We start from the raw sequence: 55830 nt of genomic DNA, 5'->3' as shown, positions 1-55830 counted from the left end.
GCTGTCGGCGACCACTGTGGCGTCGGGGTCGAGAAGGTCGATGAGGGCGTCGATGTCCTTGTCCTCCCATGCCTGCTTGAAGTCTCTGATGATGCGGGCCTGCTGGGCGGTGGGGGGCGCGGGAGCGTGCGCGGCGTGGATGCGGCGGCGGGCGGAGGAGGCCAGCTGACGGCAGGCCGCCGGGGTCCGGCCGAGGATGTCGGCGACTTCGGCGAAGGAGTAGCGGAAGACGTCGTGCAGGATGAACGCGACGCGCTCGGCCGGGGTCATCGATTCGAGCACGACCAGGAAGGCCATATTGACCGACTCATCCAGGGTCACCCTGTCGGCCGGGTCGACGGTGATGCCGTCGGAGCGGCCGTTGATCCATTCCGTGGGTTCGGGGAGTGGCTCGGGGATCCATTCGCCTACATAGGTCTCTCGCCGGGCCCGTGCCGAAGAGAGCATGTTGAGGCAGATGCGGCTGGCGACCTTGGTCAGCCAGGCGCCGGGGGATGCGATGGCGTCCTGCTGCTGCCGGGACATGGCGTACCAGCGGATGTAGGTCTCCTGGACGACATCTTCGGCGTCGGCCAGGGAGCCGAGGAGCCGGTAGGCGAGATTGATCAGCTGGCGTCGTTCGTTCATGATCGCGCTCACGCCCGGATCGGGCAGGCCGTCTCCTGGCTCGGATGGGGTGGTCATGGTCTGGCGGCCATCGTGTCACTGACTCCCTCGGTCGGCTCTGCCCTCACCGGTTCGACAAGACAACGTAGTGAACTGTGAGGTCGGCGCGTCGCCTCACATCTCGCCTCACATTCCGGGCGGTTGCGGTGTCGGACCGGTGAGTTGAGATCGAGAAGGGAAGACCCGTCATGATCAGGCCCGAACACGAGCCCCCCTGCAAGGTCGTCGTCATCGGCGGCGGTTACGCCGGAACACTCGCGGCCAACCATCTGCGGATGCGCGCCGACGTCGAGGTCACTTTGGTCAATCCCCGTCCGGAGTTCGTCGATCGCGTCCGGCTGCACCAGTTCGTGGCCGGCACCGGCGAGGCCACGGTGGACTACGGCACGCTGCTGGGTGAGGGGATCCGGCTGGTCCTCGACAGCGCCACGCGCATCGACACCGCCGCCCGCACGGTGCGGCTGGCGTCGGGCCGCGCGCTGGACTACGACTACGTCATCTACGCGGTCGGCAGCACTGGCGCGATTCCGTCGTCGGTGCCCGGCGCGGCCGAATTCGCTGTCTCCGTCGCCGCGTTGGAGTCCGCGCAGCGGCTACGCGCCAAGCTGGAGGAGTTGCCTGCCGATGCTCCGGTCACCGTGGTCGGCGGCGGGCTGACCGGCATCGAAACGGCCGCCGAACTGGCCGAACAGGGACGCGGGGTCACGCTGGTGTGTGGTGGGCTCCTGGCGCCCTCGATGAGCGCGCCGGGTCGCCGATACATCGCCAAGTGGCTGACCCGGCACGGTGTCGCCGTGCTGGAGGCCACGGAGGTGAGCGAGGTGCGGCCGGGCACGGTCGTTGTCACCGGCGGTTCTGCCCAAGGTGCGGTGCGTGCGAGCGCACTGACCATCTGGACGGCCGGTTTCGGTGTGCCGGAGCTGGCGGCCGCGAGCGGGCTGCGCACCGACGAGCTCGGCCGGCTGCTCACCGACGAGACGCTGACCAGCGTCGACGACGAGCGCATCGTCGCGGCCGGAGACGCCGCCGCCCCATCCGGCCGACCGCTGCGGATGAGCTGCCAGGCCGCCGGGCCGCTCGGGGCCCAGGCCGCCGACACGGTGCTGAGCCGTGTCGCGGGAACCGAACCGGCGGTGATCGACCTGGCCCTCACCGGGGCGTGCGTCAGCCTCGGCCGGCGCGCCGCCATGCGGCAGCTCGCCCGCAAAGACGACACCTCGGTGAACGTCTATCTCGGAGGCCGCGTCGGCGCGGCGTACAAGGAGCTGACCTGCAAGCTCGGGGTGTGGAAGATTCGCCGCGAGGCCCGCAGGCCGGGCTCCTTGATCTGGCCCAAGGGAGGCCCGCGTCCAGGGCGGCCGGCCTCCGCCACACAGGTGATCACGTCCCCGTGACCACCAGGAATGGAGGAGCGATGCCCACACGACGCCAGATGGACGAAGCCGAGATCAGGCAGCAGGTCGACAAGATGGTCCAAGGACTCCGAGCCAAGGATCTGGAGGCCCTGAGGCCGCTGTACACGACGGACGTCGTCTCCTTCGACGTCGAGCCCCCGCTGCAGCATGTAGGGATAGCGGCGAAACTGGCGAACTGGACGAAGGTGTTCACGTTCTTCCAGGATCTGACTTATGAGGTTCGCGACCTGACGGTCACCGTGGGCGATGACGTGGCATTCGGGCATGGCTTCGGTCGGCTTGGCGGCACGCTGAAGAACGGGACGGCGACGAGCGGCATGTGGGTCCGGGTCACTTTCTGCTTCCGGAAGCTCGACGGCGACTGGTCGATCGCGCACGACCAGGTTTCCGTGCCGTTCGACGTTTCGAGTGGCGAAGGAGCGACCGGCCTCGAGTCCTGACGAACCGACGGTCACAGGCACAGGATGCGGTGCAGGCGGCGGGCGGCCAGCCACAGGCCGCCGGCGACCATGGCCAGCAGGTAGGCGGCGTGCCCGAGCAGGCCCCAGTGCGGGTCGCCGATGGCAAGGCCCCGTACCAGCTCGACCGCGTGGTACAGCGGGGTGAGCTGGACCAGCACCTGCAGGACCGGCGGGTAGTCGCCGACGGGGGAGAAGGTGCCGGAGAACAGGAACAGGGCGAACTGCCCGGTGGACATCAGGTCGAAATCCTGCCAGCCGCGCATCAGCGTGCTGACCGCCATGCCGACCGCGCCGAACGCCAGCCCGACCAGGATCGTGGCGGGGAAGGCGGCCAGCGCCCACAGCGGCGCGGCCAGCCCGAGCGCCGCCATGATGAGCACGAACACCCCGGTGTACAGCGAGCCGCGGAGCATGGCCCAGCCGAGCTCGCCGAGGGCGAGCTCGAACGGCCGCACCGGCGTGGCCAGGATGGCGTCGAAGGTCTTCTGGTACTTCATCTTGTGGAAGAAGTTGAACGTGGTCTCGGCCAGCGCGCCCGACATCGCCGCCACCGCCAGCATGGCAGGGGCGACGTAGGCGGCGTAGGGCAGCGACCGCCCGCCCACCGGCAGGTCGCCGACCAGCGCTCCCACGCCGACGCCGATGGACAGCAGGTACAGCAGCGGCTCGAAGAACCCCGACAGCAGCACCAGCCAGTAGGACGGGCCCGAGCGCAGCGCCCCGAGGTTGCGGCCGATCACCGCGCCGACCCGGCCGGGGGCGACCCGGGCGGCGATCATCGTGGTCACCATGTGTCAGTCCTGAAGTCGCTTGCGGAAGGCGTGGAAGGCCCACAGCGTGCCCGCCGCGGTGAACACCAGCAGGTAGGCCAGGTGCGCCGCGACCGGCCAGGGCGGGGCCGTGCCCAGGGTGGCCGCGCGGCTGAGCTCGACGCCGTGCCACAACGGGGACAGGTAGGCCACCGGCCGGGCGAGGGCGGGCAACTGCTCGACGGGGAAGAAGACGCCGCTGAACAGCGCGGCGGGGATCATCACGAAGCGGAACAGCAGCGCGAAGTAGCTGTCGTGGTCGATGGTGGCGGCGAAGGCCATCGTGGGCGCGGCCGAGGCCAGGGCGACCAGCCCGCACACCAGCGGCGCGGCCAGCGCCCACGGCGAGCGCAGCGCGCCGAACAACGAGGTGACGCCGAGGAACACCACCACCGCGATCTCGGCCCTGAGCAGGATGTACAGCAGCCACCCGCACACCATGTCGCCGACCTGGACCGGCGTGGCCCGCATGGCGTGATAGGCGCGGCTCCACTTGAAGTCGCCGAGGACGGGGTAGGTGGACTCGCCGACCGACATCTGGAAGGCGGTGGAGGCGAGTACTCCCGGGACGATCCACGACAGGTAGTCCACGCCGCCGATGCCGCCGATGTATCCCCCGACGCCCAGGCCGATGCTGAGCAGGAACAGCACCGGCAACCCGAAGGAGGAGAACGCCGAGGCGGTCCACACCCGGCGGTAGAGGGTCAGGGCGCGCTCCAGGACCGCGAGGGTCGAGCGGGCCGAGACCTGGTCGGCGAACGGGATCATCAGTCGACCAGCGTCCGGCCGGTGAGGTGCAGGAAGACGTCCTCCAGGGTGGAGCGGCGCGCCAGCACGCTGGAGGGATTCAGCCCGCGCCGGTGCACCTCGGCGACGGCGGCGTCGCCGTCCTCGGCGTACACCAGCAGGCGGTCGGGCAGCGGGTCGACCCGCCGGCCGATGCCGGCCAGCTTGGCGGCCAGGTCGGCGGGCCGCTCGTCGCCGAAGCGCAGCTCGACCACCTCGGGGGTGGAGTAGGTCTGGATCAGGGAGCGGGGTGAACCCTCGGCGACGATGCGGCCGCCGTCCATGACGACCAGCCGGTCGCACAGCTGCTCGGCCTCGTCCATGTAGTGGGTGGTGAGCACCAGGGTGGTGCCGCGCCGCTTGAGCTGGAACAGCCGCTCCCACAGCAGGTGGCGGGCCTGGGGGTCAAGGCCGGTGGTGGGCTCGTCGAGCAGGATGATGTCAGGTTCGTTGACCATGGCGCGGGCGATGGTCAGGCGCCGCTTCATGCCGCCCGACAGCGGTTCGACCTTGCTGCCGGCGCGGTCGGACAGCTGGACGAACTCCAGCAGCGCGTCGGCCCGGCGGCGGGCCTCCTGCCGGCCGAGGCCGAAGTAGCGGGCGTAGACGGTGAGGTTCTCGCGCACGCTCAGGTCGAAGTCGAGGTTGTCCAGCTGGGGGCAGACGCCGAGCCGGGCGCGGATGCGGGTGCCGTCGCGGACCGGATCCATGCCGAGGATGCTCAGCTCGCCGCCGGTGGGCATCGACACGCAGCCGATCATGCGCATCGTGGAGGACTTGCCCGCGCCGTTGGGGCCGAGGAACCCGAACGCCTCGCCGGGGGCCACAGACAGGTCGATGCCGTCCACCGCGGTGAAGGCGCCGAAGCGTTTCACCAGGCCACGCGCGTAGATCAGAGGTTGTTCCGACACGAGCAAGAACCCTAGCCAAGCGCCCCGACATTCCCGCAACACCTTTTTCGGGCGGCGCGCCACCGGACAGGCGCCCGTGGTGCCGGCGGCGGTTCCGCGTGCCACGGCCGGGCGGCCCCCGGGAAAGGGACCAAGGTCTCTGGAATAGCCCGCCCGCAGCGGGAACGCTCGTATCCATGAACGAGCTTGAGCGAGTCGATGCTTTCTGGCGTGCCGCCAACTACCTGTCGGTCGGGCAGATCTATCTGCTGGACAACCCGTTGCTCGGCGAGCCGCTGCTGCCCGAGCACGTCAAACCCCGCCTGCTCGGCCACTGGGGCACCACCCCTGGACTGAACTTCGTCTTCGCCCACCTGAACCGGGTGATCACAGGGCGTGACCAGGACATGATCTACATCGCCGGTCCCGGGCACGGCGGCCCGGCCGCGGTCGCGCACGCCTGGCTGGAGGGCAGCTACTCGCAGGTCTACCCCGAGGTCTCCCAGGACCGGGACGGGATGCGCCGGCTGTTCCGCCAGTTCTCCTTCCCCGGCGGCATCCCGAGCCATGTGGCGCCCGAGACGCCCGGCTCCATCCACGAGGGTGGCGAGCTCGGCTACTCTCTGGCCCACGCTTACGGCGCCGCCTTCGACAATCCCGGCCTGGTGGTGGCGTGCGTCGTCGGCGACGGCGAGGCCGAGACGGGCCCGCTGGCCGCCAGCTGGCACTCCAACAAGTTCGTCAACCCGGCGCGGGACGGGGCGGTCCTGCCGATCCTGCACCTCAACGGCTACAAGATCGCCAATCCGACGGTGCTGTCGCGCATCCCCGAGCCGGAGCTGGTCAAGCTCATGGAGGGGTACGGCTACCGCCCGCACATCGTGGCCGGTGACGACCCGGCGGTCATGCACCGGCTCATGGCCGAGACGCTGGACACGGTGTTCGACCAGATCGCCGAGGTCAAGGCCGGCGGCGGCGGCCGCTGGCCCATGATCATCCTGCGCACGCCCAAAGGCTGGACCGGCCCCAAGCAGGTCGACGGGCTGCCGGTGGAGGGCACCTGGCGCGCCCACCAGGTGCCGCTGTCGGCGGTCCGCGACGACCCCGGCAAGCTGGCCGCGCTGGAGGAGTGGATGCGCTCCTACCACCCCGAGGAGCTGTTCGACGAGCGCGGCCGCCCGGTGGCCGAGGTGCTCGCCACGGTGCCCGAGGGGCCGCGCCGCATGAGCGCCAACCCCCACGCCAACGGCGGCGAGCTGCTCCAGCCGCTCAGACTGCCCGACTTCCGCGACTACGCCGTCGAGGTCAAGGCGCCGGCCACCGCGGCCAGCGAGCCGACGCGGGTGCTGGGCGCGCTGGTGCGCGACATCATCGCCGCCAACCCCGCCAACTTCCGCCTGCTCGGCCCCGACGAGGTGGCCTCCAACCGGCTGGGCGCGGCGTTCGAGGTGACCGGCCGGGTGTGGGAGGCCGAGCGGCTGCCCACCGACGAGCACCTGTCTCCCGAGGGCCGGGTGATGGAGGTGCTGAGCGAGCACCTGTGCCAGGGCTGGCTGGAGGGTTACCTGCTCACCGGCCGCCACGGGCTGTTCACCTCCTACGAGGCGTTCATCCACATCATCGACGCCATGTTCAACCAGCACGCCAAGTGGCTGGAGGCCTGCCGCAAGATCCCCTGGCGCAGGCCGGTCGCCTCGCTGAACTACCTGCTCAGCTCGCACGTCTGGCGCCAGGACCACAACGGCTTCAGCCACCAGGACCCCGGCTTCCTGGACGTGGTGGTCAACAAGAAGGCCACGGTGGTGCGCGTCTACCTGCCGCCGGACGCCAACACGCTGCTGTCGGTCGCCGACCACTGCCTGCGCTCACGCGACTACGTCAACGTCGTGGTCGCCGGCAAGCAGCCGGTGCTGGACCTGATGCCGATGGAGGAGGCGATCCTGCACTGCACCCGCGGCCTCGGCATCCTGCCGTGGGCCTCCACCGACCAGGGCGCCGAACCGGACGTGGTGCTGGCCTGCGCCGGGGACGTGCCGACCCTGGAGACGCTGGCCGCCGCCGACCTGCTGCGCCGCCACCTGCCCGACCTGAGGGTGCGGGTGGTGAACGTGGTGGACCTGATGCGGCTGCAGCCGGACACCGAGCACCCCCACGGCCTGACCGACACCGCCTACGACGCGCTGTTCACCGCCGACAAGCCGGTCATCTTCAACTTCCACGGCTACCCGTGGCTGATCCACCGGCTGACCTACCGGCGCCACGGGCACCCCCACCTGCACGTGCGCGGCTACAAGGAGGAGGGCACCACCACCACGCCCTTCGACATGGCGATGATGAACGACATCGACCGCTACCACCTGGTGATGGACGTCATCGACCGCGTCCCGGGCCTGTCGGAGCGCTGCGGCCACCTGCGGCAGGAGATGGCCGACGCCCGGACGCGGGCCCGCGCGCACACCCGCGAGTACGGCGAGGACCTGCCCGAGGTCCGCGACTGGAGCTGGCAGCACTGACCCCCGCAGGCCGCGCACGCCGCGCCCGTGCTCTTCCGCAGCACGGGCGCCGGGACGCTGGGGCGTGCGGCGCTGCGGCGCTGCGGGGCGTACGGGGCGTACGGGGCGTACGGGGCGTACGGGGCGTACGGGGCGTACGGGGCGTACGGGGCGCCGTTCAGCGGGGCGGTGCGGCGGCGGGCAGACGCAGGACCAGGCGGGCGCCGCGCGGGCTGTCCTCGATGGTCAGGGTGCCGCCGCTCATCTCGGCGATCTGCCGGGCGATGGGCAGGCCCAGGCCCGTGCCGCCCGGATCCCTGCGGCGGCCCTCGCTCAGGCGTACGAACCGCTGGAAGACGCTCTCGCGGCTGCCGGCCGGGATTCCCGCGCCGTCGTCCACCACCGAAAGCGTCGCCTCGCCGCCCTGCGAGCCCGGTCCGCCGCCACTTCGCGCCACCGTGACGGTGATCGTGGACTCGGCGTGCCGTTCGGCGTTGGTCAGCAGGTTGGACAGCAACCTGGTGAGCCGCAGCCGATCGCCCAGCACCACCACGCCGGGCCGAAGGTCGCAGTCGATCCGGATGGCCGAGGGGTGGCGGGCGCGCACCTCGCCGAGGACCAGTTCGGCCAGGTCGACCAGGTCGCGGGCGCCCTGCGTCGCGGCGTCCAGGCGGGCCAGAACCAGCAGGTCGGCGATGATGGCCTGCAGGCGGTCCAGGTTGCCCAGCAGGTTCTTGCCGGTGACCTCGTCGATGCCCTCTTCGGGCCCCATCATGGCCTCCTCCACCTGCACGCGCATGGCGGTGACGGGGCTGCGCAGGTCGTGGGAGACGTCGGAGGCGAACCGGCGCTGCCGCTCCAGCGCCTCCTGCAGCCGCTCCAGGGTGTGGTTGACGCTGTCGGCCAGGTCGCGGATCTGGTCGCGCTGCGGGGGCGAGGGCACCCTGCGGTCCAGGGACATGGCGTTGATCTCGTCGAGTTCGGCGCGGATGGCGTCCACCGGCTGCAGCGAGCCGCGGACGGTCCGGTAGGTGCCGTAGGTGATGAGCGTGGTGAAGACGACCACGCCGCCGGCCATGGTCATGGCCAGCTCGGAGTGGACCAAGGGCGGGACGGCGGGCGCGGCACTGTAGACGATCATGTCCTTGCCGTCGCGGTAGGCCTCCTGCGCGACCACGATGTCACACCCGTCGCGGGCGAGGCCGCGGTCGCAGATGATCTGCGTGGCCATGTTCCTGGCCCCTTCGGGGACGAAGGTCGCGATGCGCGGCGCGCCCTGCAGTTCCCGGCTCGCGGCGGCGATCCTGCCCTGTGGGTCCACGACCTGGATGTCGCGGATCTGGCTGTGGGCGATTGGGTTGTGCAGCTCGTGCCGTTCGACCTGGTAGACCACGCGCTCGGTCGCCGCGGCGACCTCCTCGGTGAGGTACTGGGTGGCCAGGCGGTGGATCGCGACCATCAGCACCGTGGCGCTCAGCACGCACAGCACCGCCGCCGCGACGCCGGCGAGAAGCGTCAGGCGCGTGGTGATCGGCCATTGGTGCAGCGGACGCATGGACGGCCCCGATGGACGCATGGACAGCCCTGATACCAGTCCAGCACATCGGCCGGGCGGCGCGGTCCGCCGGGTCGGCCCTACCGGGCGGCCCGCCGCGGGCTCAGGCCAGTCCGGCGTCGTGGGCGAGCAGCGCGATCTGGGTGCGGTTGTCCAGGCCGAGCTTGGCAAGGACGCTGGAGACGTGCGCCTTGACCGTGGCCACGCTCATCAGCAGCTCGGCGGCGATCTCGGCGTTGGCGCTTCCGCGCGCGACGGCCAGGACCACGTCCTGCTCACGGGGGCTCAGGGCGGCCAGCGCGGTACGGGCCCGCTGGTAGGCCCCGGCCTGGGTGGCCACTCGGTCCATGAGCCGCCGGGTGACGCGCGGCGACAGGATGGGCTCCCCGGCGGCGACCTGGAGCACGGCCTGGACGATCTGCGCGGGCGGGGTGTCCTTGAGCAGGAAGCCGCCGGCCCCGGCGCGCAGCGCGTGCAGGATGTTCTCGTCGGTGTCGAAGGTGGTCAGCACGATGACCTCCGGCGGGCGCGGGCGGCGGCGCAGCGCGCGGGTGGCGGCGATGCCGTCCACGTTCGGCATGCGCAGGTCCATCAGCACCACGTCGGGGGCGTGCGCGTCGGCGGCGGCCGGCACCTGCGCGCCGTCCGCGGCCTCGCCGACCACGGTGATGCCGTGGATGCCGTCGAGCATCATCGACAGCCCGGCGCGCACCAGCGCGTCGTCGTCGACGATCAGGACGCGCAGCGGGCGGGTCACGCCGGCCACGGCAGCCACGCGTGCAGCCGGAACTCCCCGCCGGCGGTGACCTGGTGGTCCAGCCGGCCGCCCGCCAGGTGCACCCGCTCGGTCAGCCCGACCAGCCCGGTGCCGGTGCCCGGCGTCAGCGGCGGTCCGGCCGCCCCGCGCGGCAGCGGGTTGCTGATGTCGATGACCAGCCGCTCGCCGGGCCGGCCCTCCAGGACCACCTGGACGGGGCGCCCGGTGGCGTGCTTGCGGGCGTTGGTCAGCCCTTCCTGGACGACCCGGTAGGCGGTGCGCGCGGTGGCGGCGGGCAGGGCGCCCGGCTCCTGCACCCCGTCGCGCACGCGCACCAGCTCGCCGGCGTCGCGGGACTCCTCCACCAGGCGGGGCACGTCGCCCAGCGCGGGCTGTGGTCGCCCGCCGGCGCCCTCCTGGCCGCCGTCGTCGTCCTCGCGCAGCAGGCCGATCACCTGGCGCAGCTCCTCCAGCGCCTGGTGGACCCCGGCGCGGACCACGCCGGCGGCGTGGGCGAGCCGCTCGGGTGGGGAGTCGGGCCGGTACTCGAGCGCCCCGGCGTAGGTGGCCAGCAGCGACAGCCGGTGGGCGAGCACGTCGTGCATCTCGCGGGCCACGCGGGTGCGCTCGAGCATGCGGGCTTCGGCCACCCGGCGGCCCTGCTCGGCCTCGGCGCGCGCCGCCCGCTCGCGCAGCGAGGCCACCAGCAGGGCACGCGCCCGGGCCGTGGCGCCCCAGCCGGTGAGGGCGCCGTAGGCGGCGGCGACCAGCACCAGCCACCACAGGTAGGAGATGCCGCCGCTCGGGCGCCACAGCCCTTGGACGGCGTGCGCGGCGATGCCGGCGGCGGCGACGGCGGCGGCCAGGGGGAACGGGCGCCGCCTGGCCACCTGCAGGGCGCTCAGCGTGGCCGGCGGGGTGGCCGCCGGTGACAGCGCCGCCAGCGCGGTGAGCACCGCCGCGCCGGCCACCGGCCGCCACAGCAGGACCGGCGACAGCGCCCAGCCGATCACCCCGGCGGTGAGGTCCAGCGCGGGCACCAGCGCCGCCGTGCCGGCGCGGGCCCAGATCGTCAGCGCCACCAGCGCGCCCATGGCCGCGAGCACCCCGGCCACCGCGGCGACCGCGGAGCGGCCGGAGAGGGCCTGCGGCCGGCAGTCGAACTCGTGCTGTTCCACCCGGCCAGGCTAACCGCGCCCACCCCGGCGGCGGCACCTACCAAAGTCGTAGCCGCCCCCCTGCCGCGGTGGTGGTCGCCGTGGCCGGGCGGCCGAGGCGGGAACAGGGCGCGGGCGGCCAGGCTGGCGTTCAGAACAACAGGCGGGCCGGCCGCGGCGCCCACCATCCGGTGGCGCGCGGGACGGCGGTCCGCCCGCCCGAGAGGGGACGCACGTGTCCACTCAGACCACCCCCGCCCGCGCCGGGTCCACGCGCGAAGGCCGTACGAGCGCCCGCCGGGCCCTGCTCAGCGTCGCCGGCGCCACCCTCACGGCCGTGGCGGCGTGGGCGCTGGCCGGCCCGGCGTCCGGCGTGGACCTCACCGTCCGCGCCGGGGACGCCGTCCAGCGGGTCGGGCCGGGCGCGGCGGCGGCGGCGGGCCTGGCGGCCGGGCTGGCCGCCTGGGCGCTGCTGGCGGTGCTGGAACGGTTCACCGCGCGGCCGCGCCTGGTCTTCACCGTCGTCGCGGTGGCCGTGCTGCTGCTGTCGCTGGCCGGGCCGCTCGGCCAGGCCGTCGGCGTGGCGAGCACGCTGCGGCTGATCGGCGTGCACCTGGCCGTCGGCGCCGCCGTGATCTGCGGCCTGGCCTGGCGGCGGCGCGGACGGGCCTGAGCCCGCCCCGGCCGCGGGGGCCGCGGCGCGGCGCCCCTGGGTCAAAGGAGGGTGAGGATGCGCGGGCCCTGGTCGGTGACGGCGACGGTGTGCTCGATGTGCGCCGCGCGGCTGCCGTCCAGGGTGCGCAGGGTCCACCCGTCGGAGGCGGTGCGGTAGGCGTCGCGCCCGCCGGCCATGAGCATGGGCTCGATGGCCAGGGCCAGCCCGTGGCGCAGGGGATAGCCGCGGCCGGGACGCCCCCGGTTGGGCACGTGGGGGTCCTCGTGCATGCGCCGGCCGATGCCGTGTCCGCCGAAGTCGGCGGGCATGCCGCAGCCGGCCGCGCCGGCGACGGCGCCGATGGCGTGGGAGATGTCGCCGACGCGGTTGCCCGGGACGGCCGCGGCGATGCCGGCCGCCAGGGCCCGCCCGGTGGCCTCGATCAGCCGCAGGTCGGCCGGGCGCGGGGTGCCGACGGTGAAGCTGATCGCGGCGTCGCCGGTCCAGCCGTCCAGTTCGGCGCCGCAGTCGATGCTGACCAGGTCGCCGTCGCGCAGACGGTAACCGGTGGGGATGCCGTGCACGAGCGCGTCGTTGACCGAGGTGCAGATGACGGCGGGGAACGGCGTGGGCGCGAAGGAGGGACGGTATCCGAGGAACGGCGAGCGGGCCCCGGCCTCCTCCAGCACCGCGCGCGCCGCCTGGTCCAGCTCCCGCAGGGACACCCCGACGGCCGCCGCCTCGCGGACGGCGGCCAGCGCGCGGGCCACCACGCGCCCGGCCTCCCGCATCCCGTCCAGGTCCTTGTCGCTTTTGATCTCGACCATCCCTACCGCTCCCGTGTCGCGGGCGCCCCGATGCGCGCCAATACTTATACCGGTATTAGTATCACGGTCATGGTGAGGACTCCTTTGGCCCCCTGGGAACGGCGGCGCGGAGAGCGGTTCGGCGCTCTGCTGCGCCGGGCCCGCGGCGAGCGCAGCATGGTCGAGGTCGCCGCGGCGGCCGGGGTGTCGGCCGAGACGCTCCGCAAGATCGAGACCGGCCGGGCGCCGACCCCGGCGTTCTTCACCGTGGTCGCCCTGGCCACCGCCCTTGGGGTGTCGCTGGACGAGCTGGCCGCCGCCTGCGCCGAGCAGGAGGCCGCCGGCGACGGCCGCGCCCTGTCGGCCTGACCCTGTCGCCTTGGGCGACCGGCGTCCGGCGTCCGGCGTCCGGCGTCCGGGAAGTTGCTCGAAGAAAGTCCGGGAGGCGGTGTCGGATCGGGGCGGTGGTGTTCGTGGCACAGGTGAGGCCACCCGCAAGGGGCGGCGCCAAGGCGAAGGAACCGCGACCATGAAGCTGACGACCGTGACCCAGATCACCATCGATGGAGTGACGCAGGGAAACGGCGGCGCGTCGGATGAGGATCGCAGGAACGGATTCGAGCTCGGCGGATGGGCCCGGGGGGCGGGTGACGACGACACCAGGACGTTCATCACGCAGACCTACCAGCGCGCCGAGGCGTTCCTGTTCGGCCGGCGCACCTACGAGTTGTTCACCTCCTGGGAATCGATCGGCCGGACGCGCGCACATCCCATCGGCGTGGCCTTGAACCAGGCCCCCAAGTACGTCGCCTCGACCACGCTCACCGCGCCGCGTTGGGCCAACACGACCGTTCTACGCGGTGACCTCGCGGCGGCCATCGGTGAGCTGAAGGCCAAGCCCGGGGGCGAGCTGCAGGTGCACGGCAGTGGCATCCTGACCCGGTGGTTGCTGGAGAACGACCTGGTCGACGAGATGATCTTGATCGTGGTCCCCGTGATCCTCGGCCAGGGCGCGAGACTGTTCCCGATGACCGGTCCGGATCTCGCGCTCGACCTCCTGGAGTCGCGGGTCGACTCGGGGGGCGTGACCATTCAGATCTACCGGCCGGCCGGGCGCCCGCGGTATGCGACGACCTGAAGTCCCTGACCGCCGGACCACGCCGTCTTGACACCACAGGAGATGATCTGCAGATGCGATACCTGGTTTCCGTGATCGACGACAAGAGCGATCCCGGCAGCACCGACAGGCAGCCCGCCATCAGCGCGTTCAACGAGCGACTGATCGCCGAGGGCTACTGGGTCTTCTCGGGCGGACTCGCGGACCCGGGCGCGGCCACGGTCGTCGACAACCGCGACGAGCAGGCGGTGTTCAGCGACGGGCCTTTCCTGGAGTCCAAGGAGTACCTCGCCGGCGTGTGGGTGTGGGAGGCCCCCGATCTGGATGTGGCACTCAAGCTCGCCGCCGAAGCCTCGAAGGTCTGCGATCGCAAACTCGAGGTGCGACCGTTCCAGTGAGCGACGTGGAGAAGGCGATCACCCGGGCCCACCACGACGAATGGGCGCGGGTGGTGGCCTCCCTGACCAGGCGCTTCGGTGACCTCGACATCGCCGAGGAGGCGGCGGCCGAGGCGTTCACGACCGCCGTCGAGCGGTGGCGGGCCGACGGGCCTCCCCCCAACCCGGGCGCGTGGCTGACCACCACCGCCAACCGCAAGGCCATCGACCGGATCCGGCGGGAGAGCAAACGCGACGACAAGCACAAGGAGGCTCAGATGCTGCACGACGACATCCCAGCCGAGCCGCTTGGCGCCATCGACGACGACCGGCTCCGGCTGATCTTCATCTGCTGTCATCCGGCGCTGGCGGTGGAAGCGCGCGTGGCGTTGACGCTGCGCATGGTCGGCGGTCTGACCGTGCCCGAGATCGCCCGTGCCTTCCTGGTGCGGCCGGCCACCATGGAACAGCGCATCACCCGCGCCAAGGCCAAGATCAAGGCGGCCGGCATCCCCTACCGGATGCCGGCCGCCGACGATCTGCCGGCGCGTGTCTCCGGCGTCCTGGCCGTGCTGTTCCTGGTGTTCAACGAGGGCTACCTGGCCAGCGGCCCTGACACCGATCCGGTACGACACGATTTGACCTGCGAGGCGATCCGGCTCACCCGCCTGATCCGCGCGCTGCTGCCGCAGGACGGAGAAGTGGCCGGGCTGCTGGCGCTGATGCTGCTCACCGAGGCGCGCCGCCCCGCCCGGATCTCGGCCGGCGGCGAACTGGTCGCCCTCCACGAGCAGGACCGCGGGGCCTGGGACGCGGCGCTGATCGCCGAGGGTCACCGGCTGGTGCGTGAGCGCCTCCTCGCCGCCGCCGCGGGGGCGGCTCCGGGTCGCTACCAGATCCTCGCGGCGATCAACGCCGTGCACACCTCCGCCCGTGACATCCGCGACACCGACTGGTCGCAGGTCCTGGCCCTCTACGATCAGCTCGTCCGCCTCGACCCCTCGCCGATCATCGCACTCAACCGGGCCATCGCCGTGGCCGAGCTCGACGGGCCGGAGGTGGCGCTGGCCATCGTCGACCGCCTCGCCGAGGCGCTGGCCGGCTATCACGCCTACCACGCCACCCGCGCCGACCTGCTGCGCCGGCTGGGCCGAAGTCGGCACTCACGCGCGGCCTACGACCGGGCCATCGAGCTGGCCGGCAACACCGGCGAGATCGCCTACCTCACCCGCCGCCGCGCCCAACTTCGGTAGCCCCGCGCAGGAGAACCCGCGCGCGGCGGCAGGTGTTCAGGCGGCGCGGCGGGCGATGGCGCTGATGAGGGGCTGCAGCAGGCGCGCGGCCAGCGGGCCGAAGGCCGCCAGGATGAGCACGTACCCGGCCGCCAGCGGCCCGAGGTCGCGGTGGGCGCCGGCCGCCACCGCAAGGCCGGCGATGACGATGTTGAACTCCCCGCGCGGGATCAGCGCGATCCCGGCCCGGGCCTGCCCGGCCCTGGCGACGCCGGCCCGCCGGGCGGCGTAGGCGCCGGTGGCCAGCTTGGTGGCCATGCTGACCACGGCCAGCAGGGCCGCCAGCCCGGCCATCGGCCAGATCGCCGCCGGGTTGGTCTGCAGCCCGAAGAACACGAAGAACACCGCGGCGAACAGGTCGCGCAGCGGGATCAGCAGCGCCCGGGCCTCGTGGGCCAGCTCGCCCGACAGCGCGATGCCGACCAGGAACGCCCCGACCGCCGCCGACACCTGGAGCTGCTGGGCGACGCCGGCGACCAGCAGCGCCAGGCCCATCACCTTCAGCAGCAGCACCTCGGAGTTGGGGCTGGCGACGAAGGTCTCGATGAGACGGCCGAAGCGCAGGGCCACCAGCAGCACCACCCCGGCCGTGCCCAGGGCGATCGCCACGGTGACCGCGCCGGCGGCCAGGCTCACCCCGGCCAGGATGGCGGTCAGCACCGGCAGGTACAACGCCATCGTCAGATCCTCGAACACCAGCAGCGACAGCACCACGGGGGTCTCCCGGTTGCCGATCCAGCCGAGGTCGGACAGCACTTTGGCGGTGATGCCCGAGGAGGTGGCGTAGGTGACCCCGGCCATCGCCACGGCCGCCACCGGGCCCCAGCCCAGCAGCAGCGCGACCACCGCGCCCGGCGCGGCGTTGAGCACCAGGTCGAACAGCCCGCCGCGGGCGTTGCCGCGCAGGCTGGCCATCAGCTCGTCGGCGTTGTACTCAAGGCCGAGGGTGAGCAGCAGCAGGACCACGCCGATCTCGGCGCCGACGGCGATGAAGTCCTCGCTGGTGGCCAGGGGCAGGATGCCGCCCTGGCCGAACGCCAGCCCGGCCAGCAGGTACAGCGGAATGGGGGAGATGCCGGCGCGCAGCGCCAGGGCGCCGAGCACGCCGAGGACAAGTACGGTGCCGCCGAGTTCGATGAAAAGGCTCGCGGTGTGCACGCCGGCCTATCCGCCGGCGAGGATGTCGGCGACGGCGGCGGTGCTCTCCAGGTCTCCGACGACGACCACCACGTCGCCGCCGGCGAGCGGGAAGTCGGGGGTGGGACTGGTGTGCACCTGCCCGCCCCGCACGACCGCCACGATGGAGGCGCCGGTGCGGGAGCGCACGCGCGCCTGTCCCATCGGCCGTCCCGCGTAGGGGGAGTCCTCGGCCAGGGGAAGCTGGACGCTGACCAGCCCTTCGACCTCGCGGTGCAGGGCGTTGAGCCGCTGGACGATGCGCGGGGCGCCGAGCAGCTCGACCAGGGCGTCGGCCTCCTCGTCGTTGAGCTGGATGGCCTCACACGCCCGGTCGGGGTCGTGCCGGTCGTAGATGACCAGATCCCGGCGGCCGCTGCGGTGGGACACCACCGCGATCCTGCGGCCGTGCTGGGTGGTGAACTCGTGTTTGAGCCCTATCCCCGGGAGTGCGGTCTGCTCGATCTCCACCGGCTCCTCGCCCCTATCAGCCGTCCGTCACCTGACTACGCTTCGCCCCTCTACGAACAGGACGAATGTTCATAAAAGGAGGCGAACGCCTGTGAGGCTAGCAGGTGCCGGGCCCACCCGAGCGGCGCTCGCCGCACCCGCGGCGCCCGGGCACCACGGCCACCGGCCCCCTCGCCGCGGACGCGGGGGTCGGCGGCGCCGCGGTCACACGACCAGGTCCAGGGCCAGCACCAGCAGCAGGCCGACCACCGAGATCACCGTCTCCATCGCCGACCAGGTCTTGAGGTTCTGGCCGACGCTCAGCCCGAAGTACTCCTTCACCAGCCAGAATCCGGCGTCGTTGACGTGGGAGAAGAACAGCGACCCCGCGCCGATCGCCAGCACCAGCAGCGAGGTCTGCCCGGGACCCAGCGTGGTGACCAGCGGGGCCAGGATGCCCGAGGCGGTGACGGTCGCCACCGTCGCCGACCCGGTGGCAAGGCGGATCAGCACCGCGACCAGCCAGGCCAGCAGCAGCACCGAAAGGCCGCTGTGCTGCACCCAGTCGGCCACCAGTTTGCCGATGCCGGTGTCGACCAGCGTCTGCTTGAACCCGCCGCCGGCCGCGACGATGAGCAGGATGCCGGCGATCGGCGGCAGCGAGGCCTCCAGCGACGCGGTGATCGCCTTGCGGTCCATCGCGCCGCCGCGTCCCAGCGTGAAGATCGCCACGATGACCGCGATGAGCAGCGCGACCAGCGGCGTGCCCAGGAAGTCCAGCGCGGTGCGCACCGCGGTGCCCTTGGCGGCCAGCAGGTCGGCGACGGCCTTGCCCATCATCAGCACCACCGGCAGCAGCACGGTGGCCACGGTCACCCCGAACGAGGGCCGCCGCGCGGACGGCTCCTGCTCGCGCGCGTCGTACAGCTCAGGCGCCGGCACCTGCACCCAGCGGGAGGCGTAGCGAGCGAACAGCGGGCCGGCGATGGCCACGGTGGGCAGCGCGACCAGCACGCCGAGGCCCAGGGTCAGGCCGAGGTCGGCTTTGAGCGCGTCGATGGCGACCAGCGGCCCCGGGTGCGGCGGCACCAGGCCGTGCATGACCGACAGTCCGGCAAGGGCCGGGATGCCGACCCTGATCAGCGGCAGGCCCGAGCGGCGCGACACCAGAAAGATCACCGGCATCAGCAGCACGAGCCCGATCTCGAAGAACATCGGCAGGCCGATGATGGCGCCCACCGCCGCCATCGCCCAGGGCAGGGTGCGGGGGCTGGAGCGGCCGACGATGGTGTCGACGATCTCGTCGGCGCCGCCGGAGTCGGCCAGCAGCCGGCCGAACATCGCCCCCAGCGCGATCAGCGTGCCGACGCCGGCCGCCGTGCTGCCGAAGCCGTCGGTGAAGCTGGTGATCACATCCGACATGGCGAGGCCGGCGACGGCGCCGACGACCAGGGAGCCGATGGTCAGGCTGAGGAACGGGTGCAGCTTGAAGCGCGTGATCAGCAGCACGATCACGGCGATGCCGATCAGCGCGGCCGGCAGCAGGCGTCCGGCCGGCACCGCGGCGCCGCCGGCGGGGGCCAGCGCGAGCAGTGTGGCGTTCATGACCGTTCTCCGCGGCCCGCGGCACCACCGGGGTCGGCGGGCGGTGGCGCGCCGCCGGGGGAGGCGGCGGCGAGGTAGTCCTCCACGAGCCGGTCGACGTCGTGGGTCAGGTCGAGCACGACACCGTGCTCGTCGGGCCGCAGCGGCTCCAGGGTCGCGAACTGGGAGGCGACCAGGGAGGCGGGCATGAAGTGCCCGGGCCGCCCGGCCACCCGCCGGCTCACGACCTGCTGGTCTCCGGCCAGGTGGACGAAGCAGACCTGCGGCGCCGATTCGCGAAGCACGTCACGGTAGGAGCGCTTGAGCGCCGAGCAGCTCACCACGCCGCCGCCGGCGGCGTGCGCGGCCAGCCAGGCGCCGATCGCGCGCAGCCATGGCAGCCGGTCGTCGTCGTCCAACGGGATGCCCGCCGACATCTTGGCGATGCTGGCGGGGCTGTGGAAGTCGTCGGCGTCGGCGAACGGCACCCGCAGGCGCTGGGCCAGCGCGGCGCCGACGGTCGTCTTACCCGAGCCGGTGACCCCCATGACGACCAGCAGCGGCGGGGTTTGCGCCGCGGGGCCGGGGGAAGTCGGGGGCGGAGGATCTGTGGGGTTCATGACGGGCCTCTCGAACGGGCTGTCGCACAGCCTGTCACGAATAATCATCCTTAATCAAGAGTCAGGTGCTAATTAGTCATACTTTACTGGCGGTGGTGCGGCCCGGAGGCCTTCCCGTGGGAGGATTGGCGGCCGTGGGAGCCAAAGACCAGACCAATAGCGGTCTGCACGGCAGCGTCCTGGACGGCCTCGGCGTCCAGATCACCTCCGGCGCGCTCCCCGCCGGCCACGTGCTGCGCATCGAGCAGCTCGAACACCGCTTCGGGGTCTCCCGATCGGTGGTCCGCGAGGCCATCCGGGTGCTGGAGTCGATGGGCCTTGTGTCCAGCCGGCGCCGCGTCGGGGTCACCGTCGCCCCGCGCGCCCGCTGGAACCTGTTCGACCCGCGCATCATCCGCTGGCGGCTGTCCGGCGGCGACCGCGACGGGCAGTTGCGCTCCCTGGGCGAGCTGCGCCGCGGCGTCGAACCGGTGGCCGCCGCGCTGGCCGCCCGCAACGCCACCCCCGAGCAGTGCGGGCTGCTCACCGGCGCGGTCATGAGCATGGCCGTGCACGGCAGGTCCGGCGACCTGGAGTCCTACCTGCGGGCCGACATCCTGTTCCACCGCACCCTGCTGGAGGCCTGCGGCAACGAGATGCTCGCGGCCCTGGCCGACGTGGTCGCCGAGGTGCTCGCCGGCCGCACCCACCACCACCTGATGCCCGCCCACCCCGAGCCGGCGGCGATCCGCTGGCACGCCGAGGTCGCCCAGGCGGTGCAGGCGGGCGACGCCGCCACCGCCGAGCGGTTCATGCGCCAGATCGTCGAAGAGGCCACCCACGCCATGCTCGCCGCCCCACCCGCCTGAGGGGAGTCACACCCGCCGCGTCGCGCTTGGATCTTCGACCGGCCCCTGACTTCAGCCGGTGGGACGACCGGATCCACCGGTTCGCCGGTTACCGGCATGCCGATGTCCGGTGGTGGGCCCGGGGCGGGGCGGCCGAGAGATGGTCAGGCGGATGAACAGGGGCGCGAGCAGGACCATGGCGAACAGCCGCAGGCTCTGCACGCTCGAGATCAGGGAGACGTCGGCGTGGGTGGCGGCGGCGGTGGTGAGGACGGCGTTGACGCCGCCGGGGGTGGTGGCGAGGTAGGCGTCGGTGAAGGGGATGTGTGCCATCACCGAGAGCAGCCAGGCCAGAACGGCGCAGACCGCCATGATCGACATGGTGCAGGCCAAGGCCAGCGGCAGCAGGCGCCGCATGTGTGCCAGGGTGGGGCGGGTGAAGCGCAGGCCGATGTCCAGGCCGACGATGGTGAACACAGCGGTTCGCAGAGGGCCGGTCGGGGTGAAACCGCTGAGGGCGCCGCTGGCGGTGATGGCGGCGGTCAAAAGCATCGGGCCGAGCAGGGCGGGGCTCGGCAGGCGAAGACCGCGGCCGGTCAGGGTGCCGGTGAGTGCGACGGCGGCCAGCAGAACCAGCCCGATGCCTTGATCACCGCCGGTGACCAGGCTCCAGGCCGACGGATGGGCCACTGCGGCGGTGCCTGCCGCCGGGTGGGGGGCGAGCAACCAGTGCACCAGGACAGGGGCGGTGGTGGCGACCAGAGCGACGCGCAGATACTGCAGGAATGCGACGATCCGCGGATCGGCGTCGAAGTCGGCCGCGCTGGAGATCACTGCGGCCGAGCCGCCGGCGACCATGCCGAGAGTCGCGCTCGCGCGGTCGATGCGGCCCGTACGCGCCATGATCGCGGCGGCGGCCAGGCTGAGCCCGATGGTGACCGTGGTGACAGCGGCCAGCGGAAGGACCTCGGCCGCGGCCTGATGTGCGGTGTGGGGGTCGAGATAGCCACCCATCAGTACCCCGAGGACGGCTTGGCAGCCGCGGTTGAGACGGCCGGGAACCTGGTCGGCGGTGAGCCCGCTGACGGCCAGAGCCAGCCCGGCCAGCAGCGGGACCAGCAGATGAGGCGCGGGCAGTATCGGCTCGGCCACCTCCCCGGCGGCGCACGCGCCGAGAATGAGCCCCAGCCAGCCGACCCAGCGCCACTGAAGACGAGCGCCGGATCGGCGGCTCAGAAAGCCGAGAACCGTTCCCATGGCAGCGATACTACTTACGGTAGTCAATCCATCGCGCCACGCGATCGTCGCGGAGCCGGCTCTCCGGCCGTCCATCGTGTCCGGTCGCCGTCAGGATCGTCGTGCGCTTCGGCGGTCGATGCGCGCCGCGAACCAGGTGGCCGTCGCCGCACGGATCCGCAAGGGGGACGCGTACAGACGGTCAGGCGGCGGGGAGGCGCAGTTCGACCAGGCCACCGTCGCGCCGTCAGAGTCAGCAGCGCCACGGCGAGGGTGACGGTCGCCGCGGCGACCGGTTTGCGGCGGATCACGTGGCCGTGTAGCCCACGCCGCGGACCGTGACGATCGCCGACGGGTGTCCGATTTCGGCGAGTTTTCGGCGGATGCGCATCAGGTAGGAGTCGAGGGTGTTGGCGAGGACGCGAGAGGCGGGTGGCTCACGTAAAGCACCCACGCGCGACCATCTCGGTCGTCACCAGGATCGCCACCGCCTCGGCGGCCAGCAGAGCCACCAGGACAACGAGTTGCACGACTCCGGCCTCGACCGGGCTCGCCCCACCGAGCAGCACCCCCACGAAGGCGCCAGGAAGAGTGACCAGCCCCACGGTCCGGGTCTGATCCAGCGCGGGTAGCAGCGCCTGGGCCGCCGCCGGGCGGCAGATCTCCACCGCCGCCTCCCTGGGGAGGAAGCCCAGCGCCAGCGCCGCCTCCACTTCTCCTCTTCGCTGGACCAGCTCCTCCACGGCTCGGCGTCCGGCGAGGGAGGTAGCGGTCAGACAGCCACCCAGTACGATCCCCGCGATCGGGATCACCACGATGCCGTCCATGGAGATCGTCCCGCTCGCGGCGAGCATCGACAGCACCGGCGCGGCGCCCGCCGCGATCGGCACCGCCGCCCACCATGCCTTCCGGCCGCGAGTGATGCGCCGGCCCGCGGTGAATGCGGCCACGCCGTACATGAGCACGACGAACCCCGCCGCGGCCGTGAAGGAGGCGACCACCCAGGCGATCAGCACCGATACCGCGCCGAGTTGGGCGGCCGCCCGCAGGCAGGCGGTGAGGACCGCTCGTCCATGTCCGAGCCGGCCGAGCCAGGCCGCCAGGGCGCCCGTCACGACCAGGGCGATGAGGACCACCGGCAGGAGAGGGGTCACAGAGATCAACGCAGAGGAACGCACAGCAGGTAGTGTGCCGTGGTCCACCATCTCGGCGACCGCCGCGGCGGTTCCCACAGCACCTTGACCCAGAGAGCACCTCCCGCATGCACAGGCGGCCGCCGGGCCGGCCCCGGGTGGCCAGGGGCGGGGGCGTGGTAGGTTCTGCCGCGTAAGGTGCGGCGCCCGTTCGCGGGCGTGTCGGGACATCCGGCCGGCACGGCGGCTCCCTTTGACGGGCCGTCTGATCTCTCACGAGAGAGCGTGCTTCGTCATGTCCGAGAACACCTCCACGATCCTTCTCACCGGCGGCCGCGGCGCGGTCGCCACCCACCTGCTGGCCCTGCTGCACGCCGGCGGGCACCCCGTGCGCGTCGCCTCCCGCGCCCCCGAACGGCTGCGGGTCCCCGCCGGAGTCCCGGCCATCGCCTGCGACCTGCGGGATCCGGCCACCTTCCCCGCCGCACTGTCCGGCGTCGGCGCGGTCTTCCTGTACGCCGAGGCCGCCCGCATCGGCGAGTTCGTCGACGCCGCCGTCACCGCCGGCGTCCAGCACATCGTCCTGCTGTCCTCCGCCTCGGTCCTCGGACCGGGCGCCGCCGGCGACCCGCTGGCGAGGGCGCACCTTGACGTGGAGACCGCCCTGCTGGCCGCGCCGATCGCCACCACGCTCCTGCGCCCGGGCTCGTTCGCCTCCAACGCCGCCGCGTGGTCCTGGCCCATCAGGGCCGGCCGCCCGGTCAGCCTGCCCTACCCCGACGCCCACACCGACCCTCTGCACGAACGCGACCTGGCCGAGGCCGCCCGCACGGTGCTCACCGACCCGCGCCACCGGGGCGGGCACTTCCACCTGACCGGCCCGCAGTCGCTCACCTTCCGCCGGCAACTCGACATGATCGGCGCGATCACCGGCCGGTCCGCCACGATCGCGCACGTCAGTCCCCAAGAGTGGAAGCGTGAGATGTCCGAGCACATCCCCGGCCCCTACGCCGACGCCCTGGTCGACTTCTGGCGCTCCTACGACGGCCGTCCCGTCCCCCTCACCGACGCCGTCGAACGGCTCACCGGCCACACCCCTCGCACCTTCGCCACCTGGGTGGGCGACCACGTGGCCGACTTCACCGGCTGACCGGCCGGGCACCGCCGTCCCGCCCCCGTCCTCGCCGCCGCGCGCGCGAACCGGTCCCGCCGGTCAGCGCAACAGCAGATCGCGCAGCGCCCCGGCGACGCCGGCGGGGGCCTCCTCGGCCATGAAGTGGCCCCAGCCGACCGTGCTGTGCCGCAGGTCGGCGGCCCAGGCGCCCCACAGGGCCGCCGCGTCGAATCCCAGCGCGGCCCCCCAGTCCTGCTGAAGCACGGCGACCGGCATCCCCAGCCGGTGACCGGCGTCCCGATCGGCCTGGTCGTGGGCGACATCGATGCCGGCGGAGGCGCGGTAGTCGGCCACGATCGAGTCGACGGCGCCCCGGGACGCCTCCAGGTAGGCCGCGCGGACCTCGGCCGGGATCGCCCCCGGGTCGCCGGCCCAGATGTCGAGGAAGTGGCCGAAGAACGCGTCCGCGGCACCGGCGATCATCCGCTCCGGCAGGCCGGGCGGCTGGGACATCAGGTAGAGGTGGAAGCCGACGGCGGCGCCGACGCCGTGCATCGCCTCCCACATGTCCAAGGTCGGCAGCACGTCCAGGCAGGCCAGGTGGGTGATCGCCTGAGGGTGGTCGAGCCCGGCGCGGAAGGCGACCAACGCCCCGCGGTCGTGCCCGGCCAGCGCGAAACGCTCGTGACCGAGCGCGCGGGCCAGGGCGACGATGTCGGCGGCCATGGTGCGCTTGGCGTAGACGGCCGGGCCGGTCTCGGCGGGCTTGTCGCTGGCGCCGTAACCTCGCAGGTCGGGACAGATCACGGTGTGGCCGGCCGCCAGGTCGGCGGCGACGTGCCGCCACATCAGATGGGTCTGCGGGAAGCCGTGCAGCAGCACGACGGGACTGCCCGAGCCGCCGACGGCGACGTTGAGATGGACGCCGTCGGCGACGGGGACGCGCTGGTAGTCGAAACCGGAGATGACAGGGACCATGATCGAGCCCTTTTCTGTTGACGACCGGTGCCGGTCGGGGTGAACGGTGGACGCCGTGTCCACGCGGCGGCCGCCGATCGGCCCGCTGCCGATCGGTCCGCGAGGGCGATGGCCGCCGCCGGGTGGAACGGGTGCCGGTCGATCCGCGGAGGGATGGACCCCGTTCGGCTGATCGCACCCCGGGGGACCGGCACTGACCAGCGTGCCGGGCCCGGATGAGCATCCGGTCAGCGCGCTACCGTGGCCAGGGGCGACACCCCCGGAGGGGGCCGGACGCCTGGAAGGACGGGAGATTCCAGGCCAGGTGGATGTCCAAGGAAGGACGGTCGGAAGGTGCGGGTCGTGTTCGGGGTGCTCGGGCCGGTGACGGCCTGGGACGGCGCTGGGTCCGCGATCGCCCTGAAGGGTCCCCGGCACCGCGCGGTGCTGGCCCGGCTGGTCGTCGCCCGCCGCCGCGTCGTCCCGGTCACCCATCTGGTCGACGACCTGTGGGAGGACCCGCCCGCGGGCGCGGTCGGCGCCGTGCGCACGTTCGTCGCCGCGTTGCGCCGCGCCCTTGAGCCCGAACGCCCGCCCCGCGCGCCCTCCCGGCTGCTGGTCACCGAGGGCCCGGGGTACGCGCTGCGCGCCGATCCCGGTTCGGTGGACGCCTGGCGCTTCGAACAGGCGGTGGCCGCCGCCGCCACGCTGCCCCCCACGCAGGCTCTCGTCCGGCTGGAGGAGGCGCTCGGCTGGTGGCGTGGCCCCGCCTACGCCGACTTCACCGCCGAGCACTGGGCCCGCGCCGAGCGTGCCCGCCTGGCCGAGCTGCGGCTGCACGCCGTGGAACGCCAGGCCGAGACCCGCCTGGCGCTGGGGCCGGCCGCCGAGGCGGTGCCCGATCTGGACGCCCACGTGACCGAGCACCCCTGGCGCGAGGACGCCTGGCGGCTGCTGGCCCTGGCGCTGTACCGCGCCGGCCGGCAAGGCGACGCCCTGGCCGTCCTGCGGCGGGCACGCACACTGCTGATCGAGCAACTCGGCGTGGACCCGGGCCCCGCGCTCCGCCGGCTCGAAGCCGACATCCTCCACCAGGCCGACCACCTCACTCCCGCACCACCTGCCCTGGACGTGGCGGCGCCTCCAGCGCCCGGTTCGCCGCAAGAGCCGCCCTCGGCCCCGGACGAGCCCTTCGACGCGGTCCCCTGCGCGGCGCCTGCGGCGATCACCGATCCGGTCTTCGATGCGGCACCTGACGCGGTGTCCGATGCGGCGTCCGATGCGATCGCGATGACCGATGCGATGACCGGCGGGGCGGCCGTTGGCGCCGCCGGGGCGGCCGAGCCGCCCGATCACCCGGGAGTGTCCGGCTCGGCGGCGGAGGTGTGGGCGCGGACGGCCGCGGTGTACGACCGCGCCGTGCCCTCCGGCGCCCGGGCCCGCCTGGAGTCGACGGTGGGCCTGCTGCGCAGCCTCGCGGTCACCGGAGGCGGCGGCCTCCAGGCCGCCCGCAGGCACCGGGTGGCCGCCGTGACGGCGGCGGAGGAACTGGGCGACCCCGAGCTGACCGCCCGGGTCATAGGCGCCTATGACGTCCCGGCCATCTGGACCCGTCTGGACGACCCGCCGCAGGCGGCGCGGGTCGTGGCGGCGGCCGAGCGCACGCTGGCCGCCCTGCCGCCGGGAGCGCACGAGGCGGCCCGGGCCCGTCTGCTGGCCACGATCGCGCTGGAGTCACGCGGCACCCGCGCGGCGCGGGGCCCCGAGGCCGCGCGCCAGGCCGAGCGGATCGCCCGCCGTCTGGACGATCCCGCCCTGCTGGCCTTCGCGCTCAACGGCGCGTTCATGCAGAGTTTCACGCGTGCGGGGCTGGCGCCGCGCCGCGACGAGATCGGCGCCGAACTGGTCACCCTGGCGGCCCGGCACGGCCTGGTCACCTACGAGGTGCTCGGGCACCTCATCCGCCTGCAGGCCCGGTGCGCGCTCGCCGACTTCGCGGCGGCCGACGCCCACGCTCGCGCCGCGGACCGCCTGGCCGAACGCCACGAACTGCCGCTGCTGGGGGTGTTCACCGAGTGGTACCGGGCGCTGCGGCTGGATGTGACCGGGCAGGCGCCGGTGGCCGAGGTGGAGGCGGCCTACCTGCGGGCCGCCACCCGGCTGGAGGGCGCGGGGATGCCGGGGCTGGAGCGGGGACTGCTGCCGTTGGCGCTTCTGTGCCTGCGCGTGCGGCATGGGTTGCCGCCTGTGGCCGTCGGCGAACGCGCCGGCTGGGGCCCGTACGCTCCCTGGGCCCGTCCGGTGGTCCTGGTGGCCGAGGGCCGGTGCCAGGAGGCCGCCGCGGCGTTGCGCGAGATGCCCGACCCGCCCCGCGACCTGCTGTTCGAGGCCCTGTGGTGCCTGGCCGCACGCGCGGCCGCCGCCGTGGGTGATCGGCCGTTGATGCGCCGCGCCATCGCCGAGCTCACCCCGGCGGCGGCCGAGTCGGCCGGCGCGGGCAGCGGGCTGCTCACCCTGGGCCCGGTCTCCCGGCACCTCGCCGACCTGACCACCGCCCTGGCGCACGATGCCCCCCACCCCGGGGAGCAGACCAAGTACGGGAGAAAGGGATAGTGGAGCGTTGAGGCGCTGCTCAGAGGGCTCGTTCGTCCGATGATGTGACCCTCCGCCTGGGGTTGGTCGCGGTTTGGTGAACACGCCATCCGGTGGGGGTTGAGCGTCGCTACGGTTCCGGCGTCTTGGATGCCGGGATCGAGGCGAGGGAGGGCCCTGGGATGACGTGGATCGAGCGGACCGCCTATCCGCAGTTCAAGCGGCTGACGTCGGCGCGGGTGCTGCACGTGTTCTTCACGCCCTCGCCGGAAGAGTTGGCCTGGGCCGAAAAGCGCACTGGCAGCCCCGAATCGTGCTTTGCGCTGGTGCTGGCGTTGAAGTGTTCTCAGAAGATGGCGCGCTTCCGGTCCCCGGACGAGATCCCCGAGGTGGTGGTCGACCACGTCCGGCGTTGCCTGGAGTCGGCCGAGGACGTCTGGCCGGACCATGGCTCTTCCGGCAGCGCGAAGGCGCATCGCAAGCTGGTGCGCCAGCGTCAGGCTTCGCCACGATCCTGCGGCGGATGGGCGAGGCCGGCCAGGCCCGGATGGAAGGTCTGCCCGTTGTTGGGCCGGACGGCGAGTCGACGTTCAACCGGCTGAAGAAGCCCGCCCGGCGGGCCACCTGGTCGCGCTTCCTTGAGCAGCTGAGATGGCTGGATCAGGTGGACGCGCTCGGCGACACCGACGCAGCTATCTGGCCGACCCGGCGCTGCGGGCCCACATCTGTCCGTTCCGGCGCCCGTCAAGCCCGGACGCGACGACGCCCGTCAGCCCTGGACGCCGACGACCTCCAGTAGCCGCAGCCGCTCGGCGGTCTGGCTACCCTCCGCCACGGTGAAGGCCATGATCCGCAGATCGGTGCCGAGCGCCGCGAGGATGTCGCAGTCGAGGGTGAGTTCTCCGACACTCGCGTGCCGGACCGTCTTGGTCAGGGGCGCGTGCACACCTACCACCCCGGAGTCCCACAGCGCCGCGAAGTCACCGCTCCGGGCAAGGAGCTCATCGATCAGTGCGGCCAGTCCGGCATCCTTCGGATAGCGAGCCGACGCCGCTCGCAGGTCGGACATGAAGGCGGCGCGGTGACCCGTCTCCCTGCTCACCGCCTGGGGGTATCCGGCGGGAGGTTCCACGAAGGACCACCACTCGGTCGTGGGGCGTGCGGGCCGGCCCGCGCGCGTCTGCTATATCGGTCATGTTTGTGATGTCCGGTCAAGTGAGGAGCGGGAGCGCCGTGCCCGAGGTACACGCGACGATCCGGGCGGCGACGCCCGGCGACCTTCCGGCCGTCGCGGCCATCTACACCCACTACGTCCTGGGCGGCGTCGCCACCTTCGAGGAGACGCCGCCGGGTCTTGAGGACTGGCGGCGGCGCCTGGACGACCTGGCCGGGCGCGCGCTGCCGTTCCTGGTGGCCGAACTGGACGGGACGGTGGCCGGGTACGCCTACGCCGGGCCGTTCCGGCCCAAGCCCGCCTACCGGCACACCGTCGAGGACAGCATCTACCTGGCCCCCGGCCACACCGGGCGAGGGCTCGGCCGGGCGCTGATGGGCCCGCTGCTGTCCGGGTGCGCCCGGGCGGGCGCCCGCCAGATGGTGGCCGTCATCGCCGACACCGGCGACCCCGGCTCGATCGCGCTGCACGAGGCGTTCGGGTTCACCCGGGCGGGGCTGCTGAAGGAGGTCGGCCACAAGCACGGCCGCTGGATCGACACCGTGCTGATGCAGCGCGCCCTGACCCCTACCGGCGACTGACCGGCGACCGACCTGTCCTGCCGGACGCCGGCACCCGCCTGGCAGGCCCAACGCCGGCACCCCGCCTGACAGGCCCACCCACCCGTTCGCAGGGCCGGCCGCCGGGTCCCCTCACCTCCGGTCGAACCCTGCCCACACGGGGGACCGGGACGCCGGCGCGCACGACCACCCGGCCCCGTCAGGTCGCACGCGAGGCCACCGGCTCTGTCAGCGACGCTCGGCGCCGGCCCCCGCCGCAGGCGGCCGGGCAGCCGCCCCGGACTGACCGGCCGCCGTCGCGCCGGCCCCCGCCCGCGAGAGCGGCACGACGGCGGCGCGGACCTGGCGGGCGGCCTCGACCATGGCGGCCAGCGCGGACTCCACCTGCCGGTAGGTGCGGGTCTTCAGCCCGCAGTCGGGATTGACCCACACCTGGGCGGCCGGCAGCGCGCGCAGCGCCGCCTCGATCCCACCGGCCACCTCCGCGGCGTCCGGCACCCGCGGAGAGTGGATGTCGTACACCCCCGGCCCCAGGCCGCGGGCGAAGGCGGCCACGGCCGGTTCGGCGAGCAGCCGCCCGTGGGAGCGGGCCGACTCCACGGTGGTGACGTCGGCGTCCAGCGCGTCGATCGCCTGCAGGATCTGCCCGGCGTCGGAGTAGCACAGGTGGGTGTGGATCTGGGTGCGGTCACCGGCGCCGCCGGTCGCCCGCCGGTAGGCGCCGACGGCCCACGCGAGGTAGGCGGCCTGCCCGGCGGCGCGCAGCGGCATCAGCTCGCGCAGGGCGGGCTCGTCGACCTGGATGACGGCGGTGCCGGCGGCCTCCAGGTCGGCCACCTCCTGGCGGACGGCGTCGGCGATCTGGGCGACCACCCGGGCCAGCGGCAGGTCCTCGCGGACGAACGACCAGGCGGCGATGGTGACCGGGCCGGTGAGCATGCCCTTGACCGGCCGGGTGGTCAGCGACTGGGCGTAGCGGGTCCAGCGCACGGTGATCGGCTCGGGACGGCGCACGTCGCCGTGCAAGATCGGCGGGCGCGTGCAGCGCGAGCCGTAGGACTGGACCCAGCCGTGCCGGGTGACGGCGAACCCCTCCAGGTGCTCGGCGAAGTACTGCACCATGTCGTTGCGTTCGGGCTCCCCGTGCACCAGCACGTCCAGGCCGAGCCGCTCCTGCAGCCCGATCACCTGGCGGATCTCCCGCCGCACCCGCTCCTCGTAGTCCTCTACGCTCAGGCGCCCGGCGGCCAGCGCGGCGCGGGCCGCGCGCAGCTCACCGGTCTGGGGGAAGGAGCCGATGGTCGTGGTCGCCAGCGGCGGCAGCCCGAGATGGGCCTGCTGGGCCGCCGCGCGCACCGGGTAGGGGCTGCGGGCGGGCGCCGCAGGGACGGGGGAGGGGTCGGCCGCGGCCTGCCGGGACGCGGGGTCGTGCCGGTCGGGAGCGGGGGCGCCGGCGGGGGTACGGGCCAGGCGCCCGGCGAGTTCGACCACCTCGGCGACCTTCTGCTCGGCGAAGGCCAGGCGGGCGCGCAGCCGGGGGTCCAGCCCGTCTTCCCGTTCGACGTCGTAGGGCAGGTGCAGCAGCGAGCAGGACGTGGAGACCACGACTTGGGCGGCGGCGGGGCGCAGGGCCAGCAGGGTGGCAAGGGCCCGCCGCTGGTCGGTGCGCCACACCTCACGCCCGCCGACCACTCCGGCCACCACGGTCTTGGCGGCCAGTCCGGGCGTCCGCAGCGCGGCGTCCAGGCCGGCGGCTCCGCGCACCAGGTCCAGGCCGATCGCCTCGACCGGGGTGCCGGCCAGGACGGGCAGCGCCGCGCCGAGCTCTCCGTAGGCGGAGGCGACCAGCAGCGCGGGACGGTCGGTGAGGGCGCCGAGCCTCCGGTAGGCCTCCCCGGTGGCGGTCAGCTCGGCGGGGGTGCGGTCGGCCACCAGCGCCGGTTCGTCCAGCTGCACCCATGGGACGCCTTCGGCCGCCAGCGCCGACAGCACCCGCTCGTAGACCTCCAGCAGGTCCCGCAGGCGCTCCAGCGGGCGGAACCCGGCCGGGGCGCCGGGCCCGGGCTGCGACAGCAGCAGGAAGGTGACCGGGCCGAGCAGGACGGGCCGGGTGGTGAGACCCAGAGCGCGGGCCTGGCGGACCTCGGCCACCGGCTTGTCGCACACGGCGCGAAAGACGGTGTCCGGGCCGATCTCCGGGACGATGTAGTGGTAGTTGGTGTCGAACCACTTGGTCATGCGCAGCGGGGTGGCGTGCTCGTCGCCGCGCGCCATGGCGAAGGCGGTGTCCTCGGCCTGCGGGCGGCGATGACGGCCGGGCACCGCGTCGACCATGATCGCGGTGTCCAGGACGTGGTCGTAGAAGGAGAAGGTGTTGGAGGGCAGGGCGGCCAGGCCGAGCTCGGCCAGGCGCAGCCAGGTCCGCTCGCGCAGGCCCGCGCCCGTGGCGCGCAGCTCCCGCAGGCCGATGTCCTGCCGCCAGTACGCCTCCAGGGCGCGTTTGAGCTCCCGGTCCGGGCCGATGCGGGGATACCCGAGCACGGTGGAGGCGGGGAAGGGGGCTGTCATTGGTGGCTCCTGGTTCACGAGTCCGGCACGACCTCCGGCATCCTGCCCATCTCACTCCTGGCGCAGCCAGATCAATCGACAACACTTATAGATCATGTGAACGCGTAGGCCGCCGGCCCGGATGGTGGGGGAGGGCCGGCACGCCCGCGCCGCCTGGGCGATTCGCCCGGTGAAAACCCGAAGCACTCCGAAGGACCCTATTCATAGTCCTTATCGATCTGACCGCGGACCGCCTCGGCTACTGGTCACGTATCCCGGAGTTCCGGCGTGATCGAGGTCATGGCCCAGCCGGGTCGCCCGGCTCGCCGGCCGGTACCACCGACTCCGCCCACCCCGACTGCGCGTCCCCTCCCACCCCGGCGGCGCCGATCCCGCCGCCACGACGGACGGAACCCCGGACCGAGCCCGCGGCGTGGCAGGCACCTCACATTCTCGGGGGTTGTGTCGTCGGGCCATTGAGACACTCTTGCGCGCGCCGATCGCCGCCGTCTCACCCGTCCGCAGCCGTCAAGGAGCCACCCATGTTCGTGCGTGTCGCGATCACCCTGCAAACGCTTGTCCTGTTCGTCCAGACGATCACCGCCGGGCTGTTGCTGTCCTTGCCCGGCGGGCACACCTTCCACAGCGCCGGGGCGTACACCATGTTCACCGTGGCGGTCATCAACGTGGCCGGCACGATTTTGGCCTGGCGGCCCGGCGGCGGCTCACCCCGGCCCATCCTGCAGACGGCCGGGTTCCTCGGCCTCACGCTGGCGCAGGTGGCGCTCGGCATCGCGCACATGAAAACCCTGCACGTCCCGCTCGGCGCGCTGATGTTCGGGATCAGCCTCGTCCAGCTCAGCCAGGCCTGGTCCGGCCACCGCACCCGCGCGACCAGCGCGACCTGACCGCGCCTCTGCCGTCCGCGTCGCCGGAGTCGCAACTTCGATCGCCGGCGGTGACACCGCCGAGGAGATCGCCGAACTCAAGGCCGAGCCCGGCAAGGACCTCGTCGCCGCCGGCGGCACCGAGTTCATGCACTCCCTGATCAAGCTCGGCGTGGTCGACGAGTACCGGCTGTGGGTGCTGCCCGCCGTCACCGGCAAGGGCGCGCCGCTGTTCCCCGAGCTGGATCAGGCCGTGAACCTGCGCTTGGTGAAGAGCACGGCCTTCCCGTCCGGAATCCTCGAGCTGGTGTACACCCCGGCCTGACCGTCGGGCGTAATCGCTTCCGGGCGTGATCCGGCCGCCCAAAGACGGCCACACCCGCCCCGGAAAGCGAGATCAGCCGGCCCGGTCCAGAGAAGCGGCGTCATGGGACTCGCGCGCCTCCAGCAGCTCATCCCAGTGATCCTCGGCCCACGCGCACGCCGCCGCCATCGGCGCCAGCATGCTGCGGCCCAGCGGCGTCAGCTCGTACTCCACACGCGACCCCGCCCCGGCGACAACGGTGCGCCGGACCAGGCCACCCCGCTCCAACGACCGCAGCGACCGCGTCAAACCCTTGGCGGTGACCCGGCCGAGCGGCACGCGCAGCTCAGAGAACCGGCGCGGCCCGTCCTGCAGACAGCGGATCACCAGCGCCGCCCACTTGTCGCCGAACCCGAACCGGATCGGATTCAGCGACGACGGGCACAGCTCGTCGAACATGTCGGCGGGCAGGGGTTGCCTCATGGCCCCACGATAACCGGTATCCCCGAGGAAACCGGGCCCCCCGATAGCGTCCACGAAACCGGCCGGGCACAACCGCCCGGCCCTGGTGAAAGGGCGCATCCCATGAACATCGTGATCTTCGGAGCGGGCGGCCGGGCCGGACGGCGGGCCGTCGCCGAGGCCACCCGCCGCGGCCACCACGTCACCGCCGCCGTACGCGACCCGCACGGCCACCCCGACCTGCACAGTCACCCCGACCTGCGCCAGGCACACCTGGTGGCGGGCGACGTCACCGACCAGGCGAGCGTCGAACGCGCCGCCGCCGGGCACGACGCCGCCATCAGTGCCGCGGTGGACCTGTCGGCCCCCGCCCACGACTTCTTCACCACCGCCACCCGCGCCCTGACCACGGCGGCCGCGCGCACCGGCGTGCGCCGCCTGGTGGTCGTCGGCCTGGCCTCCATCCTGCCCGGAGCCTTCGGCGCCCCCCTCATGGACCAACCCGGCTACCCCAACGAGTACCGCTCCTTCTACCTCGGCCACGCCGCCGGCCTCCACGAACTGCGAAACAGCGACCTCGACTGGGCCTACGTCGCCCCGACCGGCGACTTCGACCACCACGGCACCCCCACCGGCCACTACCGGATCACCGAGCACGCCGACCCCGCCGGCCGGATCACCTACGCCGACTTCGCCATCGCGCTGCTCGACGAGATCGACACACCCCGCTGCCACCGCGCCGCCATCACCGTCCAGCAGCCCTGAACGACGGTTCCCCCGCCCTGACCACCCCACGCGCGCGCGGCGGCCATACTGGGGCGGTGGAACCGGCACCGACGCTGCGCGAGATCGGCTGCTTCGCCCGCGTGGCCCAGACCCTCAGCTTCTCCCGTGCCGCCACCGACCTCGGACTGTCCCAACCGGCGATCAGCCAGGCCATCGGCAGGGCCGAACGGGCGCTCGGCGTGCGACTGTTCGAACGCACCAGCCGCGACGTGCGCCTGTCACCGGCCGGCACGGCCCTGCTGCCCTACGCCGAAGCGCTGCTGGAGACCGCCTCCGCCCTGCGCGCCGAGGCGGCCCGCCAGGCCACGCCACCCCGGACGCTCATCACCCTGGCCTACGCACCCCCGGCCGGCGCCCTGGTCGCCCAAGCCGCCCGGCGACTGGCCCGCCGCCGCCCCGCCGTACAACTCCAACTGCGCCCCGCCGGCCGCCGCGCCGCCATGGCGGCCCTGGCCGCGGGCGAGGCGGCGGCCGCCGTGGTCGGCGCGCCGTTCCCCACCGGCTACACCACCGGCGCCCGCTTCAGCGTCGCCGTCGCCCACCTGGCCGTACCGGCCGGCGACCCCCTGGCCGCGGCCCCCGCCGTCCGCCCCGCCCAACTCGCCTCCCACAAGATCCTCATGCCCGCCCACCGGCCGCGCGGCGGCATGTGGGCACAACTGGCCGCCGCCCTGCACGGCCCCCACCAGCACCACATCGTGGGGGAGGAGATCGACGACTTCGCCGCCCTGCTCGACCAGGTGGCCGCCGGCGCCGGCCTGCTGCCGGTACCCCACCTGGTGGCCTCCTCCATCCGGCGGCCCGACATCGGCTTCGTCCCCCTGGCCGCCGGACGGCTGCGCCTGACCTACGGCCTGACCTGGCCGCCCGACCGCGCCACCCCCGAGCTGATGACCGTGGTCCACGCCGTCCAGGAGTCCCTGTGGACCCGATGACCTCCCCGCACGCGACAACGCCGCGGCCGAGCGCGCGGCCTCGACGGTCACGATCCCCCCGCCGCCCGGCGGTGCTCACGCACGGGCCGGCCGCCTCGCCGATACGCCCACCACACCACGTCACAATGGCCCGATGAACAGGACCACCCCCGCCACCGGCAACCGGTCCACAACCCCGCCCTCCGGCGACCCGTCACCCCACCGGCCACCCCACCAGCCCCTGCCGCAGGACCCGCAGGACCCGCAGGACCTGCACGACCTGCACGACCTGCACGACCTGCACGGCTCGGACTTCCTGCAACTCACCATCACCGACGCACCCCCACGCGGCCGCTCCGAATGGCTCGCCACCCAACTACGGCACGCCATCTCCGACGGCCGCCTGCCCATCGGCACCCGCCTGCCCGCCACCCGCGTCCTGGCCACCGAACTGCGCGTCTCCCGCGGCCTGATCACCGCCGCCTACCAGCGCCTCATCGACGACGGCCACATCGCCGGCCGAGGACGAGCCGGAACCATCGTCGTCGCCGCCCCCATCACCGCGCCCCGCCCATCCACCCCATCCACCCCACCCACCGGCCCCCGCCACCACGGCCACCCCACCGGCCTGTTCGACACCACACCCGGCCAGACCGTCTTCGACGCCCTGCGCGCCGCCCCCGCCCGCATCGACCTGTCACCCGGCGTCCCCGACCTCGCCGCCTTCCCCCGCACCGCCTGGCTCCGCGCCGAACGCACCATCCTGGCCGGCCTGTCGGCCACCCAACTCGGCTACGGAGACCCCCGCGGCACCTCCGCCCTACGCCTGGCCGTCGCCAACTGGCTCGCCCGCAACCGCGGCATCAGAACCGACCCCGCCCACGTCCTCATCGTCGCCGGCGTCGCCCAAGCCCTCGCCCTCATCGCCCAGACCCTCCGCGACCGCGGCATCGACCAGATCGCCGTCGAAGACCCCGGATCCCTCGGCGCCGCCCAGCAACTACGCAACTGGGGCCTCACCACCCCACCCATCCCCGTCGACGCCGACGGCCTGCGCGTCACCGACCTCACCGCCACCACCGCACCCGCCGTCCTGCTCACCCCCGCCCACCAGTTCCCGACCGGCGTCGTCCTGTCCGGCCACCGGCGCCGCGACCTCATGCGCTGGGCCGCCGACGGCGGCCTGATCATCGAAGACGACTACGACGCCGAACACCGCTACGACCGCCCGCCCGTCCCCGCCCTGCGATCGATGCTCGGCGACCACGTCTTCTACGCCGGCAGCGTCTCCAAGCTCCTCGCCCCCGCCCTGCGCGTCGGATGGCTGCTCGCCCCGCCCGAGCACCGCGACGCCCTCATCACCGCCAAACGCAACGCCGACCTCGGCAACGCCGTCCTCACCCAGCTCGTCCTGGCCCACGTCATGGCCTCGGGGGAGATGGAACGCCAACTCCGCTACATCCGCAGACGACACCGCCGCCGCCGCGACGCCATGATCGACGCCATCACCGCCCACCTGCCGCAGGCCACCGTGCACGGCGCCGCCGCCGGCCTGCACCTCATGATCACCTTCCCCGAGGACGTCAGCGACACCGCCCTCGCCGCGGCCTGCCTGGAACGCGGAGTCAAGGTCCAGCCCCTGTCATGGCACCGCCACCGCCCCGGACCCCCGGGCCTGGTCCTCGGATACGCCGCCACCGCCCCCGGCGACATCACCGAAGGCATCAGCGTGATCGCTGGTCAGCTGCCTCACCCGTCCTGAACACCGCACCCAAGACCGAGACACCGCCACGCGGCGAACAACCCCCACCACAGATGACCGGCCCCTGGGGCGGCCCCCGCGGACAGGCACGGCCGCCGTCCACGCGGGCCGCCGCCGGGGGAATCAGCCCGCGGACCCGCCCTCGCCGGCCATGTCCAGCACAAGCCCGGCGGCCACCTCAGCCCCGTCCACGCGAACCGTCTCGGCCACAACGGCCGCACGGGCAACGGTCTCAGCGGCAAGGGCCACCTTCAGCGCGGCCGACAGGGACCCGGCCCCCGGCGTCGGACCCTCGTGCCCCGTCCCGATGCCCAGCTCGGTCACCCGCCCCGCCCAGTACGGCTGGTCGGCCACCTGCGGCACGATCACCTGCGGCGCCCCGGCACGGGCCGCCGTCACCGTGGTACCCGCACCGCCATGGTGCACGACCGCCGCCACCCGGCCGAACAACTCCTGCTGGTTCACCTCACCCACCACGAAACAGTCGTCCCGCTCATCGACCAACGCCAGATCGGCCCAGCCGCTCCCCAGCACCACGCGACGGCCCTGCGACCGCACCGCGTCGATGACGGCCCGCGAGACCTCCCGCGCGCTCGCCCCCCGCACGAGCATGCTCCCGAAACCCACGTACACCGGCTCCGCACCGGCCGCGAGAAACGCCTCCAGATCGGCGGGGAGCGGGCGCCCGTCCGGCCGGATCCACGCACCGGTCTGCGCCACGTCCAGCTCCGAGGTCTCCTGCCATGGACCAAGGACCGGGTCGGCCGCCAGGAACGGGCGGCGAGTGAAGACATGATCACGGACGCCGTCGACCGGCGCCAGCCCGACCGAGGCCCGGTGAGCGTTGATCGTCTCACCGAACATCGCGTCCATGTGCGCGGCGTTGAGATCCCACAGCGCCCGGTTGCCGGTCACCTCCGCCGGTACCACCTGACCCGGCCAGGGACGAGGCGCATGGTGCGGCGACGGCAGGTAACTAGGGGAGAAGGAGGCGAACGCGTAGGGCACGCCCAGCTTCTCGGCCGCCGCCCGCGCACCGGCCACCGCCGGGAACGACCCGGTGGCCACCACCGCGGCGCACCCCTCCGCCACCCCCGCGACCGCCTCATAGGCCATGGCGGTCAGCTCGGCGGCGATGTCGGACAGACGCGGCTGCGCCATCCCGGGGACCGCCCCGGTCGCCAGCGCGCGGATCGGCCAGCCGAGCGGGGTCAGCGGCACGTCGATGCCGTCCAGCAGTTCCGCGAAGTCCGGCGGCGCGCACACCCGCACCTCGGCACCGTGAGCCTTCAGCCGTAGCGCCAGCGCCGTCATCGGCTCGACGTCCCCGCGTGACCCGTAGGTCTCCAATACGACCCGCATTTTCACGACCCCCCGTTTCGGTGTGTTCCGGCGTCGAGGGGTGATTGTGCGGCACGACCGGGGCCTTGTGGCAAGGCCCCCCATGCGCTATAGCTTGGAAATGCAAGGAGTGGGCATTCCTCCTTGTCCTTTTCGCTGCTCCGCCGCTCAGCAGGCGGCCCCCTTCATCGCGCCGGGGGACGGGCGCGCGTCCGGCACCGCTCGGCGACCGCCGTCGTGTCCGCGCACCCCGGCGAGCCCTCGCAGGGCGTCCTCGATGATCACCACAGCACATGCGCGGCCGGGGGAGGAGCGCCCACTGAGACGATCTCCAAGGCGTCCCGGACTCCATTCGCAGAACGCCGACCACGGCTCGTCCGCACGTGAAGCTCGATCGAACGGCGACGGCTCGGCGCGATATCTCGAAGGGACGGTTATGGGCACTTCTAAGCCCTATGTCTCATACCAGACAGAATTGAGCTTCTGTCTGGTATAAGACATCTTTGGGTAGAAGGGCGGGTGGAGGGCTGGGTGGTGCCGGCCGCCGCTGGACCGCCGTCCGGATCGTCCGCGTACCGAAACCGCGTGCCCGAACGGCGTGCCGCGCGTCGCGTGCGCGCCGGTGCGGGACATGCCGCGGCGGGCGGCCTCGAGGCCCGCCACCCCTCAAGATCGTTTCACGGATGATCGTCCCGCAGGTGCGCCCGATCGTCACGTCGCGCGAACACCCGCCATGCGCGGCGATGCGCCGGCGCCGCCGGGCGGGCACCTGCGGCACGCGGCACATACGCCAAGCCGCGGCGTGATCATGCGCGAGCCCTGGCCGGCGGCGCGATGCGGCGGCCGTCACGGAACGCCGTCACGGGAACACCGCGAACACGCCCGCCCGGAAACCCTCTCGGCGGCGCCCTCATCGCTATTTGATGCATAATCGCACTTATGCATCACTTGGCGGGAACGCCTCTTCCGCGCTCTCCCGCCGCGGCCCCTGACGTCGGCGATCCCCGGCGTCACCTCGACGCGCGTGACGACGTCGCAGGTCACCGGCCCCTCACGCGCCGGTGGACGCTCGCCGGTCCGGCGGGCGCCGGGTCCCAGCGGCCCGTCCGGCGTGTCGGCGGGCCACTTGTGCGGGTTTGATGCATAATCGCAGCCACGTGTGCCGCGTCCGAGGAGGTCGCCGCTTTCCGGAGGGTGAAAGCCGTGGATGACCGCGATCCGCTGGTGCTGATGCGCCTGCCCGAAGCCGCGGCGGAGTTCGTCTCCTCGCTGCGCACCAAGAAGCTCTCCCCGCACACGATCGCCGGGTACGAGCGCGACCTGCGGTCGGTGGCCGCCGCGGCGGCGGAGCTGGCCGGTGTGCCGGCGGCCGATCTGGAGGTGCGCCGCCTGAGCGGCCGCCTGGTGCGGGGCGCGTTCGCCGAGTTCGCCGGTCCGCGTTCGGCGGCGAGCGTCAACCGCGCGTGGAGCGCGTGGAACCAGTTCCTGACGTTCTGCGTCGCCGAGGGGATGCTGGAGGGCAATCCGATGGCGGCGGTCCCCCGTCCCAAGCAGCCGGCCAAGGCGCCCAAGCCGTTGCTGGGCGATGGGACGGCGTCGCAGACGCTGCTGGAGCAGGTGGCGGCCGGGGCGCGCAAGGCCCGCGATCCGTGGGTGGAGCGCGACCTGGTGGTGCTGGCGCTGGCCCTGGTGACCGGGATGCGTTCGGCGGAGCTGCTGGGGCTGACGCTGGGGTCGGTGGGCGGGTCCGCCGGTGACCGCCGGATCCAGGTGGTGGGCAAGGGCGGCAAGACCCGGTCGCTGCCGATCGAGCCGCCGATCGAGCGGTTGATCGAGGAGTATCTGGCGAGCCGGTCGCGGCGGTTCGGGCCGGCGGCACTCCCCCGGTCGGCGGCGTTGCTGGTCGACACCGGAAACGAGCCGCTGCGGCGCGGTGGCCTGCAGTATCTGGTGCGTCAGTGTTACCGGTACGCCGGTGTTCATGATCGGGTGCAGCGGGGGACGCTGGTGCACGCGCTGCGGCACGAGTTCGCGACCCGGCTGGCCGAGCGGGGTGCTTCGGCGCACGAGTTGATGGAGTTGCTGGGCCATTCGTCGATCGTGACCGGGCAGGCGTATGTGGCATCGACGGCGCGGGAGGTGCGGGCGGCGGCGCGGGGCAATCCGGCGTACGGGGTGCTGGACCGGCTGCGGCCGGATCCGGGGCCGTAGGACGACGCCGGCCGGCGGCCGGGCGGGGTTAGACGGGGTGCGGTCGCGGGGTGGTGGCGAAGTGGTCGGCGGCGATGTCGGCGAACTCCTGCACCAGAGGTGATCGGCGGGTGCGGCTCCAGGCCAGGCACACCTGGTTGGGCGGGATGTCGTCGACGGGCACGTGGGTGACGTCGGGGCGGGTGTAGTAGGCGGCGACCGACAGCGGCAGCACGATGACGCCGTGGCAGGCGGCGACGTGTTCGAGTTTCTCCTCCACGCTGTGGAACACCGGCCGTGGGGTCGCGGGGTGGCCGGTGAGGCGGCCGGGCAGGTCGCGCCATTCGGGGACGGCGTCGGGGGCTTGGAGCATGGGTTCGCCGGCGAGGTCGGCCACCTTGATCGTGGTCTTGCCCGCCAGGCGGTGTTCGGTGGAGACGACGGCGACGCGTGGCTCGGTGTAGAGGGGCAGCAGGCGCAGGCCGTGTTGTTCGACGGGCATGCGCACGAGGCCGGCGTCGGCTCGGCCGTCGTGGAGGACGTCGGTCTGGTCGTCCCAGGTGGTGCGCATCAGGTTGACGGTCAGGCCGGGGTGGCGGGCGGTGAGGGCGCGCACGGCGGCGGTCACGGTGGTGCCGGGCATGAAGGCGATGGTGAAGGCGGGGGCGCCGTGGGCGGCGCGGGTGAGGCGGCGGGTCAGCGCGGTGGCCGAGGCCAGCAGGGGGCGGGCTTCTTCAAGGAGCACCTGGCCGGTGGGGGTGAGTTCGGTGGATCGCCGGTTCCTGGCGAACAGGGTGGTGCCGAGGTCTTGCTCGAGGGCGCGGATCTGCCGGGACAGGACGGGCTGGGTGATGTAGAGGCGTTCGGCGGCGCGTCCGAAGTGCAGTTCTTCGGCCACGGCGACGAAGTAGCGCAGTTTGCGCAGGTCGATGTCCATCGCACCCTCCTGGCCGGGGGCCGGCGTGGTCTGCCGGCGGTGTCGCGGGAGTGTCTTCGGGGTGTCCTCAGCGTAGGCCGGGCCGGGTGGTGCGGGCTGCGCGCGGTCCTGCCTGTCCCCCGGTCCCCCTCTCTGGCCCTGCCTGTCCTCTGGTCCTCTTCTCCCCTGGTCCGCGACTTGGGCGGTGTGGGCGGGTGACCGTGGTGGGGTGATGCCCGGTGGGCATCACCGGTGCTGGAGAAGGTGTTGGACGCCCGATCGGTCCCCGGGTGATGGTGGATCGCGGCGGGGGTTCCCGCCGCGATTGGAAGGGATCTGGGAACGATGAAGGTGTTCATCACCGGCGGGTCGGGATACATCGGCCGGGTCACGATCGCGGCGCTGCGGCGGCGTGGCGTGCGGGTGGCGGCGCTGGCGCGCGGCGAGCGTTCGGCGTCGGTCGTCGCGGAGCTCGGGGCGCGGCCGGTGCGGGGCGCTCTGGGCGACCTTGAGGTGCTGCGCGAGGCGGCGGCCGAGGCGGACGGGGTGATCCATCTGGGGGCGGACTACACCGGGGACACCGCGCGGGTGGACCTGGCGGCGGCCGAGGCGCTGCTGGACGGCGCCGGGGGGCGGCCGTATGTGCACACCGGCGGGGTGTGGGTGTACGGGGACACCGATGGGGTGGTCGGTGAGGAGGCGCCGCTGCGTCCGCCGGCGATCACGGCGTGGCGGCTGGAGAACGAGAGGCGGGTGCTGGCCAGGGCGCGGTGCGGGGGGCGTCCGGTGGTGGTGATGCCGGGTCTGGTGTACGGCCGGGGTGGCGGGCTGACGCGGGGGTTCTTCGTGGAGCCGGGGCTCGCGGCGGGTGCGGTGCCGTGCATCGGGGACGGGGCCAATCATTGGGCGCTGGTGCATGTGGACGACATCGCCGAGCTGTACGTGCTGGCGCTCGGTGCGCCGCCGGGTGCGGTGTACGCGGGGGTGAGCGGTCAGAACGTGCCGTTGGCGGAGGTCACGCGGGCGTTGAGCCGCGGGGCGGGGCTCGGGGGGCGGACGGAGTCGATCGGTTTGGCGCGAGCGGTGGAGCGGATGGGGCCGATCGCCGAGGCGTTCGCGCTGGACCAGCGGATGACCGGGGCCAGGGCGCGGCGGGAGCTGGGGTGGCGGCCCACGCGGGTCGACGCGCTGGCCGAGCTGTCCGGGCCCCGCGATCCGGTGGCGCGGTGACAGGGCGTTCCCGGGGGCCGGGTGGCCGCCGTCCCCGATGACGGCGGCGGGCGGGTCGGCGCGTGAGCGGCGGGGCCGGTCAGGGGATGACGGCGGTGGCGGTGATCTCGACGAGCTGGCCGGTGTAGCCGAGGAAGGAGACGCCGAGCAGTGTGGAGGTGTGCGGGCCGTCGGACAGTTCGCTGGCGCGCACGACCTCCCACACCTCCGGCAGGTCCTGGTGGCGGGTGGTGGCGACGTAGACGGTGCTGGCGATGACGTGCCGCAGGCCGGTGCCGACGTCGTGCAGGGCGGTGGCGAGGTTGGCCAGGACCTGGCGGGTCTGGGCGGCGGGATCGCCCTCGCCGACCAGGGCGCCGGTGGCGTCCAGGGGGACGGCTCCGGCCATGAAGGCGAGCCTCTCCCCCGCTTCGACGACGGCGGCGTGGGCGTATCCGGGCGGCGGGAGCAGGCCGGTGGTGATGGTGCGGCGTGCCATGGCGGGGCTCCTTGCCTCGGGTGGATGTGGTGATCGCGGTCATCATGGCGGGGGTGCCGGCCGGCTGTCATGTGGTTTTGCGGCCGCCGGCCGGCCGGCGGGGCGTGCGGCGCGGCGCGGTGCGCTGCGGGCGGTGCCGTGTCAGGTGCGTGGTGTCAGCGGATGGGCGGCACGGGTGCGTCCGCACTATCGCGCGGCGCTCGCTGTGTGCCGTCGGGCGCCGGCAAGGGGGGCGTGGACGTCGTCGACGGCCGGCTCTGGTTCGTCCCTGGCGGCGAAGTGCCCGCGTAGGTGGAAGATCGGACCGGTGGGCGATCGTGTGATCGCGTTCGGGGAGAGCGGGCGAGCGCAATTGTCGGTGGGGGCCGGTACGGTGCCCGTGGTTGCCCTCCGGAAGGACTGATCGATGCGGCCTGTGAAGCTCAAGCGCCTCACCGTGGAGGAGTGCGTCGACCGCTATGTGGAGCTGGTGCGCGCCAAGACGGTTACCGGGGCGCTGTCCCCGGCGACGGCCGAGGTGTACGGCCGTGACGTGGCCACCTTCGCCGAGCTGGCGGGGGCCGGGCGCGTGCTGGACGATCTGACCGGTGAGGACGTCGACGCGGTGCTGCTGGCGTTCGCGCGCAAGCCCGACGGGCGGCGCTCCTCCCCCGCCGGCGCGGCGCAGAGTCCCTCTTCGCAGTCGCGGTTCCGCCGGTCGGTGTCGGCGTTCTTCAAGCACGCGACCCTGTCGGGCTGGGTGCAGGTCAATCCGATGACCACGGCCACCGTCACGGCCAAGGAACGCGGCGGGCTGCGCGCCGAGCGCCGGGCGCTGACCCGTGAGCAGGCGCAGGGGCTGGTGGGCGCGGCGCGTGAGCAGGCGGTGGCCGAGCCGCGGGGCGGGCGGCGTGACCAGCGCACCGAGGTGCGTGACGCGTTGATCGTGCTGCTGCTGTCGACGCTGGGCCCGCGGGTGTCTGAGCTGGTGCGTGCCAATGTCGAGGATTTCTACACCAATGACGGGGTGCGTTACTGGCGCATCTTCGGCAAGGGCGGCAAGACGCGTGATGTGCCGTTGCCGGGCGATGTCGCCGAGGTGCTGGAGGTCTATCTGGCGGCCGCCCGGCCGGCCACGGCCGAGAAGGCGTTGCTGCTGTCGTGGCGGGGGCGGCGGCTGGCGCGGGGTGATGTGCAGGCGGTGATCGACCGGGTGCAGCGGCGGGTCGATCCGGCGCAGCGGCGTTCGGTGACCCCGCACGGGCTGCGGCACACGACCGCGACGCATCTGCTGGCCGACGCGGTCGACATGGACGCGGTGCGCCGGGTGCTGGGGCACAGCGACCTGGCGACGCTGGGCCGCTACCGTGACGAGCTGCCCGGGGAGCTGGAGGTGGCGATGCGGGCGCATCCGCTGCTGCGGGGGCGCGCGGCGGGCGGCTGACCGCGTTGGTCCCCCGCCGTCCTCGGGGGCGGGTGCGGGCCCGTACGATCGGGCTGTGCAAAAGCGTGAGTTGGGAAGAACGGGCAGGCAGGTCGGGGTCGTCGGCCTGGGGGCGTGGCAGCTGGGCGCCGACTGGGGTGAGGTGGGCGAGGACGACGCGCTGGCGACGCTGCACGCCGCCGTCGAGGCGGGGGTGACGTTCATCGACACGGCCGACGTGTACGGTGACGGGCGCAGCGAGCAGATCGTCGGCCGGTTGCTCAAGGAGCGGCCGGGGCTGACGGTGGCCACCAAGATGGGCCGCCGGGTGGCGCAGGTGCCGTCGGCGTACACGCTGGACAATTTCCGGGCCTGGAACGACCGGTCGCGGCAGAACCTCGGCGTCGACACCATCGACCTGGTGCAGCTGCACTGCCCGCCGACCCCGGTCTTCAGCGATCAGGCGGTGTACGACGCGCTGGACACCCTGGTGCAGGAGGGCAGGATCGCCGCCTATGGGGTGAGCGTGGAGACCTGCCAGGAGGCGCTGACCGCGATCGCGCGGCCGGGTGTGGCCAGTGTGCAGATCATCTTCAACGCCTTCCGGCTCAAGCCGCTGGAGCAGGTGCTTCCTGCGGCGGCCGAGGCCGGGGTGGGCATCATCGCGCGGGTGCCGCTGGCCAGCGGCCTGCTGTCGGGCCGTTACGACGAGCACACCAGTTTCGGCCCTGACGACCACCGGGCCTTCAACCGGCACGGGGAGTCCTTCGACGTCGGGGAGACCTTCTCGGGCGTGGACTACGCCACGGGTCTGGCGGCGGTGGAGCGGCTCAAGCCGCTGGTCCCCGAGGGGATGACGACGGCCCAGTTCGCGCTGCGCTGGATCATCGACCACCCGGCGGTCAGCGTGGTGATCCCCGGCGCCCGCAATGAGCGGCAGGCCGCGGCCAACGCCGCCGCCGCGCGGCTGGCGCCGCTGTCGGAGCCGACGCATGCCGCCGTGGCGTCGGTGTACGACGAGCTGATCCGCCCGCTGGTCCACCACCGCTGGTGATCCCCCAAGGGTCCGGCCCGTCGGGGTCGGACCCGGTCACGTCCATATGCTGATGTGCTTGAGCACGGGCTGCGGATCCGTCGCGGCGATCAGTGACCTTGTTCCGGGCCGAGGAAGCACGTCAGGAGTCGCCTGAAGTCGTGCGGGTGCTCCAGCGCCGGCACGTGGCCGCATCGGCCGAGCACGTGCAGACGGACATCGGGCAGGTGTTCGAGCAGGGGCAGGGCTGCGGTGCTGAGCGGGGTGACTCGGTCCTCGGCGCCGTGGACGAGCAGCACGGGCGCGCGGATCCCTGCAAGGGTTCGCGCCGGGAGGGTGAGCTCGTCGGCCCAGCGTGCCCTGGGTGGAGGGAACAACGACGCGAACGCGGCCGCCCCTGCTCGCATCGCGTCCGCACGGGCGGCGACGGCCGATTCGGTGACGAGCGTTTGGTCCAGGACGAGGCGACTCAACATGTCTCGTGCCCCGTGCGGGCCGGCGGGGGCGGCCCAGATCGCGTCGAGCTCGGCGGACAGCGGCGCCCCGGGGGCGCCCATCGTCGAGACCGCCACGACACGGGTGACCTGCTGTGGACGCGCGGCCGCCAATGCCAGCGCCACGGCACCGCCCATGGAGTGGCCCACCACGGCGTAGTGCTCGGCGCCGAGAGCGTCCATCAGGCCCGCGGCCTGCTCCGTCCACAGCCGCAGCCCGCCCCTGGCGTGCGCAGGGATCGGTGTACGGCCGAATCCCGCCTGGTCGGGAGCCACCAGGTGCCAGGACGTGCCGAGCGCCTGTGCCGTCGCCGCCCAGGCGCCGGATCCGGTCGTACCGGGTCCGGAGCCGTGCAGCATCAGCACCGCGGGCCCGGTGCCGCTCTGAAGGACGTGGACGGGGGAGCCGTCGACGGTGACGGTCCGAAGTGCCGTCACCGAGACGGCTCCGGTGTGCTCATGCCGATGCGGAGTTGATGGACTTCGAGAAGACCTCCATCATCGCCCTGCCGAACTGCGGCATGTCGGGCCACCCCCGGCAGGAGACGAGGTTGCCGTCCACGACGTCGGGAGCGTCGATGACCGTCGCGCCCGCGTTCTCCATGTCACCGGTGATGGGCGGGAAGCACGCCGTCTTTCGACCCTTCAGCAGCCCGTACACGGCCGGCACCTGCGCGCCGTGGCACACCAGCGCGATGGGGAGGTTGCGCGCGAAGAAGTGCTCGGTGATGCGCCTGACGTCGGCGTCGACGCGGATCCACTCGGGGGCGCGTCCTCCGGGGATGATGAGGGCGTCGTAGCGCTCGACGTCGACCTCGGCCCAGGGCACGTCGACCGGCAGCTTGCGGCCGTTCTTCTCCACGTAGGCGTCGGAGTTGGGGTCGAACTCGTGGATGACCAGCTGCACGTCACGCATCGTCCGTGACGAGACGTCAACGTCCCAGCCGCCCTCCTGCACGCGATAGTAGGGATACATGGTGTCGAGCTCCTCGGCGGCGTCGCCGGTCAGGAGCAGTGCTCTGGGCACCTGCTTCTCCTCACATCTGGGGGCGGGTGAGGTGGATCCAATCCGATCCAATCCGATCCGATTTGGTTAGCATTCCTCGGCCCAGGCCGCCCGTCAAGCCTCTACCGCCATTCCGTCCGCGTCCTTGGCCTCGTCGAACAATCGCCGGAACCGCTCGCCGGACAGCAGGATGTGCCGGCGCATGGCGTAGGCGGCGGCGTCGGGGTCACGCGCGGCGATCGCGGCCAGGACCTCTTCGTGCTCGGCCATGGCCAGGTGAGTGACCTGGGTGTCGTGGAGAAGCCGGAACAGGTGCACGTGGGTGTGCAGGCGTGCGAGCGCTTCGCGGATGACCTGGTTCTCCGCGCTCAGGGCGACGAGGTCGTGGAAAGCGGCGTCGCGCAGCCCGAAGGCGCCATAGGCCATGGCCCCGTCGCCCCCCTCCAGCTCCGCCATCTCCTCCAGCATTCGCCGCAGACCGGCCACCTGCCCCGAGGACGCGCGTTCGGCGGATCTGCGCGCCGCCGCCGGCTCCAGGAGCAGGCGGACCTCGAGCATGTCCTCGAATCGGTGACGAGTGATCTGAGGGGGAATGCGATAGCCGGCATGAGGCACACGCACGACCAGGCCCTCGGCCTCCATACGGTTCAGAGCGTCTCGGATCGGCGTCTGCGAGACCCCCAGCTCTCGCGCCAGGACGTCGATCGTGACGCGGGAGCCGGGCTCGATCCGTAGCGACATCAGCTGTCCGAGCAGCGTGTCGTACACCTCGTCGGCGAGCCGGCCGCGAGATCTTCCCGGCGGCTTTGCGCCCGTCATGGCCCCACGGCGCCGCGCGATCATCGCTTCGTCGTCCATCGTGACGTGAGGTCCTTTCCTGCGTCTTCGGGGGACCTGTTGACATCGGTCGCAACGCTGCGGGATGCTGCCCCCACTCGGATCGTATAGGAAACGTGACGGATGCCGGCCATCCTTCACCCATCGGGGAACCGCCCGCCATCGCTCCGCTTCGATCGGTTGGAGCTCCCATGAGCATGCTCGACGTCCTACTCGGTTCGCCACCGGGCCGCAGGAGGACCGAAGGACCTCTCGACCGCTTGAAGCCCCATCACGTCGCGGCGTACTCGTGACGCCGGTCCGCGGGTCGGCCCGCGACAACCGGCGACACGCCTGAACAACCCGGCAACCGCTCGGCGAAGCACGCAGCAAGGCCCCAGACACCCCCCCAGAAAGCAGGCAAGAAGGTGCGGTATCCCCAGCGAATAGGACGACTGTCCATTCCCGGTCGAAAGGTGCAGCTGGCGACGGCGGCCATGTTGATGGTCACGACCGTGGCGGCTTGCGGCGGCGGCTCGGACGACGGCGCGAAGGCGAGCGCCCCCAAGGCGCCGGCGACCATCCCCGAGCTCACCAAGGACCCGCTGACCCTCAGCTTCATCTGGTTCGACTGGCCGCCCGCCCACGCGCTGGAAGCCTTCGCGAACGCCGAGTACAAAAAGGATCGGCCGAATGTGACCGTCAAGGTCAACACCGTGCCGAACGCGAACTGGCACGACGCGATGTTCACCCAGTTCGCGGCGCACAAGACCGACTTCGACATCCCGATCCTGGACTCGCAGCACATCGGCGAGGCCGTGACGAACGGCAACATCCTCGACATCACCGACTTCGTCAAGAAGAACATCGACGTCAACGCCTACAACCCGTACCTGCTGGCGGCCTACGGCCAGTTCCCCCAGGCGGAGACCGGCAAGCGCGACGAGAACGCCAGCATGTACGGACTGCCGCTGCTCGGCGACACCTGGACGATGATCTACCGCAAGGACCTGATCGGCGACAAGCCGCCGCAGACCTGGGACGAGATGATCTCAGCCGCCCAGAAGTGCCAGACGGAGAACCCCGGCATCAGCGGGCTGGCCTTCCACCAGGCCAACGGCTCCGACGCCGCGGCCGTGACCTACAACACGGTCAACGGCGTCTACGGCGGCAACCTCTGGGACCCCAAGACGCGCAAGATCGACGGCGTCCTCAACGACCCTGCGGGCCAGGAGGCGATGGACGTCCTGGTCAACAAGATGAAGCCGCTGACCGCCAAGGGCTCCGGCAACTGGTTCATCGACGAGGTGAACGCGGCGGTCGCCCAAGGCAAGGCGTGCATCGCGTTCAACTGGATCGCCGCGAGCGGCGGCCTGCTCGACCCCAAGCAGTCGACGCTCGGCACCACGCGGGAGCAGATCCTCGACAAGCTGGGTTTCGCCACCCTGCCGACCCAGAAGACGAACCTGGTGCCTCTCGGCGGCATGGGGATGCACGTGTCGGCCTACTCCCCCGAGGCAAACCAGGCCGAGGCCCTGAACTTCATGAAGTGGTTCGAGCAGGCCGACATCCAGAAGAAGTGGGCCGCGGCCGGTGGCGTGCCGTCGCGTACCGACGCCCTGGCCTCGCCCGAGTTCCTCAACGCCGGGCCGTTCAACAAGGTGTACGCCGACTCGGTGCCGCGGATGCGGGACATGTGGAATGTCCCCGAGTACGCGCGCCTGGTCGACATTGAGAACACCAACGTGAACGCGGCTCTCAACGGCGCGAAGAAGCCGAAGGACGCGCTCGACGACATCGCCAAGGGGCAGCAGGGCGTGCTCGACTCCGGCAAGGGCAAGGGCGGCGGCGGACTGTGAGTGACCCCGCCCCTCTGACGACCGACCGCCCCGGGCAGGTGGCGTCCGCGACGCCGCCTGCACCGGGCCGGTCCCGCCGGTTGAGCGACCGCGGGCTCGCCGTGGCCTTCATCTCCCCCGCGCTGCTGCTGTTGCTGGCGATGTCGGTGTTCCCGTTGCTGTGGGCGTTGTACCTGTCGTTCACCGACTACTCGGCCACCCGCGGGGGGCCGGCCCATTTCATCTGGTTCGAGAACTACACCGCCGTCCTGGCTTCGGCACAGGTCCACCTGAGGGCCCTGACGACGTTGATCTACGTGGTCGGCGCGGTCGCCCTGCAGACGGTGCTCGGTTTCACCATCGCCTACCTGATCTCACGGCGCACGCACGGGCGAGGAGTGCTGACCACTCTGTTCCTGGTTCCGATGATGCTGTCGCCCGTCGTGGTCGGGCTGTTCTGGCGGTTCATGCTCGACGCGCAGTTCGGCGTGATCAACAGCATGCTCGGCTCGCTCGGCCTGGGGCAGGTGGAGTGGCTCACCCGGCAGCGGACGGCACTGATCTCCCTGATCGTGGTCGACACCTGGCAATGGACGCCGTTCATCATGCTCATCGCACTCGCCGGCCTCACCGCGGTTCCCAAGTACCTGTACGAGGCCGCCTCGATCGACCGGGCGTCGGAGTGGTTCCGGTTCCGCACCATCACTCTTCCGCTGGTGTGGCCGCTGCTCCTCATCGCCGTGTTGTTCAGGGCCATCGAGGCCTTCCGGCTGTTCGACCTCGTCTACATCCTCACCAGCGGAGGCCCGGGGGTCTCCACCGAGACGTTGTCGTTCCACGTCTACAAGGTCGCGTTCCTGGGCTTCAACACCGGAACCGCCTCGGCGTACGGGATCCTCATGGTCCTCGTCGTGATCGTCCTCACGCAGCTCTACCTGCGCTACTTGAACAAGCTCAAGGAGGACTGATGGCCGTCTCCGTCGACGAGGCCGTGTCCACAGGTCCTGCCCGGGATCACACGCCCCCCGCGCGCCGCTTCGGCGGCCGGGGCCGCGCCGTGCTGGAGGTCGCGCTGCTGGCCGTGCTGGCCGTCGTGATGCTCTTCCCGGTGCTGTGGATGATCGAGACCTCCATCAAGGAGAACCGGGACGTCTACGCCATCCCGGCCAAGTTCTTCGACTTCAAGGTCACTGCGGACCATTTCAAGGACGTGTTCGTCGCCTCCGGCGGCGGTCGTTCGCCCTTGTCGGTCTCCTTCCTCAACTCCGTCGTGGTCGCCGGGGTCTCCACGGCGCTGGCCACCGTGCTGGGGGTCCCGGCGGCCTGGGCCTACTCACGCTTCGCCGTGAAGGCCAAGAAGGACCAGCTGTTCTTCATCCTGTCCACCCGCTTCATGCCGCCCGTGGTGGTCGTGATCCCGATCTTCCTCATGTACCGCCAAGCCGGGCTCATCAACACCCAGCTCGGTCTGATCCTCATCTACGCCGCGTTCAACGTCCCCTTCACGATCTGGATGATGAAGGGGTTCGTCGACGAGGTGCCCGCGGAGTACGAGGACGCCGCCATGCTCGACGGCTACACCCGCCTGCAGGCGTTCCGGCGATTCACCCTTCCCCTGCTCCTGCCCGGCATCGCCGCGACGGCGGTGTTCGCCCTCATCTTCTCGTGGAACGAGTTCGTGTTCGCCATCTTCCTCACCTCCAGCGACAACGTGCGCACGGCCCCACCCGCCATCGCCGGCCTCATCGGTGGCACCACCGTGGACTGGGGTCTGGTGGCCGCCGCCTCCGTGGTGTTCGCCCTGCCGGTGCTCGTCTTCGCCTACCTGGTGCGCAAGCACCTGGTCGCCGGTGTGACGCTCGGGGCGGTGCGACGCTGATGGCGGGCATCGAGGTGACCGCCCTGCACAAGCGCTACCCGGACGGGACGGTCGCGGTCGAGCACGTGGACCTGTCCATCGGCGACGGCGAGCTGTTCGTGATGCTCGGCCCTTCGGGGTGCGGCAAGACGACCACGCTGCGAGCCATAGCCGGCCTGGAGAGGCAGACGACGGGCGACATCCGCATCGGCGACACGCTGGTCAACGACCTGCCGCCCGCCGAGCGCGACATCGCCATGGTGTTCCAGTTCTACGCTCTCTACCCCCATCTGCGAACCCGCGACAACCTGGCGTTCCCCCTGCGGGCCGAGGGACTGCCCAAGGCGGAGGTGCGCGAACGGGTCGAGGAGGCCGCCCGGCTGATGCGGCTCGGTCCGCTCCTGGACCGGCGGCCGCGCCGGCTGTCCGGCGGGGAGCAGCAGCGCGTCGCGCTCGCCCGCGCCCTGGTGCGACGACCGCGCGCATTCCTCATGGACGAACCTCTCACCAATCTGGACGCGGAGCTGAGGGCGGACATGCGCACGGAGATCAAGCACCTGCAGGGGGAACTGGGGACGACGATGGTCTACGTCACCCACGACCAGGTCGAGGCGATGTCGCTCGGTCACAGAATCGCCATCCTCAACAAGGGCCGCGTCGAGCAGATCGGCACGCCGCTGGAGGTCTACGACCGCCCGGCGAGTCTGTTCTGCGCCGCGTTCATCGGCTCCCCGCCGATGAACCTGATCGAGGTGGAGATGGCCGACGGGAAGCTGCGCGCCAAGGGCGGACTGGATCTCACGCCACCGCCAGGCCTGCCGCGCGACCGTAGCCTGGTCGCGGGTGTCCGGCCGGAGGCGCTGGAAGTCACAGAACCAGGGGCGGAACGTTCGGTCCCGGCCCGCGTGGTCTCGGCGGAGTGGCTGGGCGACGAGATCATCTACGTGGTCGACCACGGCGGCCAGCGCGACGTACGGGTTCGGATGCCACCGACCGTCCGTTTCGCCGCTGACCAACCGGTCGGGCTGCGGCACACCGGCGCGACCCCGGCGGTCTACGACGTGAGCACGGAAGAGCTGGTGGCCTGATGGGAACCGTGGCGGTGCACGGGCTGAGCAAGTCCTTCGGTAAGGTCCAGGCCCTGGACGGGGTGACGCTGGACGTGCCGGACGGCTCGTTCTTCGTCGTGCTCGGCCCCTCCGGGGCGGGCAAGACGACGACCCTGCGAGCGATCGCCGGCCTTGAGAAGCTCGACGCCGGGTCGGTGCATCTGGACGGCAAGGACGCCACCGGCGACTCCCCGGCCGCACGCGACCTGGCCATGGTCTTCCAGAACTACGCCCTCTACCCGCGACACACGGCGTACGAGAACATCGCTTCGCCGCTGCGGGCACGCCGCTGTTCTCCGAGCGAGATCGCCGCCGCCGTCGAGCGGATGTCGAGCCTGCTGCACATCGAACGCCTGCTGCAGCGTCGTCCCGCGCAGTTGTCGGGCGGTGAGATGCAGCGTGTCGCCCTGGCCCGGGCGCTGGTCCGTAGCCCGCGCGCGTTTCTCATGGACGAGCCGCTGACCAACCTCGACCTCAAGCTCCGCGTCGAGATGCGCACCGAGCTCACCCGCATCCACCGCAGCCTCGGAGCGACCTTCGTCTACGTGACCAACGACCAGGTCGAGGCCCTGTCCATGGCCGACCAGGTCGCGGTCCTGAAGGAGGGGAAGGTGCAACAGGTCGGAACGCCGACCGAGGTGTACGAGCGGCCGGCCAACCAGTGGGTCGCGGGCTTCGTCGGCAGCCCGCAGATCAGCCTGCTCGCCTGCCACGCCGAGGGAGATCGTCTGGTCGGGGCGGAAGGCTGGACGCTGCCGCGGCCCCGCTGGACCACCGCCGAGGACGGTCGTCCGCTGCTGCTGGGCCTGCGCGCAGAGGACCTGTCGGTCGAGCAGCGCGGGAACGCGTCGTTGCCGGGTGAGCTCTACGGCCTTGAGCCGCTCGGTGACCGAACGGTGGTCGACGTCCGAGTGGGGACACAGATCCTCAAGGTCAAGGCACGACCCACCCTCACCGGCACGCCGGGCGAGCGGCTGCATGTCACGGTCGACCTGGACCGTGCGCACCTGTTCGACGCGGGCACCGGGCTGGCGCTGTCGCAGGCCGGGAGGTAACCGCGCGGGGCGGCGACGTCACCATGCGCCCGCACGCGGCGATCGAGCCTTCGCGGACCGTCACCGGTGAGCACGGCCTGACGACGCCGAAGCGGCGATGGCCCGAGAAGGCGATCGGTGCCGCGGGGCGTCGCCCCGCGGCCGGGGCCACGTTAGCCGGGGCCACGTCCGACCCGCTCGGCGAACTCGACCCCGACGAGGTCGTGTGACCCGTTCGTCACCGCGCGTGGCGCGATCGCCGAGGTCACGCTGGACATCACCGAGAACATCACAGGAGGCGACGCGATGAGTGACCCGATGAACGTCCTGGCCCCCGAGCACCGGCGGCTGCGGATCGGCGACGCCTGGCGCGACGCCGCCGGCGGCGCCACCTTCGCCGTCGAGGACCCGGCCACCGGCAAGACCATCGCCGAGGTGGCGGACGCCGACGCAGCTGACGGGCTCGCCGCTCTGGACGCGGCGAGCAAGGCGATGGCGCAGTGGGCGGCGACCCCGCCGCGGAAACGGTCAGAGCTGTTGACCGCCACGTACCGGGCACTGACCGAACGATCCGAGCAGGTCGCCCGGCTGATAACGCTCGAGATGGGCAAGCCGCTCGCCGAGGCTCGGGCAGAGGTGGCCTACGGCGCCGAGTTCTTCCGCTGGTTCGCCGAGGAGGCGGTGCGCGTCGAGGGACGCTACAACACCGCTCCCGCAGGTGGGTATCGCATCCTGACCGTGCCGAAGCCGGTCGGACCGTGCGTCTTTGTGACGCCCTGGAACTTTCCGTTGGCCATGGGTGCCCGCAAGATCGCTCCCGCGCTGGCGGCGGGCTGCACGACGATCACCAAGCCGGCATCCCAGACGCCACTCACCATGCTGCTCCTGGCCCGCATCATGGAGGAGGTCGGCGTTCCCCCGGGCGTCGTCAACGTCGTGACGACCGAACGTGCCGGCGAGGTGGTCTCAGCACTGCTGGCCGACCGCCGGACCCGCAAGCTTTCCTTCACCGGGTCCACCGAGGTCGGGCGCGTGCTGCTACGACAGGCGGCGGACAACGTGCTGCGCACCTCCATGGAACTGGGCGGCAACGCGGCCTTGATCGTGTGTGCCGACGCGGACCTGGACGTCGCGCTCGACGGTGCCATGGTGGCCAAGATGCGCAACATCGGGGAGTCCTGCATCGCGGCCAACCGAATCTACGTCGAGGAGCCGGTGCGCGAGGAGTTCACGGCGCGCTTCGCCGAGCGGATGGGCGCGCTCTCGGTGGGCCACGGCCTCGACGACGGCGTGGACGTCGGGGCGCTGATCGACGAGGCCTCGGTCACCAAGATCGACGAGCTCGTCGCCGACGCGGTCGATCGCGGCGCCCGTGTCCTGGTGGGCGGCGAGCGTCCGGAGGGGCCGGGCCACTTCTACCCGCCCACGGTCCTCGTCGACGTGCCCGAAGACGCGCGGATGCTGCAGGCGGAGATCTTCGGCCCGGTGGCGCCGATCATCTCGTTCACCTCCGACGAGGAGGTGATGGCGAAGGCCAACGACACCGAGCACGGCCTGGTCGCATACGTCTTCACCCGTGACCTCCAGCGGGCGCTGCGGTTCACCGAGGGGCTGGAGACGGGGATGCTCGGCATCAACCGTGGCCTGATCTCCGACCCGTCGGCTCCGTTCGGAGGCGTGAAGCAGTCCGGGATCGGCAAGGAGGGGTCGCACGAGGGCATCCTTGAGTACCTCGACGTCACCTACGCGGCGATCGACCTACCGTGACCGGCCTGCGCCGTCCCGGTCTCGCAGGCGACCTCGACGTCCGCCCGGCAACTCACCGCCAACGTTCCAGAGAGGCACTGACATGCTTGAGACCGTCCGCGGACCACGCCAGCTGATAGTGGGAGAAGGGGTCGCGCAGAACATCCCTCGAGTGGTGGCCGAGTGTGGCTCGCGCGTCCTCATCGTGACCGACCGGGTTCTTCTGGGGCAGCCGGGCGTGGCCGAGATCGTGGCCGCCGTGCGGGAGAAGGCCGACGTCGTCGGGGTGTTCGCCGACGCGACTCCGGACGTGCCACTCACCGATGTCGCCCTGGCCGTCTCGGTCGCCGCAGAGGTGAACGCCGACGTGATCCTCGCCATCGGGGGTGGCACGGTGATCGACCTGGCCAAAATCGTCGGCGTCATCCGGCGCCACGGTGGGACGCCGCGCGACTTCTACGGCGAGTCGAAGGTGCCGGGGCCGACGATCCCTCTCGTCGCGGTCCCGACGACGTCAGGCACCGGCTCCGAGCTCACGCCCGTCTCGGTGTTGACCGACCCGGACCGCGAGCTGAAGGTGGGGGTCTCCAGCGTCCACATCGTGCCCGACTTCGCCATCGTCGACCCCGAGCTCACCTACACCTGCCCTGCGACCGTCACCGCCCACTCCGGCATCGACGCGTTCTGCCACGCGGTGGAGAGCTACACCGCGCGACCCCGGGCCCACGGACCGCGCGACCCGGTGGAGCAGGTCTTCCTCGGCCGCAACCCGATCACCGATCACTACGCGCTCCTGGCCGCGGAGCGGATCGCCCGCAGCTTGCCCCAGGTCGTCAGGGACGGAGGCGACAAGGACGCGCGCGCGGACATGTCCTACGGGTCCATGCTGGCCGGACTCGCGTTCTCCCACGCGGGCAACGGGGCTCCGCACGCCCTCCAGTACCCCATCGGCGCGGCCACCCACACACCGCACGGCCTGGGCGTCGGACTTCTGCTGCCCTACGCGCTGGACGCGGCCA

53 protein-coding genes and 1 pseudogene (2 of these 54 running past the window's edge) are annotated in these 55830 nt (G+C 72.4%); 29 read left to right on the top strand and 25 right to left on the bottom strand.

Translation table 11 applies throughout. From position 1 onward, the window contains the following. Window positions 1-684, bottom strand: partial view of an RNA polymerase sigma factor SigJ gene (gene sigJ / locus ABZT47_RS30250; RefSeq protein WP_354849482.1) — the 5' portion only. 297 nt of this gene lie to the left of the window's left edge; 684 of the gene's 981 nt are visible here — the first part of the coding sequence; the start codon lies at window positions 682-684; its stop codon lies off the left edge, out of view. 170 nt (window positions 685-854) lie between these two features. On the opposite strand from sigJ, the gene ABZT47_RS30245 reads away from it, so the two are divergent. Next, complete coding sequence (locus ABZT47_RS30245) at window positions 855-2060, top strand: FAD-dependent oxidoreductase (RefSeq protein WP_354849480.1); 1206 nt, start codon at window positions 855-857, stop codon at window positions 2058-2060. A gap of 20 nt (window positions 2061-2080) precedes the next feature. Next, a complete protein-coding gene (locus ABZT47_RS30240) occupies window positions 2081-2521 on the top strand; it encodes a nuclear transport factor 2 family protein (RefSeq protein WP_354849477.1) in 441 nt (146 codons plus the stop codon). An 11-nt stretch (window positions 2522-2532) separates the two neighbouring features. Here ABZT47_RS30240 and ABZT47_RS30235 read toward each other — a convergent pair whose 3' ends face one another. From ABZT47_RS30235 to ABZT47_RS30225, 3 genes are read right to left on the bottom strand one after another with little or no spacing between them, the layout of a single operon-like run. Continuing rightward, a complete protein-coding gene (locus tag ABZT47_RS30235) occupies window positions 2533-3333 on the bottom strand; it encodes an ABC transporter permease (protein ID WP_354849474.1) in 801 nt (266 codons plus the stop codon). A 3-nt stretch (window positions 3334-3336) separates the two neighbouring features. Further along, window positions 3337-4119: an ABC transporter permease gene (locus ABZT47_RS30230; protein ID WP_354849472.1), complete on the bottom strand. Its 783-nt coding sequence runs from the start codon at window positions 4117-4119 to the stop codon at window positions 3337-3339. Beyond that, window positions 4119-5048, bottom strand: a complete 930-nt coding sequence (locus ABZT47_RS30225; protein WP_354849469.1) for an ATP-binding cassette domain-containing protein — start codon at window positions 5046-5048, stop codon at window positions 4119-4121. Before ABZT47_RS30225 ends, ABZT47_RS30230 begins: the two co-directional genes overlap by 1 nt. 176 nt (window positions 5049-5224) lie before the next feature. On the opposite strand from ABZT47_RS30225, the gene ABZT47_RS30220 reads away from it, so the two are divergent. Further along, on the top strand, window positions 5225-7540 hold the full coding sequence (locus ABZT47_RS30220; protein WP_354849467.1) for a phosphoketolase family protein: 2316 nt from the start codon (window positions 5225-5227) through the stop codon (window positions 7538-7540). A 157-nt stretch (window positions 7541-7697) separates the two neighbouring features. Here the strand turns inward: ABZT47_RS30220 and ABZT47_RS30215 are convergent, their stop codons facing one another. The 3 genes from ABZT47_RS30215 to ABZT47_RS30205 form a co-directional block, all read right to left on the bottom strand. Then, window positions 7698-9074 carry a HAMP domain-containing sensor histidine kinase gene (locus tag ABZT47_RS30215; RefSeq protein WP_354849464.1) on the bottom strand — a complete coding sequence of 459 codons (1377 nt, stop codon included), beginning with the start codon at window positions 9072-9074 and terminating at the stop codon, window positions 7698-7700. A gap of 103 nt (window positions 9075-9177) precedes the next feature. Then, the gene (locus ABZT47_RS30210; RefSeq protein WP_354849630.1) at window positions 9178-9840 is read right to left on the bottom strand and encodes a response regulator transcription factor; all 663 of its coding nucleotides are present in this window, start codon (window positions 9838-9840) and stop codon (window positions 9178-9180) included. After that, window positions 9828-11009, bottom strand: coding sequence for a histidine kinase (locus ABZT47_RS30205; protein WP_354849461.1), 1182 nt, complete (start codon window positions 11007-11009; stop codon window positions 9828-9830). The genes ABZT47_RS30210 and ABZT47_RS30205 overlap by 13 nt, the downstream gene beginning before the upstream one ends. A 214-nt stretch (window positions 11010-11223) precedes the next feature. Here ABZT47_RS30205 and ABZT47_RS30200 point away from each other — a divergent pair, with 214 nt between their 5' ends. Then, entirely contained in the window at window positions 11224-11661 is a 438-nt protein-coding gene (locus tag ABZT47_RS30200) for a DUF6069 family protein (RefSeq protein WP_354849458.1), read from the top strand. Between the two features lie 41 nt (window positions 11662-11702). On the opposite strand, the gene map is transcribed toward ABZT47_RS30200, so the two are convergent. After that, window positions 11703-12470 carry a type I methionyl aminopeptidase gene (map, locus tag ABZT47_RS30195; RefSeq protein WP_354849455.1) on the bottom strand — a complete coding sequence of 256 codons (768 nt, stop codon included), beginning with the start codon at window positions 12468-12470 and terminating at the stop codon, window positions 11703-11705. A 69-nt stretch (window positions 12471-12539) separates the two neighbouring features. Here map and ABZT47_RS30190 point away from each other — a divergent pair, with 69 nt between their 5' ends. The 4 genes from ABZT47_RS30190 to ABZT47_RS30175 all read left to right on the top strand — a co-directional run bounded on the left by ABZT47_RS30190 (window position 12540) and on the right by ABZT47_RS30175 (window position 15196). Beyond that, on the top strand, window positions 12540-12818 hold the full coding sequence (locus ABZT47_RS30190; RefSeq protein ID WP_354849452.1) for a helix-turn-helix transcriptional regulator: 279 nt from the start codon (window positions 12540-12542) through the stop codon (window positions 12816-12818). A gap of 160 nt (window positions 12819-12978) precedes the next feature. Continuing rightward, window positions 12979-13587 carry a dihydrofolate reductase family protein gene (locus tag ABZT47_RS30185; RefSeq protein ID WP_354849450.1) on the top strand — a complete coding sequence of 203 codons (609 nt, stop codon included), beginning with the start codon at window positions 12979-12981 and terminating at the stop codon, window positions 13585-13587. A 53-nt stretch (window positions 13588-13640) separates the two neighbouring features. Further along, window positions 13641-13964: a YciI family protein gene (locus tag ABZT47_RS30180; protein ID WP_354849447.1), complete on the top strand. Its 324-nt coding sequence runs from the start codon at window positions 13641-13643 to the stop codon at window positions 13962-13964. Further along, entirely contained in the window at window positions 13961-15196 is a 1236-nt protein-coding gene (locus ABZT47_RS30175) for a sigma-70 family RNA polymerase sigma factor (RefSeq protein ID WP_354849445.1), read from the top strand. The genes ABZT47_RS30180 and ABZT47_RS30175 overlap by 4 nt, the downstream gene beginning before the upstream one ends. A gap of 36 nt (window positions 15197-15232) precedes the next feature. On the opposite strand, the gene ABZT47_RS30170 is transcribed toward ABZT47_RS30175, so the two are convergent. The 4 genes from ABZT47_RS30170 to ABZT47_RS30155 form a co-directional block, all read right to left on the bottom strand. After that, window positions 15233-16393 carry a cation:proton antiporter gene (locus tag ABZT47_RS30170; protein WP_354849442.1) on the bottom strand — a complete coding sequence of 387 codons (1161 nt, stop codon included), beginning with the start codon at window positions 16391-16393 and terminating at the stop codon, window positions 15233-15235. A gap of 6 nt (window positions 16394-16399) precedes the next feature. Next, complete coding sequence (locus ABZT47_RS30165) at window positions 16400-16882, bottom strand: cation:proton antiporter regulatory subunit (protein ID WP_354849439.1); 483 nt, start codon at window positions 16880-16882, stop codon at window positions 16400-16402. A 204-nt stretch (window positions 16883-17086) separates the two neighbouring features. Continuing rightward, the gene (locus tag ABZT47_RS30160; protein WP_354849436.1) at window positions 17087-18466 is read right to left on the bottom strand and encodes a gluconate:H+ symporter; all 1380 of its coding nucleotides are present in this window, start codon (window positions 18464-18466) and stop codon (window positions 17087-17089) included. Next, window positions 18463-19065: a gluconokinase gene (locus ABZT47_RS30155; RefSeq protein WP_354849433.1), complete on the bottom strand. Its 603-nt coding sequence runs from the start codon at window positions 19063-19065 to the stop codon at window positions 18463-18465. Before ABZT47_RS30155 ends, ABZT47_RS30160 begins: the two co-directional genes overlap by 4 nt. 134 nt (window positions 19066-19199) lie before the next feature. Between ABZT47_RS30155 and ABZT47_RS30150 the strand changes: the two genes are divergently transcribed. Next, window positions 19200-19913, top strand: a complete 714-nt coding sequence (locus ABZT47_RS30150; RefSeq protein ID WP_354849431.1) for an FCD domain-containing protein — start codon at window positions 19200-19202, stop codon at window positions 19911-19913. A gap of 51 nt (window positions 19914-19964) precedes the next feature. Here ABZT47_RS30150 and ABZT47_RS30145 read toward each other — a convergent pair whose 3' ends face one another. The 3 genes from ABZT47_RS30145 to ABZT47_RS30135 all read right to left on the bottom strand — a co-directional run bounded on the left by ABZT47_RS30145 (window position 19965) and on the right by ABZT47_RS30135 (window position 22282). Then, window positions 19965-21149 carry an AbrB family transcriptional regulator gene (locus ABZT47_RS30145; protein ID WP_354849428.1) on the bottom strand — a complete coding sequence of 395 codons (1185 nt, stop codon included), beginning with the start codon at window positions 21147-21149 and terminating at the stop codon, window positions 19965-19967. Between the two features lie 286 nt (window positions 21150-21435). Further along, the gene (locus ABZT47_RS30140) at window positions 21436-21582 is read right to left on the bottom strand and encodes a winged helix-turn-helix domain-containing protein (protein WP_354849425.1); all 147 of its coding nucleotides are present in this window, start codon (window positions 21580-21582) and stop codon (window positions 21436-21438) included. Next, window positions 21566-22282 (bottom strand): ABC transporter permease, encoded by a 717-nt coding sequence (locus ABZT47_RS30135; protein WP_354849422.1) that lies wholly within the window; start codon window positions 22280-22282, stop codon window positions 21566-21568. The genes ABZT47_RS30140 and ABZT47_RS30135 overlap by 17 nt, the downstream gene beginning before the upstream one ends. Before the next feature lie 274 nt (window positions 22283-22556). Here ABZT47_RS30135 and ABZT47_RS30130 point away from each other — a divergent pair, with 274 nt between their 5' ends. Then, on the top strand, window positions 22557-23411 hold the full coding sequence (locus ABZT47_RS30130) for an NAD(P)H-binding protein (protein WP_354849419.1): 855 nt from the start codon (window positions 22557-22559) through the stop codon (window positions 23409-23411). A gap of 63 nt (window positions 23412-23474) precedes the next feature. Here ABZT47_RS30130 and ABZT47_RS30125 read toward each other — a convergent pair whose 3' ends face one another. Continuing rightward, a complete protein-coding gene (locus ABZT47_RS30125; RefSeq protein WP_354849416.1) occupies window positions 23475-24353 on the bottom strand; it encodes an alpha/beta fold hydrolase in 879 nt (292 codons plus the stop codon). Window positions 24354-24686: 333 nt separating this feature from the next. Between ABZT47_RS30125 and ABZT47_RS30120 the strand changes: the two genes are divergently transcribed. Beyond that, entirely contained in the window at window positions 24687-26945 is a 2259-nt protein-coding gene (locus tag ABZT47_RS30120) for a BTAD domain-containing putative transcriptional regulator (RefSeq protein WP_354849413.1), read from the top strand. Between the two features lie 161 nt (window positions 26946-27106). Then, the gene (locus ABZT47_RS30115; RefSeq protein ID WP_354849410.1) at window positions 27107-27526 is read left to right on the top strand and encodes a DUF4158 domain-containing protein; all 420 of its coding nucleotides are present in this window, start codon (window positions 27107-27109) and stop codon (window positions 27524-27526) included. 167 nt (window positions 27527-27693) lie between these two features. On the opposite strand, the pseudogene ABZT47_RS30110 reads toward ABZT47_RS30115, so the two are convergent. Further along, a pseudogene (locus ABZT47_RS30110) lies at window positions 27694-28074 on the bottom strand (transcriptional regulator); the annotation flags it as partial. Between the two features lie 83 nt (window positions 28075-28157). Between ABZT47_RS30110 and ABZT47_RS30105 the strand changes: the two are divergent. Continuing rightward, window positions 28158-28679: an N-acetyltransferase family protein gene (locus ABZT47_RS30105; protein WP_354849407.1), complete on the top strand. Its 522-nt coding sequence runs from the start codon at window positions 28158-28160 to the stop codon at window positions 28677-28679. Window positions 28680-28886: 207 nt separating this feature from the next. On the opposite strand, the gene metE is transcribed toward ABZT47_RS30105, so the two are convergent. After that, a complete protein-coding gene (gene metE, locus ABZT47_RS30100; RefSeq protein WP_354849404.1) occupies window positions 28887-31226 on the bottom strand; it encodes a 5-methyltetrahydropteroyltriglutamate--homocysteine S-methyltransferase in 2340 nt (779 codons plus the stop codon). 521 nt (window positions 31227-31747) lie between these two features. Here metE and ABZT47_RS30095 point away from each other — a divergent pair. Then, entirely contained in the window at window positions 31748-32113 is a 366-nt protein-coding gene (locus tag ABZT47_RS30095) for a hypothetical protein (RefSeq protein ID WP_354849402.1), read from the top strand. A gap of 40 nt (window positions 32114-32153) precedes the next feature. Beyond that, window positions 32154-32417: a dihydrofolate reductase family protein gene (locus ABZT47_RS30090; RefSeq protein WP_354849628.1), complete on the top strand. Its 264-nt coding sequence runs from the start codon at window positions 32154-32156 to the stop codon at window positions 32415-32417. Between the two features lie 72 nt (window positions 32418-32489). On the opposite strand, the gene ABZT47_RS30085 is transcribed toward ABZT47_RS30090, so the two are convergent. Further along, window positions 32490-32879, bottom strand: coding sequence for a helix-turn-helix domain-containing protein (locus ABZT47_RS30085; RefSeq protein ID WP_354849399.1), 390 nt, complete (start codon window positions 32877-32879; stop codon window positions 32490-32492). Window positions 32880-32981: 102 nt separating this feature from the next. Here ABZT47_RS30085 and ABZT47_RS30080 point away from each other — a divergent pair, with 102 nt between their 5' ends. From ABZT47_RS30080 to ABZT47_RS30070, 3 genes are all read left to right on the top strand, one after another. Then, on the top strand, window positions 32982-33623 hold the full coding sequence (locus tag ABZT47_RS30080; protein WP_354849396.1) for an NAD(P)H-binding protein: 642 nt from the start codon (window positions 32982-32984) through the stop codon (window positions 33621-33623). A 56-nt stretch (window positions 33624-33679) separates the two neighbouring features. Next, on the top strand, window positions 33680-34579 hold the full coding sequence (locus ABZT47_RS30075) for a LysR family transcriptional regulator (protein ID WP_354849394.1): 900 nt from the start codon (window positions 33680-33682) through the stop codon (window positions 34577-34579). A gap of 133 nt (window positions 34580-34712) precedes the next feature. Beyond that, window positions 34713-36320 (top strand): PLP-dependent aminotransferase family protein, encoded by a 1608-nt coding sequence (locus ABZT47_RS30070; protein ID WP_354849390.1) that lies wholly within the window; start codon window positions 34713-34715, stop codon window positions 36318-36320. A 123-nt stretch (window positions 36321-36443) separates the two neighbouring features. Here the strand turns inward: ABZT47_RS30070 and ABZT47_RS30065 are convergent, their stop codons facing one another. Continuing rightward, window positions 36444-37682 carry a glycosyltransferase gene (locus ABZT47_RS30065; RefSeq protein WP_354849387.1) on the bottom strand — a complete coding sequence of 413 codons (1239 nt, stop codon included), beginning with the start codon at window positions 37680-37682 and terminating at the stop codon, window positions 36444-36446. A gap of 1209 nt (window positions 37683-38891) precedes the next feature. Between ABZT47_RS30065 and ABZT47_RS30060 the strand changes: the two genes are divergently transcribed. Beyond that, on the top strand, window positions 38892-39872 hold the full coding sequence (locus tag ABZT47_RS30060) for a tyrosine-type recombinase/integrase (RefSeq protein ID WP_354849625.1): 981 nt from the start codon (window positions 38892-38894) through the stop codon (window positions 39870-39872). A gap of 28 nt (window positions 39873-39900) precedes the next feature. On the opposite strand, the gene ABZT47_RS30055 is transcribed toward ABZT47_RS30060, so the two are convergent. Beyond that, window positions 39901-40788, bottom strand: a complete 888-nt coding sequence (locus tag ABZT47_RS30055; RefSeq protein WP_354849384.1) for a LysR substrate-binding domain-containing protein — start codon at window positions 40786-40788, stop codon at window positions 39901-39903. Window positions 40789-41112: 324 nt separating this feature from the next. On the opposite strand from ABZT47_RS30055, the gene ABZT47_RS30050 reads away from it, so the two are divergent. Continuing rightward, window positions 41113-41997: an NAD-dependent epimerase/dehydratase family protein gene (locus ABZT47_RS30050; protein ID WP_354849381.1), complete on the top strand. Its 885-nt coding sequence runs from the start codon at window positions 41113-41115 to the stop codon at window positions 41995-41997. 79 nt (window positions 41998-42076) lie between these two features. On the opposite strand, the gene ABZT47_RS30045 is transcribed toward ABZT47_RS30050, so the two are convergent. Beyond that, window positions 42077-42475, bottom strand: a complete 399-nt coding sequence (locus ABZT47_RS30045; protein WP_354849378.1) for a RidA family protein — start codon at window positions 42473-42475, stop codon at window positions 42077-42079. Window positions 42476-42881: 406 nt separating this feature from the next. Between ABZT47_RS30045 and ABZT47_RS30040 the strand changes: the two genes are divergently transcribed. Beyond that, window positions 42882-43898: a tyrosine-type recombinase/integrase gene (locus ABZT47_RS30040; RefSeq protein ID WP_354849375.1), complete on the top strand. Its 1017-nt coding sequence runs from the start codon at window positions 42882-42884 to the stop codon at window positions 43896-43898. Window positions 43899-43953: 55 nt separating this feature from the next. After that, the gene (locus ABZT47_RS30035) at window positions 43954-44931 is read left to right on the top strand and encodes an aldo/keto reductase (protein WP_354849372.1); all 978 of its coding nucleotides are present in this window, start codon (window positions 43954-43956) and stop codon (window positions 44929-44931) included. Window positions 44932-45020: 89 nt separating this feature from the next. Here ABZT47_RS30035 and ABZT47_RS30030 read toward each other — a convergent pair whose 3' ends face one another. The 3 genes from ABZT47_RS30030 to ABZT47_RS30020 form a co-directional block, all read right to left on the bottom strand. After that, window positions 45021-45842: an alpha/beta hydrolase gene (locus tag ABZT47_RS30030; RefSeq protein WP_354849368.1), complete on the bottom strand. Its 822-nt coding sequence runs from the start codon at window positions 45840-45842 to the stop codon at window positions 45021-45023. 19 nt (window positions 45843-45861) lie between these two features. Continuing rightward, window positions 45862-46431 (bottom strand): DJ-1/PfpI family protein, encoded by a 570-nt coding sequence (locus ABZT47_RS30025; protein WP_138666282.1) that lies wholly within the window; start codon window positions 46429-46431, stop codon window positions 45862-45864. A gap of 93 nt (window positions 46432-46524) precedes the next feature. After that, the gene (locus tag ABZT47_RS30020) at window positions 46525-47253 is read right to left on the bottom strand and encodes a GntR family transcriptional regulator (RefSeq protein ID WP_354849364.1); all 729 of its coding nucleotides are present in this window, start codon (window positions 47251-47253) and stop codon (window positions 46525-46527) included. A 449-nt stretch (window positions 47254-47702) separates the two neighbouring features. Between ABZT47_RS30020 and ABZT47_RS30015 the strand changes: the two genes are divergently transcribed. From ABZT47_RS30015 to ABZT47_RS29985, 7 genes are all read left to right on the top strand, one after another. After that, window positions 47703-49085, top strand: a complete 1383-nt coding sequence (locus tag ABZT47_RS30015) for an extracellular solute-binding protein (protein ID WP_354849362.1) — start codon at window positions 47703-47705, stop codon at window positions 49083-49085. A gap of 80 nt (window positions 49086-49165) precedes the next feature. Next, entirely contained in the window at window positions 49166-50032 is an 867-nt protein-coding gene (locus ABZT47_RS30010) for a sugar ABC transporter permease (protein ID WP_354849359.1), read from the top strand. Further along, window positions 50032-50943 carry a carbohydrate ABC transporter permease gene (locus ABZT47_RS30005; RefSeq protein ID WP_354849356.1) on the top strand — a complete coding sequence of 304 codons (912 nt, stop codon included), beginning with the start codon at window positions 50032-50034 and terminating at the stop codon, window positions 50941-50943. Before ABZT47_RS30010 ends, ABZT47_RS30005 begins: the two co-directional genes overlap by 1 nt. After that, window positions 50943-52010, top strand: a complete 1068-nt coding sequence (locus ABZT47_RS30000) for an ATP-binding cassette domain-containing protein (protein WP_354849353.1) — start codon at window positions 50943-50945, stop codon at window positions 52008-52010. Before ABZT47_RS30005 ends, ABZT47_RS30000 begins: the two co-directional genes overlap by 1 nt. Then, a complete protein-coding gene (locus ABZT47_RS29995; protein ID WP_354849350.1) occupies window positions 52010-53086 on the top strand; it encodes an ABC transporter ATP-binding protein in 1077 nt (358 codons plus the stop codon). Before ABZT47_RS30000 ends, ABZT47_RS29995 begins: the two co-directional genes overlap by 1 nt. A 285-nt stretch (window positions 53087-53371) precedes the next feature. Beyond that, window positions 53372-54832: an NAD-dependent succinate-semialdehyde dehydrogenase gene (locus ABZT47_RS29990; protein WP_354849347.1), complete on the top strand. Its 1461-nt coding sequence runs from the start codon at window positions 53372-53374 to the stop codon at window positions 54830-54832. Between the two features lie 82 nt (window positions 54833-54914). Next, window positions 54915-55830, top strand: the 5' portion of a protein-coding gene (locus ABZT47_RS29985) for an iron-containing alcohol dehydrogenase (protein WP_354849345.1). It continues 320 nt past the right edge of the window; only the first 916 of its 1236 coding nucleotides appear in the window; its start codon is at window positions 54915-54917; its stop codon lies beyond the right edge, outside the window.

Origin of the sequence: Sphaerisporangium sp. NPDC005289 (genome assembly GCF_040607455.1) — a bacterium.
In the GTDB taxonomy this organism is placed as follows: Bacteria; Actinomycetota; Actinomycetes; order Streptosporangiales; family Streptosporangiaceae; genus Sphaerisporangium; species Sphaerisporangium rhizosphaerae.
The sequence above is the reverse complement of the archived record's forward strand: the minus strand, read 5'-3'. Positions and strand labels throughout refer to the sequence as shown.

Excerpts from the sequence above, each read along its gene's own strand:
- ABZT47_RS30085 (WP_354849399.1), bottom strand. The coding sequence starts at position 32,879 with ATGAGGCAACCCCTGCCCGCCGACATGTTCGACGAGCTGTGCCCGTCG.
- ABZT47_RS30185 (WP_354849450.1), top strand. The coding sequence starts at position 12,979 with ATGAAGCTGACGACCGTGACCCAGATCACCATCGATGGAGTGACGCAG.
- map (WP_354849455.1), bottom strand. The coding sequence starts at position 12,470 with ATGGTCGAGATCAAAAGCGACAAGGACCTGGACGGGATGCGGGAGGCC.
- ABZT47_RS30215 (WP_354849464.1), bottom strand. The coding sequence starts at position 9,074 with ATGCGTCCGCTGCACCAATGGCCGATCACCACGCGCCTGACGCTTCTC.
- ABZT47_RS30040 (WP_354849375.1), top strand. The coding sequence starts at position 42,882 with ATGCGGCCTGTGAAGCTCAAGCGCCTCACCGTGGAGGAGTGCGTCGAC.
- ABZT47_RS30060 (WP_354849625.1), top strand. The coding sequence starts at position 38,892 with ATGCGCCTGCCCGAAGCCGCGGCGGAGTTCGTCTCCTCGCTGCGCACC.
- ABZT47_RS30145 (WP_354849428.1), bottom strand. The coding sequence starts at position 21,149 with ATGGGAACGGTTCTCGGCTTTCTGAGCCGCCGATCCGGCGCTCGTCTT.
- ABZT47_RS29995 (WP_354849350.1), top strand. The coding sequence starts at position 52,010 with ATGGGAACCGTGGCGGTGCACGGGCTGAGCAAGTCCTTCGGTAAGGTC.
- ABZT47_RS30070 (WP_354849390.1), top strand. The coding sequence starts at position 34,713 with ATGAACAGGACCACCCCCGCCACCGGCAACCGGTCCACAACCCCGCCC.
- ABZT47_RS30235 (WP_354849474.1), bottom strand. The coding sequence starts at position 3,333 with ATGGTGACCACGATGATCGCCGCCCGGGTCGCCCCCGGCCGGGTCGGC.
- metE (WP_354849404.1), bottom strand. The coding sequence starts at position 31,226 with ATGACAGCCCCCTTCCCCGCCTCCACCGTGCTCGGGTATCCCCGCATC.
- ABZT47_RS30160 (WP_354849436.1), bottom strand. The coding sequence starts at position 18,466 with ATGAACGCCACACTGCTCGCGCTGGCCCCCGCCGGCGGCGCCGCGGTG.
- ABZT47_RS29990 (WP_354849347.1), top strand. The coding sequence starts at position 53,372 with ATGAGTGACCCGATGAACGTCCTGGCCCCCGAGCACCGGCGGCTGCGG.
- ABZT47_RS30125 (WP_354849416.1), bottom strand. The coding sequence starts at position 24,353 with ATGGTCCCTGTCATCTCCGGTTTCGACTACCAGCGCGTCCCCGTCGCC.
- ABZT47_RS30020 (WP_354849364.1), bottom strand. The coding sequence starts at position 47,253 with ATGATCGCGCGGCGCCGTGGGGCCATGACGGGCGCAAAGCCGCCGGGA.
- ABZT47_RS30050 (WP_354849381.1), top strand. The coding sequence starts at position 41,113 with ATGAAGGTGTTCATCACCGGCGGGTCGGGATACATCGGCCGGGTCACG.
- ABZT47_RS30180 (WP_354849447.1), top strand. The coding sequence starts at position 13,641 with ATGCGATACCTGGTTTCCGTGATCGACGACAAGAGCGATCCCGGCAGC.
- ABZT47_RS30055 (WP_354849384.1), bottom strand. The coding sequence starts at position 40,788 with ATGGACATCGACCTGCGCAAACTGCGCTACTTCGTCGCCGTGGCCGAA.
- ABZT47_RS30220 (WP_354849467.1), top strand. The coding sequence starts at position 5,225 with ATGAACGAGCTTGAGCGAGTCGATGCTTTCTGGCGTGCCGCCAACTAC.
- ABZT47_RS30245 (WP_354849480.1), top strand. The coding sequence starts at position 855 with ATGATCAGGCCCGAACACGAGCCCCCCTGCAAGGTCGTCGTCATCGGC.
- ABZT47_RS30005 (WP_354849356.1), top strand. The coding sequence starts at position 50,032 with ATGGCCGTCTCCGTCGACGAGGCCGTGTCCACAGGTCCTGCCCGGGAT.
- ABZT47_RS30240 (WP_354849477.1), top strand. The coding sequence starts at position 2,081 with ATGCCCACACGACGCCAGATGGACGAAGCCGAGATCAGGCAGCAGGTC.
- ABZT47_RS30130 (WP_354849419.1), top strand. The coding sequence starts at position 22,557 with ATGTCCGAGAACACCTCCACGATCCTTCTCACCGGCGGCCGCGGCGCG.
- ABZT47_RS30095 (WP_354849402.1), top strand. The coding sequence starts at position 31,748 with ATGTTCGTGCGTGTCGCGATCACCCTGCAAACGCTTGTCCTGTTCGTC.
- ABZT47_RS30190 (WP_354849452.1), top strand. The coding sequence starts at position 12,540 with ATGGTGAGGACTCCTTTGGCCCCCTGGGAACGGCGGCGCGGAGAGCGG.
- ABZT47_RS30080 (WP_354849396.1), top strand. The coding sequence starts at position 32,982 with ATGAACATCGTGATCTTCGGAGCGGGCGGCCGGGCCGGACGGCGGGCC.
- ABZT47_RS30000 (WP_354849353.1), top strand. The coding sequence starts at position 50,943 with ATGGCGGGCATCGAGGTGACCGCCCTGCACAAGCGCTACCCGGACGGG.
- ABZT47_RS30065 (WP_354849387.1), bottom strand. The coding sequence starts at position 37,682 with ATGCGGGTCGTATTGGAGACCTACGGGTCACGCGGGGACGTCGAGCCG.
- ABZT47_RS30045 (WP_354849378.1), bottom strand. The coding sequence starts at position 42,475 with ATGGCACGCCGCACCATCACCACCGGCCTGCTCCCGCCGCCCGGATAC.
- ABZT47_RS30115 (WP_354849410.1), top strand. The coding sequence starts at position 27,107 with ATGACGTGGATCGAGCGGACCGCCTATCCGCAGTTCAAGCGGCTGACG.
- ABZT47_RS30155 (WP_354849433.1), bottom strand. The coding sequence starts at position 19,065 with ATGAACCCCACAGATCCTCCGCCCCCGACTTCCCCCGGCCCCGCGGCG.
- ABZT47_RS30230 (WP_354849472.1), bottom strand. The coding sequence starts at position 4,119 with ATGATCCCGTTCGCCGACCAGGTCTCGGCCCGCTCGACCCTCGCGGTC.